Origin of the sequence: Pseudomonas sp. R1-43-08 (assembly GCF_003852255.1) — a bacterium.
GTDB lineage: Bacteria > Pseudomonadota > Gammaproteobacteria > Pseudomonadales > Pseudomonadaceae > Aquipseudomonas.
This window is the reverse complement of the sequence record NZ_CP027734.1, coordinates 4460793-4518463: the sequence shown is the minus strand read 5'-3', so window position 1 is coordinate 4518463 and position 57671 is coordinate 4460793. Positions and strand designations below refer to the sequence as shown.

The window sequence follows — 57671 nt, the reverse complement described above, 5'->3', positions numbered from 1 at the left end:
TATCAGCAGTTTTTTGCTCGACTCCATGCCGTGGGGTTCACCCAGCACAAGCCCTGGCAAGGAACCGTCGCTGATCTGTTTCAGAAAGGATTCAGGTGTGGTGTTGTCCGTTATGGTGGGCAACGTCGGTCGAGAGGGGGGAGTGTAGTCGGTAAAGAACTCTTCAGCCTTGACGTGCAGCCGGGTTCGCGCCTCGATAAAAGTATCGAAAGCAGCCCCCTTTACCCCGCCACGAGGACGGTAAACGGGATCCAGGCCACGGCGGCTGCTGTAATCCAGGCGAATAATTTCATCTCTCATGGAGACAGGGATGTCAAACTCGTTGGCATTAAGCACCGAGGATGATGTGCCGGCCACCGGGTCGACTTGTCCTGCGCTGACGCCGCCAGCCTTCGGCTCGATAGGGGCGGGCGCTTTGTAGGGTGTTTGCAGTGTCACTCGATAGTCTCCCTTGGCTGACGGGTCACCCGGTATCGATCCGGGGGTGTCTGTCCAGATACCCACGGGCTGGTTCGGACCGATGTCCTCAACCCGCAGGGCGACGGCATTTTGCAGGTCCGCCAGGCCAGGTGTCTCATTGAACGTACGCAGGCGGGATGAATCCACGAGTGCAACCCAGCGCTCGTCGGGCTCGGTGAGGGCATCCGCTTCGATGGCGCGGTGGGAGTAGAAGTTTCTGATGGCGTTGTCCCGCGGCGTGGTCGGGGAGGTATCGCCCATTTGCAGGGCATCCTCCAGCTGGTAGGAGGTCGAGGCGTCCAGCGCCTTGATCTTGATGCCCTTCTCGCGCGCCTTGCGTACCAGGGCCAGGTAGGAGTATTCGGCGTTCTCGGCGAAGCCCACGGTTTTGTCGCAGTTCTTCAAGTGCCGCTCAATATGCTTCCATGATTTGCCGCGATTAAGCTTCTCCAGCTTGGGTCGAAACACATCGCCGGGCAGGTATTCCACATAGAGACGCTTGAAACCTTTTTCGATCAACGCATCCATCTGCTCAATCAGCAATTGCTTGCTGGCGATAGAGCCGGGGACCGCGCCGATGACCAGGTTCTGGTTTGCGGCAAAGGCATCGCTGGCAATCAATTGTGGGAACTGAGTGTTGGCCTCGACAGCAAGGGCGTCGGCTCGTGGCGCAAGAGGGTCGAGGTATTTGAAGAAATTCTGGGCGTCCTTCGTTAGACGTTCGACTTGTTGTTTATAAATGTTGAGCGCAGGTGCCAGCTGTGCTGCGGCGACACTGGGGAGCAGGCCTGGATCGCTGAACCACTCGTCTGCGCGTTGCCGCATGGCGGCACCGATGTCCGGGTCCAGTACGCGCTCAACATCGCGCCAGTGTCTGGCTGGCATCTCATAGTTTTTCAGCGTGTCAGGTGCTTCAGGCAGTTTTTCATACTTGGGGGCTCCGCCAGTGACGCCGGTACGTGTCCAGACCCCTTGTGCGTTTGGCGCTGCCACACGGGTGGTAGAGACCAGTTGCCCGCTGATCGGGTCGAGGCGATACAACAAGTAGCGACCGATCTCATCCGGCGTCTTTTTGGCCCAAAGGAATTCGCTGTCAAACAGCACTCTTTGCATGTCAGCGGTTGGGAGTGGCGCAGGTTCCAATTGCTGGATCAGCTTCATGACCGGGTTCTGTGGGGCTCTTTTCGCGACCTGGCGCAAGGCCGGTTTGCTTAGCTGCTTCAGTGATGCGAGGGCCGGGCGCAGATCGGTGAAGGCTGCGCCGGCACTGTTGAGCAGATAGCCTATCAAGTGTTCCAGGGCTCCTGCGTCATCGCCCTGATGGTAAGCGTGCAAGGCCAGCATGCCGTCCTTGAAAGCCAGCAGCATCCCCAAACTCAGGCTCAGCACCGGAAACGGGGCCGTGGCAACGGCGCTCACCCACTCCACGCAGGTCCACAGGATGCCGGCGATCATTTGGGTACGATTGACGGTGGTTGCTTGCACGTCATCGATTTTGCGCTGCAGCTTCATGTCATACAGCAGCCGGCGCAGGTCAAGTACTGGAGGTATGGCGCGGGTCGAGTCGTAACGCGCTGGGCCGGCGGTGGTTTTATCCAGGTTTTCAGGCAGCTGTTTTTGCGCTTCCTCCAGGAATGTGCGCACGCGTGTCCGGGACGGCACACCGACGCGGCTGGTGAGGTAGGTGATCATGCCGGGTAGCTTTTTCAGCAGGTAGTTGAACTGCTGGGCCTCGCGAAAGCTGATGCCATCTGGCGCTTGCGGTGTGTAGAGCAGCACGGGGTTATCGCCGTGGCTGAACAGGTAGGTATCGATGATCCATTCGCCGTCGATCAGAAGTCGGTGGATCGCATAATTGCCGCGTGTTTGTGTCGAAGTCTCGCCCATGCTGGCGATACTTTGGTTCAGCCATATCAGGTCAGCGTCGGCAATATCTCCTTGCAGGCGGCTTTCAAGGGCGGCGGTTTGCAACTGCAATTGGGTGATGGCCAGTGTCGCGTTACGCCGAAAGCTGTAGCCCGCACTGGCCCTGTCGAGCAATTTCGCTTTGAGTTCGTTGATGTAGCGCGCGCCGATCCACACGCCAGTGACCGAGCGTGCGACCTTTTCGGCGGTCAGTGGGCTGATATCAATGCCTTGCGGGCCTTTGAAGCGGGCTGATCGAGAGAATTTCTGGTCGAGAAAACCCACGCCGTCGCTGTAGCCGTCGCGATAAAGTTTAGTGTAAGTCAGGGGGGGTGGGGTCAACTTGGCCAGCACTGCCACAGGTGAGTAGGCCCACACCGTATCGGGATCAACATCGTTTTGCCTGCGCCCCAGTAGCTCGTTCAGCTTCTTTTTCGCCTGTTCATGCAGGTAGTCGGAAAAGCTTGGGTAGCGGGCTTCGGACAACGGCAAATCGTTGTAGATGCGCAAGGCGTGTCGGGAATCTTCGGCCAGTTGCAACAGTTTCCGGCGGTTGTCGGTGCTGGTGGAGCGAAACCAGTTCGGTGTGCCGAGTGCGTAGTCGTCGATACGGGTTGCCAAGACGTGGGCTGACATTGCCTTGAGGCAATCGGCATGACTGCCGATATTGTTGAAAGCCACCTCGTTGTATTCCTGGGCGTGGGGCTTGAAGCTCAGGCCGTTCAAGACACGTTTCATGGCCGGGCGAAAACGCAGGGGGACCCTTTTGATCAGATAGTCGGTCAGCGTGCCTGGCGGTTCTCTGTGGCCGTTGTCCAGGCTCCAGCCGAGGATATGGTTCTGGCAGGCGATTTCGCTGTCAAATGCTTGGAATTGCTGCTCTTGAGGCGCCTCGGGAGTACACAGCAACAGGCGCTTGACCACGCCGCTGGCATCGCTCTGACGCAATACCCACAAGTCTTGAAGTTGTGCCTCATGAAGTGAAAGTGTCGCGGCGCTCAGTTGGCTATCGCTGCCCTGGCGCAGGCTTTGAACCAGTTGGAAGTCGTCCTCGCGCAGGTGGCCCTGGAGCACTGCGGTATAGGCCAGTGCGTTGATCCGCTGATCGAGCATCTGTTCGATGGCGTGTCTGAGTTCGGGCTTCTTGTGCAGTTGTATTTGTATATCGCCAAACGCGATGCGCGGTTGCAGTGTGCTCAGCTGCTGCGCCAGCCAGGCCGGTGTCAGGTCGTCGTAGTCTTCGGGCAGGGGCGCGCCATTATAGAGGAGAGTGGTTTTTTCCAGGAAGTCGGAACCGGGCAACTCATCACCGGTGTGCAGGCCGCGCAGGGCCAGGTCGATCAGATTGCGGTCGTGTTCATACTCGCCGATAGGGGCGACATGGCGACGGGTGATGACCTGCAGGTGTTCCGGGTTCAGGTGGTGAATATCCAGGTCATCGCTCAGGCGTTCGAGCAGTTGATAACGGGCCAGGGTTTCAGGCGTGGCGACAGGGTTGAGCAGGTCGAGCATGTCCTGACGCGCTTCGTTATAGCGGGCCAGATGCTCGGCCAGGGTGGCTCGCCGGGTTTCGCTGGCGCTGCGATACCAGTCCGGGGCGCTGTTGCGCAGGTGGCGCTCCAGCAAACGCTGAGCGCGCCACTCCAGACGGGCGTTGAGGTCGGGTAGGGCGCAGGTGATGGCGAGATCAAGGGCATCGATCAACTGCACCGCGTCTTGTGTCGGGTTATCGACCAGGCTCAAGGCTCGGTCGATGTCCTGGGTGCGTTTGTCGATCAGGGCGTTGTATGTGTGTTCGAACAGCGGTTCATCGGTTATGGGCGACAGTTTCAGCGGCCAGATCCCAGCGGGTGTCAGGGCGTGATAGCGCATAGGCAGCAGACTCATGAAGTCGCGATGCTGAGCCGTGTCATCCATGCCTTGCAGCAAATGGGTGTTGAGTTTATCCAGCGAGTCGAATGATTCGATTCCATGCGCAGGGGTGAATAGCATCACTGCGCCGACTGCCTGGCCTGGCGACAGGTCGGTCGCCAGCGGGCTGGATTTTTCGGTGAGTACAAAGGCGCCGGCCAGTTCGACGACCTGTTCCTGATAGCGGAAAGTCAGTGCGTAAACGCCGGGACGTAGCGCTGGTCCCCGCGACACCTTTTCGAGGATTTTCTGTTCCAGCGGGTGTAACAGACGATCCCGGACACCGAGGGCGGCTTCATGCTCAAGCGCGGTGAAGCCTGCGTTATAGGTCATGAAGGATTTGCGTGACTTACCGCCGATCTGCTCGGAGAGATCGAGGTCTTGTAGATGAGCGTTCAGCGTCGTCTTGAGCAGCGCAAGTTTTTGCGGTAAATCATGCGGCTCCAGTGCTTGATAAAACGCTCGGCTCTTGGTCAGAAACTGCTGCCGATAGCTTTTCAGGACGCCGTTCAGTGTTTCCAGATAGGCCAGTTCGGTTGAAGCTTTTTGCTCTGGCAGAAGCGGTCTTTCGATCTTGAGCAGGTGATTGCCGATCTGGTTGAGATTGCCTTTGATGCCTTCAACGGCCTGGGTGGTGGTGCTCACAGGAACGCTCTCCATATTGGGACAAGAGTCCTCAGCATGGAGAGTCGTGCCCGTGGTCGGGCGGTAGATAGGTAGCGGTGTCAGACGCTGGAGCTTACCGAGCTGCGGCTGGAAAGCGCTTTGAGAGCGGCGCTTAAACCCTGGGCCGAATCACCCACCAACAGGTGCCAGATACCACCGTCGAGCTGACTCACACCCTGGCAACCCAGAGCCTTGAGCTGCTGCTCCGACAGCGCCTGGTCATCGGCCAGTTGCAAGCGAATACGGGTCATGGCCACGCAGTCCAGTTGCAGCACATTGTCGCTGCCACCCAAGGCGTTCAGCCATTGCTCGGCCTGAGCGGTTGCGACGGTCGAGGTTTGAGGTTGCGTAGCCACGACCGGGGCCGGCGTATTGCCGGAGGTCGGCATCGCCAGGCGGATCTCGTCGGCAATGCTGTCAGCCATCGGCCCCACTACCACCTGCAAGCTGCCGCCATTACCGGGGCGAACCACCGCCATCGCACCCAGGGCCTTGAGCTCGGCGTCCACGGCCTTGTTACGGTCCACCATGTCCAGGCGCAGGCGCGTGGTGCAAGCACCGACACTGAGCAGGTTGGCGGCACCGCCCAGGGCGCGAATGTAGGCACCGGCGCGCTGGTTGTCGGTCATGGCTTCGGTCTGCACGACCTGAATGTCTTCACGGCCAGGCGTTTTCAGGTTGAAGCGGCGGATACAGAAATCAAACACGGTGTAGTAGACCACCGCATAGGCCAGGCCCACCGGTATCACCAGCCAGCCATTGGTGGACTTGCCCCAGCCGAGGACCATGTCGATGAAGCCACCGGAGAAGGTAAAGCCCAGGTGAATGTTCAGCAGGTTGGTAATGGCCATCGACAGACCGGTCAGCAGCGCATGCAGCAGATACAGGAACGGTGCGAGGAACATGAAGGCGAATTCGATCGGCTCGGTCACCCCCGTAAGGAACGAGGTCAGGGCCATCGACAGGAAGATCCCGCCCATCACCTTGCGGCGCTCCGGCAGGGCGTTGCGGTACATCGCCAGGCACGCGGCGGGCAAGCCGAACAGCATCACCGGGAACATGCCCGTCATGAACTGGCCGCCCTTCGGATCGCCGGCAAAATATCGAGTCAGATCGCCCGTCACCACCGCGCCCGTCACCGGGTCGGTAAAGCTGCCGAACACAAACCACGCCATGTTGTTGAGGATGTGGTGCAGGCCGGTGACGATCAGCAGGCGGTTGAACACGCCAAACACGAACGCGCCGAGGCTGCCGCTTTCCATCAGCAACACGCCGAAGCTGTTGATGCCGTGTTGGATCGGCGGCCATATCAGCCCGAAGATCACCCCCAATCCCACTGCCGAAAACCCGGTGACAATCGGTACAAACCGTCGCCCGCCGAAGAACGCCAGGTACTCCGGCAGCTTGATGTCCTTGAAGCGGTTATACAGCCCACCGGCCATCAGGCCACTGGCGATACCGGCGAGCATGCCCATGTTGATGGAGGTGTCCATCACCTTGAGCGTGGAGATCATCACCAGATAGCCAATCGCCCCTGCCAGGCCGGCCGTGCCGTTATTGTCGCGGGCAAAGCCGACGGCGATGCCGATGGCGAAGATCAATGCCAGGTTGGCGAAGATCGCTTGCCCGGCGTCGTGCATCACCGCGATGTTGAGCAAGTCGGTGTCGCCCAGTCGCAGCAAGAGACCGGCGATCGGCAGGATCGCAATCGGCAGCATCAGTGCACGGCCCAGGCGTTGCAGGCCTTCGATGAAATGTTGATACATGGCGTGTCTCCCTATTCTTGTTGTTTTCAGCTCAGCGGCCAGTGGTGTTGACAGGCATGGCGAACGGCCTTGGCGCTGCTCAGGTCGAGCAACCCTTGGCTCAATTGCCGGCATTGCGCCGCGTCCAGGTGGCGGACGCGGTCCTTGATTTCGCCGATCTGCGGTGGGCTCACCGACAGCTCGCTGACGCCCAGGCCGATCAGCACCGGCGTGGCTAATGGGTCGGAGGCGAGGGCGCCACACACGCCGACCCAGCGCCCATGTTTCGCCGCACCGGCGCAGGTCTGTGCGATCAGCCGCAGCAAGGCCGGGTGCAGCGCATCGACGCGGGCGGCGAGGCCCGCGTGGTCGCGGTCCATGGCCAGGGTGTACTGGGACAGGTCATTGGTGCCGATGGACAAAAAGTCCGCATGCTCGGCCAGTTGCTCAGCCATGAGCGCAGCGGCGGGTACTTCGATCATCACGCCCAGTTCGGGGCGCTGAGTCAGTGCCAGCTCTTCGCACAGTTGATCCAAGCGCTGGCGGATCTGCAGCAGCTCATCCACTTCGCTGACCATCGGCAGCAGGATGCGGCAGCGCTGCAGCGGGCTGACTTGCAGCAGCGCGCGCAGTTGCTGGTCGAGCAGTTCCGGGCGTACCTGGGCCAGGCGAATACCGCGCAGGCCCAGCACCGGGTTGGCTTCGACAGGCAGCGGCAGGTAATCGAGTTGCTTGTCGCCGCCCACGTCGATGGTGCGGATGATCACCGACTTGTCGCCCATGGCATCCAGCACGGCTTGATAGGCCTGGCGCTGCTCCTGTTCATCCGGCGCGGTGCGGCGGTCGACGAAGAGGAATTCGGTGCGCAGCAGACCGACGCCATCGGCGCCGTTTGCAAACGCCAGTTGGGCTTCGGCGCTGGAGGCGACGTTGGCGGCGATTTCAATGCTCACGCCATCGAGGGTGCGCGCCGGCAGTCGGGCCTGGGCCTGTTGCTGCTGGCGGCGGACTTTCTGCGCATCGCGAATCTGGTGGACTTCAGCATGGCGAGCATCGCTGGGCGCCAGTTCCAGGCGGCCATTGGCGGCGTCCAGCACCACGCGCTGGCCCTGGGGCACCTCCAGCAGCTCGGCACCCAGCGCTACCACACACGGCAAACCTTTACCCCGCGCCAGAATTGCGACGTGGGACGTGGCGCCGCCCTCGGCCATGCAGATTCCCACGGCTTGCTGCTCGCTCAGTTGCAGCAGGTCCGAGGGGGTGAGTTCATGGGCGCCGACAATCGATCCGGCGGGCAATTCGAAGTGCCAGGCTTCACCCAGCAATGCGCGCAATACGCGTTGTTGCAGGTCGCGCAGATCGTTGGCGCGTTCGGCAAACAAGGGCTTGCCCAGTGCCAGCAATACCGCGCACTGGGCCTGGATCGCATCGCGCCAGGCATGGGTGGCGGCGCTGCCCTGGGCAATGGCGTCGGCAGCGGCTTGGAGCAATGCCGGGTCTTCCAGCAGCGCGAGGTGGGCGGCGAAGATCTCTTCTTCGTCGACGTTCTTGCGTTGGCGAGCGTGGTCCAGCGTGCTGCGGATTTCGCCGCGCACCTGCTCCAGTGCCGTATCGAGACGCTGCTTTTGTTCGCCGGCCGAATGGTTACCGGTGTCTTCCGGCAATTCGATGCCGGTCAGGCGAAACAGCGGGCCGCACACCAGGCCGGGGGCTGCGCACACGCCTTGCAACACATCGGCTTCCACACTGGCGCGACGTGGTACGGCCGCCACTGCAGGAGCGTGATGTTCTTCGCGGACCGCCACGGACAACGCCGCGATCAACCCTTGCAGCGCCGCATCGGCATCGTTGCCACGGCAACTGACACGTACTTCGTCACCCTCGCCAATGCCCAATCCCATCAAGCCAATCAGGCTGTCGCACGATGCCGACTTGTCAGCGAAGTGCAGGTGCGCCTGGCTGCTGAAACCCTGGGCGGTCTTGCGGATCAGCGCCGCGGGGCGCGCATGCAAACCGCCGCGATGGGTGATGCGTACGCTGGCGCTGGCTTCGGCGCTGGAGTTATCCACAGCCGCTTGAACGGGGGCGCCCGAACGCAGCGTCACCTGCATCAACGGCTCCCCGACCTTGACCGTGCCGAGCGGGCAGGGCGTCAGTTCGAAGCGGTCGCTGTTGGTCAGGATGATCAAGCTCACCAGGCTCTTGCACTGGCGCGCAATGCGGTCCAGGTCAAATTGCACCAGCGCCTGGCCCTGGCTCACCCGCGCGCCTTCCTTCACCAGCAAGGCAAAACCTTCGCCATTGAGTTCCACGGTGTCGATGCCGACATGCATCAGCACTTCGGCACCGTTGTCGGCGCGCAGGGTCAGCGCATGTCCGGTGCGGGCGACGTGGATGACCACCCCGTCACACGGCGCGTGCAGGCAGTCATTCAACGGATCGATGGCAATACCGTCGCCCATGGCGCCGCTGGCGAACACTTCGTCGGGGACGCTGCCCAGGGCCAGCACCGGCCCACTCAAGGGGGCGCTAAGGGTCAGTCGGTTATTGTTGTTGGACATGGGCACGGTACTCATCAGGAAAACACGGCAATCGACTCAGTGAGTGCGAGTGACTTTGCTCAGGTGACGGGGCTGGTCGGGGTTCATGCCCCGGGCCTGCGCCAGGCCTGCCGCCATCACGTAGAAACTCTGGATGGCCAGGATCGGGTCCAGGCTCGGGTGTTCGGCGCGGCTCAGGGTCAGGTCGCGTTCGGCGACATCGTCCGGCGCCGCCAGCAATACGCGGGCGCCGCGCTGGCGCATATCGGCGGCCAGGGTCAGCAGGCCGGCCTGCTCGGCGCCGCGTGGGGCGAACACCAGCAACGGGTAATCTGCGTCGATCAAGGCCATCGGCCCGTGGCGCACTTCGGCGCTGCTGAAGGCTTCGGCCTGGATCGCCGAGGTTTCCTTGAGCTTGAGCGCGGCTTCCTGGGCGACGGCAAAACCGGCGCCACGGCCGATCACCATCAAGCGCTGGCTGTCTTTGAGCGCCTCGATGGCCGCGCGCCAATCCTGTTTGGCCGCGTCACGCAGGCCGTCGGGCAGCGCCTTGCAGGCTTGCAGCAGGTCGGCTTCCTGGTTCCAGTGGCCGACCAGCATCGCGCTGGCGCTGAGCGTGGCGATAAAGCTCTTGGTGGCGGCCACGCTGAGTTCCGGCCCGGCACACAGCGGCACATGGAACTCACAGGCGGCTTGCAGCGGCGAGTCTTCGGCGTTGACCATCGAGATGCTCAAGGCCCCGCGTTTGCGCAGCAGGCGCAGGCTGTTGACCAGGTCCGGGCTTTGCCCCGATTGCGAGAAACCAAATGCCACTTGGCCGCTGACTTTCATCGGCGCCTGCAACAAGGTCACCACCGACATCGGCAGCGACGCCACCGGAATCCCCACATGCTGCATGGCCAGGTAGGCGAAGTAGCTGGCGGCATGGTCCGAACTGCCACGCGCAACGGTCATCGCCACTTGCGGTGGCTGGCGGCGCAGGCGACCGGCGACGTCTTCGAGTATCGGCTCCAGGCGTTGCAGTTGCGCCGCGACGGCGTCACAGGAGGCCAGCGCCTCTTCAAGCATTTTTGAAGTCAATGGTTTCTCCTTCGACCATTACGTCGGTGAGTGTCAGGGCGCGATCCAGGCGCACGCAGTCGGCAAAGCTGCCGGGTTGCAGGCGACCGCGTTCTTCCAGGCCCAGGTAGTCCGCAGGAAATTGCGACAGGCGTTGTGAGGCTTCGCTGATCGGCAGGCCGATCTTCACCAGGTTGCGCAGCGCCTGGTCCATGGTCAGAGTGCTGCCGGCCAGGGTGCCGTCCGCCAGGCGTACGCCGCCCAGGCACTTGGTCACGGTGTGGCTGCCCAGTTTGTATTCGCCATCGGGCATGCCGGCGGCGGCGGTGGAGTCGGTGACGCAATACAGGCACGGGATCGAGCGCAGCGCCACGCGCATGGCGCCGGGGTGTACGTGCAGCAGGTCGGGAATCAACTCGGCGTAGGTGGCGTGGGCCAGCGCGGCGCCGACGATGCCCGGCTCGCGGTGGTGCAGCGGGCTCATGGCGTTGTACAAATGGGTAAAGCTGGTGGCGCCGGCGGCGAGGGCGGCCACGCCTTCTTCATAACTGCCCAGGGTATGGCCGATCTGCATGCGCACGCCGCGTTGGCTGAGGGCGCGGATCAGGCTGTCGTGGCCGGCGATTTCCGGCGCAATGGTGATCACGCGGATCGGCGCCAGGCGCAGGTAGGCTTCGACTTCGGCCATCAAGGCGGTGTGGGCGAAGTTAGGTTGAGCGCCGAGTTTTCCCGGATTGATGTAGGGGCCTTCCAGGTGTACCCCGAGCACGCGAGCGCTGCCGGTAGGACGCTGCTCGCAGAAGGTGCCGAGCTGGCCGAGCACGCGGGAGATTTCGTCGACCGGCGCGGTCATGGTAGTGGCCAGCAGCGAGGTGGTACCAAATCGCACATGGGTGCGGGTGATGGTCTCGAAGGCCTCGACGCCTTCCATGATGTCTTTGCCGCCGCCGCCGTGCACATGCAGGTCGATAAAGCCGGGCAGCAGGTAGGGCAGGTCGTTGTCGGCCGGATTGCAAGGCGTGCCTTCGATAGCGACGACCTTGCCGTGCTCGTGCACCAGGCGGCCGCGGATCCAGCCGCTGGGCGTAAGGATGTTGTCTTCGGACATGGGCAGTTCTCTAAAGCCGCGACGCGGCGGCAAGTCTTACCTACGCAGCTCTGCGACAAAGTCGTAGTAGTCGTTGCGGCAATAGGTGTCGGTGATTTCTATGGGGGTGTTATCGAGCGTGTAGCCGACCCGGGTCATCAACAGCATGGCGGTGCCGGGGGCGATGCCCACCAGCTTGGCGAATTCATCCGATGCGTTGATCGCCTGTACATGCTGCAGGGCGCGGACGATGGGCTTGCCGATACTGTCGAAGTATTCGTACAGCGAGCTGCCCAAGGCCTGCGGCTGTGGCAGCACCGAAGCGGGGACAGCGGTCATTTCAATGGCCATGACCGTGTCGTCGGCTTTGCGCAGGCGCTTGAGGCGCGCCACTTTGTCATTGGTCGACAGGCACAGGCGGATCAGTTCTTCATGGGTCGGCGGGGTGATGTCGCGTTCAAGCCATTGGGAGCCGGGCACAAAGCCCTTGAGGCGCAGCATCTCGCTGAACCCCGACAGGCGCGACAGCGGCTGTTCCAGGCGTGGCGTGATAAAGGTGCCGGAGCCCTGGCTGCGGCGGATCAGGCCCTGCTCAAACAGTACTTCCAGCGCTTTGCGGGCGGTAACCCGAGAAATGCTCAACTGCTCGCTGAGCGCGCGTTCCGACGGCAGGGCTTGCTCGGATGTCCACTGGCCGGCATGGATCGCCGCTTCGAGCTTGCGCGCCAATTGCAGGTACAGCGGCGTGGATTGTTTGTCGTCGGGGCGCAGGGCCAGAATGGGATTCATCTGTCAGGTTTCCGATGCGGTTATTGGAGTGTTGTCGCCCGGTATGGGTCGAAAATTAATACCACTTAAATACCATGTCAATGCAGCCACAACGGTGCATTCAATGGATCAAGGCACCGCAACGGTGCCTGGCACAAAGTGGTATTAGAAAGGTCTTCATAGCGCGCACGACGGCGCAGCCCGCACGGTGAACTGGTATTCACCGGCCGGTGCTGCTCGGGGCAGGAAATATTTTCGAATTATTTTACGAGTGGTCGCAGATCAGGGCCGAATCTCGATCAGGGTGCCGTCCTTGACCAGGCTCCAGACCTCACGCATATCCACATTGCGCATGCCGATGCAGCCGTCGGTCCAGTCCAGGGTGTGGAACCACTGTTCCGGGTAATCCTCGGTGTCCGGGGTGCCGTGGATCATGATCATGCTGCCCGGTTTGACCCCTTCGCGGCGGGCGCGGGCGGCGTCGCTGATATTGGGGTAGGAGATGTGCATGGCCAGATTGAAGCGCTCGCTGGTCTTGCGCCAGTCGATCCAGTAGAGGCCTTCGGGCGTGCGGCGGTCGCCCTCGAACAGCTTGTGGCCCTTGGGGTTTTTACCCAGGGAAATGCGATAGGTCTTGAGGGGCTTGCCGTCGTTGATCAGCTGCAACTGGTGGGCGGATTTAAGCACCAGGACTTTTTCGACGGTTTTGCCGCCGAGCGTTTCCACCGTGGAGGCCGGGGACAGGGTAGCGAACGACAGGCAGAGAAGAGCAAGCAACCAACGCATTGAAACGGTTTCCCTTTGGCGATGAGTGGCCGGCTTGTTATTGGGCGGGCTTGGACAGGGGTGGCACCGACTCGCTGCGCACCGGGAACAGCTGTTGCCGACGGTCAGCGAAGAAGCATTCTAAGGTACGCCCGACCGTGCGGAAAGCCAGCTCGGACCAAGGGATATCGGCTTCAGCGAACAGCTTCACTTCCAGGCTTTCCTGGCCTGCGGCGAAGTCCATGTCGACCAGCTCTGCGCGATAGAAAATATGCACCTGGCTGATGTGCGGCACGTCGATCAGCGTATAGAGGCTCAGGTTGCGCACGCGGGCGCAGGCTTCTTCCAGCGTCTCGCGCATGGCCGCCTGGGCCACGGTTTCACCGTTTTCCATAAAGCCTGCGGGCAGGGTCCAGTAACCCAGGCGCGGCTCGATGGCGCGGCGGCACAGCAGCACTTTGTCGCCCCATACCGGCAGGGTACCGGCGACGATATTGGGGTTCTGGTAGTGAATGGTCGCGCAGTGATCGCAGACATAGCGCAGGCGTGCGTCGCCTTCGGGGATGCGTTGGATAACCGGTTTACCGCACTGGCTGCAGAAGTTCATGCTGGGGTTCCTGGAGAGTGGGCCTATCTTGGCTTGGCAGGCAGGACGCTGCAAGTTGTCGTTTAGCGACATGCCGCTGGTTTTGGGGTTGGGCGCCCGCCCGCTTTGGTGCATGATGCAAGGTAGCCAACAGACCGAGATGACTCATGCTGGACGAGCTACTTCGCCGGGTAAGCAATCACACTCCCCACACCCTGGAGACTGACGGGCGTTTCCCCGAGGCCGCGGTGCTGGTACCCATTACCCGCAGTGACGAACCCGAGCTGATCCTGACCCTGCGCGCCAGCGGCCTGTCGACCCACGGTGGCGAAGTGGCCTTTCCCGGCGGGCGCCGCGACCCCGAAGACCCGGACCTGATTTTTACCGCTCTGCGCGAAGCCGAAGAAGAAATCGGCCTGCCGCCGGGACTGGTCGAAGTCATCGGGCCGTTGAGCCCATTGATCTCCCTGCACGGCATCCGCGTAACGCCGTACGTGGGCGTCATCCCCGACTACGTCGAATACCTGGCCAACGACGCCGAGATCGCAGCGGTCTTCAGCGTGCCCCTGGATTTTTTCCGCCAGGACCCGCGCGAGCACACCCACCGCATCGATTACCAAGGCCGCAGTTGGTATGTGCCCAGCTACAGGTTCGGCGAATACAAGATCTGGGGCCTGACGGCAATCATGATCGTCGAGCTGATCAACCTGCTCTATGACGATGCCAAGATCAGCCTGCACCAGCCACCCAAGAGCTTCATCAATATCTAAGCCGTCGTTTGAATGGCAAAGCCGTGAGGGAAAACCATGAAATACCGCCTGGGCGATGCCTGTGTCGAGACCCATCCACAGAGCTGGCTGGCGCCCAATGCCACGCTGGTGGGCAAGGTCAGGCTGGAGGAGGGCGCCAACGTGTGGTTCAACGCGGTATTGCGTGGCGACAACGAACTGATCCTGATCGGCAAGAACAGCAACGTGCAGGACGGCAGCGTGATGCACACCGACATGGGCTACCCACTGACCCTCGGCACCGGCGTGACCATCGGCCATAACGCCATGCTGCACGGCTGCACGGTGGGCGACTACAGCCTGATCGGCATCAACGCGGTGATCCTCAACGGCGCAAAGATCGGCAAACACTGCATCATCGGCGCCAATTCATTGATCGGCGAAGGCAAGGAAATTCCCGATGGCTCGCTGGTGATGGGCTCGCCGGGCAAGGTGGTGCGTGAGCTGACCGAGGCGCAGAAACGCATGCTTGAAGCCAGTGCCGCGCACTATGTGCATAACGCGCAGCGGTATGCGCGTGATCTGGTTGAGCAGGCAGAATGAGTGCGGTTGAACGCCCGGTCGCCTCGCCGTGCGTGAGCATTTGCGCGCTGGATGATGACGATATTTGCATCGGCTGCCAGCGCAACGTGGATGAGATTACGCGGTGGAGCCGCATGGACAATGCCGAGCGCCGGGTGGTGCTGGGGTTGTGCCATGAGCGGGCGGTGGCGAGTGGGGTGGTGTGGATGACGCCTCTGTAGGAGCGAGCTTGCTCGCGAAAAACGCAAGAACACCGCGTATAGTCAGGCTTTCCGCGTAATCGTTGACGTTTTTCGCGAGCAAGCTCGCTCCTACAGGTTCTATCGCCCCATGCTCTTCCTGATCGCCTACATCAGCAGCGTCGTGCTGATCAACTTCGCCTTTTCCACCGCGCCGCACCTGGACGTCATCTGGTCCGCCTGGGGCGGCCTGGTGTTTATCCTGCGCGACATGGTGCAAACCCGCTTCGGTCACGGCGCGATCATCGCCATGCTGGCGGCGCTGGTGCTGTCGTATATCACCTCCGACCCATCCATCGCCCTGGCCAGCGCCACGGCTTTTGCGGTGTCCGAGTGCATCGACTGGCTGGTGTTCAGCATCACCCGGCGCCCGCTGCACGACCGCCTGTGGATAAGTTCGGCGCTGAGCATTCCCCTCGATACGTTTATCTTCTTCGGCTTGATCGGTGCGCTCACGCCGGCCGTGGCGGGCACGGCGCTGGTGTCGAAATTCGCCGGTGTCACCGTGGTGTGGCTGATCATGGCCTGGCGCATCCGCCGGCGCGCCGTCGCCAATTGAGGCCAACCTGTGCAGTTCATGTAAAATGCCGGCCTTTCTCCCCCTGATCCGCTCCCCTGAGGACCTGAGATGACCCGAATCGGAACTCCATTGTCGCCAACCGCGACCCGCGTTTTGCTGTGTGGCTGCGGTGAGCTGGGCAAGGAAGTGGTAATCGAACTGCAACGCCTGGGCGTTGAAGTGATTGCCGTGGATCGCTACGCCAATGCGCCGGCCATGCAGGTTGCGCACCGTAGCCATGTGATCAACATGCTCGATGGCGCCGCATTGCGCGCCGTGATCGAGGCGGAGAAGCCGCACTTCATCGTGCCGGAAATCGAAGCCATCGCCACCGCTACCCTGGTCGAGCTGGAAGCCGAAGGCTTCACCGTGATCCCGACCGCGCGTGCCACATCGCTGACCATGAACCGCGAAGGCATCCGTCGCCTGGCCGCCGAAGAGCTGGACCTGCCGACCTCGCCGTACCACTTCGCCGACACCTTCGAGGACTACAGCAAGGCCGTGCAAGACCTGGGCTTTCCCTGCGTGGTCAAGCCGGTGATGAGTTCCTCGGGCAAGGGCCAGAGCCTGCTGCGCAGCGCGGACGATGTACAGAAAGCCTGGGATTACGCCCAGGAAGGCGGGCGGGCCGGCAAGGGCCGAGTGATCATCGAAGGCTTTATCGACTTCGACTACGAAATCACCCTGCTGACCGTGCGCCACATCGGTGGCACCACTTTCTGTGCGCCCGTCGGCCACCGGCAGGAGAAGGGCGACTACCAGGAATCCTGGCAGCCCCAAGCCATGAGCCCGATTGCCCTGGCCGAATCCGAGCGGGTTGCCAAAGCGGTGACCGAGGCCCTGGGTGGCCGTGGTTTGTTTGGCGTTGAGCTGTTCATCAAGGGTGACCAGGTGTGGTTCAGCGAAGTGTCACCGCGCCCGCATGACACCGGCCTTGTGACCCTGATTTCTCAGGACCTGTCGCAGTTTGCGCTGCACGCTCGTGCCATCCTGGGGCTGCCGATCCCATTGATCCGTCAGTTCGGGCCTTCGGCATCGGCGGTGATCCTGGTGGAAGGGCAGTCGACGCAGACGGCGTTCGCCAATCTGGGCGCGGCCTTGAGCGAGCCGGATACGGCGTTGCGTCTGTTTGGCAAGCCTGAGGTCAATGGTCAGCGCCGCATGGGCGTGGCGTTGGCGCGGGATGAGTCGATTGAAGCGGCTCGAGCCAAGGCGACCCGGGCTTCCAAGGCGGTTGTGGTAGAGCTGTAATCTCAGCTTGATCGTTCCCACGCTCCGCGTGGGGAATGCCTCTTGTGACGCTCTGCGTCATGCTTTGGGACGCAGAGCGTCCTGGGCTGCATTCCCACGCAGAGCGTGGGAACGATCATCAAGCGACGCGATTCAAATCATTATCCCGCGTCTCCTTCAGGCACAGCACAGCAATCAAACTGAGCAACGCCGCCGCCGACACATACCCGCCGACATAACTCAGCCCGCCCATCGCCACCAGCTTGGTCGCGAAGAACGGCGCGGCCGACGCCCCCACGATCCCACCCAGGTTATACGCCGCCGACGCGCCGGTATAACGCACGCGGGTCGGGAACAGTTCCGGCAGCAGCGCGCCCATCGGCGCGAAAGTCACGCCCATCAGGAACAGCTCCAGCGCCAGGAACAGCGCCACGGCCCAGGTTGAACCGTGGGTCAGCAGCGGCTCCATGGTAAAGCCCGACAGGATTGCCAGGACCGCGCCGACAATCAGCACCGGCTTGCGCCCGTAGCGGTCGCTGGCCAGCGCTGCCAGCGGCGTCGCCAGGCCCATGAACAGCACTGCGAAGCACAACAGGCCGAGGAAGGTTTCACGGCTGTAGCCGAGGGTCGACACCCCGTAGCTCAGGGAAAACGCCGTGGTGATATAGAACAGCGCATAGCACACCACCATCGACGCAGCGCCCAGCAGCACCGGCAGCCAATGCTGGCTGAACAGTTCCACCAGCGGCACTTTCACCGGTTTTTCCTTGGCTACGGCATTGGCGAACACCGGCGTCTCGTGCAGCTTGAGCCGTGCGTACAGGCCCACCATCACCAACGCCGCGCTGAGGATGAACGGAATGCGCCAGCCCCAGCTGCGGAACTGCTCGTCGTTCAGGCTCATGGCCAGGATCAGGAACAAGCCGTTGGCCGCCAGGAACCCGATCGACGGGCCCAGTTGCGGGAACATGCCGAACCAGGCGCGCTTGCCCTTGGGCGCATTCTCGGTCGCCAGCAATGCCGCGCCGCCCCATTCCCCGCCCAAGCCCAGGCCTTGGCCGAAGCGCAATACACACAACAGAATCGGTGCCCAGGCGCCAATGCTGTCGTAGCCCGGCAGCAAGCCGATCAGGGTGGTGCACACGCCCATCAGCAGCAGCGAGGCCACCAATGTCGACTTGCGGCCGATACGGTCGCCAAAGTGACCGAACAGCGCTGAACCCAGTGGGCGCGCTATGAATGCGATGCCGAAGGTGAGGAATGACGCCAGCATCTGCGCGGTGCCGGACGTCTGCGGGAAGAACACCGGGCCGATGACCAGCGCCGCAGCCGTGGCGTAGATATAGAAGTCGTAGAACTCAATGGCGGTGCCGACGATGCTCGCGGTGGCCACACGGGCCGTCGAGTTGGTCGGGGCGGCGGTTGCGGCCTCGTTATACGTGGTGCTCATGGCGGTATCCCGGATTGGTCATTGCGCGTTTGGACGCGGATTATTATTGGTCGAACACCCAGGGATCAGGGTTGTGCGCGGGGTGGCTCGGGATGGGAGCAAACACCGCTCGGACAGGGTGAAGCGCTGCCTGGACGCGCTGAGTGCGGGTAGCACGCGGTCGGGCGGGGGCTTGGGTAAGCCGCAGGGATTATAGGAAGGGGTTTGAACATACAACAAGGGGGCTGACACGCTGAAAATCTAAATGTGGGAGGGGCGGTGCGACGATTCGACTTGCTCCCGATTGCAGTGTGTCAGTCAGCTTATCTATAACTGATCCACCGCTATCGGGAGCAATCCCCCTCCCACAGTTTGAACTGTGTCCAGCAGGAGGTTATGCGGCGACGGGCACGTGGCTGGTATGCCAGATCAGCACCTTGCTCACCCGGTTGTCCTCTGTCTCGAGGATTTCCAGGCGATAACGGCCAATCTTCAGGCACACCGCGCAGTCCGGAATGGTCTCCAGCGCTTCGGTCACCAAACCGTTGAGGGTCTTGGGGCCGTCGCTGGGCAGGTGCCAGCCCAGGCTTTTGTTCAGTTCGCGGATCGAGGCAGCGCCGTCGATGATGTAGCGGCCATCGGGTTGGGCTTCGACATGGGGGTTATCCACCGCCTGGTCGCTTTCGAATTCGCCGACGATTTCTTCGAGGATATCTTCCAGGGTCACGATGCCCAGCACTTCGCCGTACTCGTCCACCACCATGCCCAGGCGCCGCTGCTGCTTGTGGAAATTCAGCAGTTGCAGCTGCAGAGGCGTGCTCTCCGGCACGAAGTAGGGTTCGTGACAGGCGGCGAGCAGCGCTTCCTTGGTCAGGCTGGCATCGGGCAGCAGATGCTGGACCTGCCGGGTGTTGAGCACCGCTTCGACCTGGTTGATATCGCTGTGGAACACCGGCAGCCGCGTGCGCTGGGAGGTGCGCAGTTGCTCGATGATGTCTTCGATCGTGTCATCCAGGTTGATGCCATCCACGTCGCTGCGCGGCACCAGGATGTCGTTGACGGTGATGTTGTCCAGGGCATGGATGCCCGGCATGCTGGGCATGCGCTCTTGGTCGGCGTCGTGCTGCGGCTCGTCGTCGTGGTCGGACGAAGGTTCGTCGCTCTTTTTCACTATGCCCGGCTTGCGCGCGAACGGGCGCAGCAACAGCAGGCTGATGCCATTGAGCAGCCAGGCGGCGGGATAGAGGATTTTCAGCGGCACGCCCAGCAGGGCGTTACCGAAGCCCAGTATGGCCTGTGGATAACGGGTAGCCAGGGCGCGGGGCAGGTAGTCGGCGAGGATCAGCAGCAATGCGCACGAGATCAGCCAGCCGAGCCACGGCCCGTTCTGGGCCCAGGCATAGATCGCCAGCAGCGTGCAGAGAATCACGACGGCTGCACGACACAGGCTGTTGCACAGGATCAGGCTGTGGCGCGGGAAGCTCAGGCGCGCGGCCGCCTTGTCACCCTGGCGTGTGCCGGGGCGCAGGGCCAGCAGGTGTTGTTGCGCGGCTTCGATGGCGGTAAACAGTGCCGCCCATAAAATCAGCAGGGCAATTACGGCGAGCATCGGCCCAAGGGGCAAGTTGTCCATGATCGCCGCCCGTCAGATATGCAGGATGTATTCGCGAACCAGCTTGCTGCCGAAATAGGCCAGCATCAGCAGGCAGAAACCGGCCAGGGTCCAGCGGATGGCCTTGTGCCCGCGCCAGCCGAGGCGGTTGCGGCCCCACAGCAATACGCTGAACACCACCCAGGCCAGGCAAGCCAGCAAGGTTTTGTGCACCAGATGCTGGGCGAACAGGTTTTCGACGAACAGCCAGCCGGAAATCAGCGATAGCGACAACAAAGTCCAGCCGGCCCACAGAAAACCGAACAGCAGACTTTCCATGGTTTGCAGCGGCGGGAAGTTCTTGATCAGCCCGGACGGGTGCTTGTGCTTGAGCTGGTGGTCTTGCAACAGCACCAGCAGCGATTGGAACACCGCGATGGTGAACATGCCGTAGGCCAGGATCGACAGCAGGATATGCGCGAGGATGCCCGGCTCTTCATCGATCACCTGGACGGTGCCGGTGGGCGCGAACTGCGCCAGCAGCACCGTGAGCATGCCCAGCGGGAATAGAAGAACGAGCAGGTTTTCGACCGGAATCCGGTAGCACGCCAGCAGCGTCAGTGCGATAACGGCGGCGGCGATCAGGCTGGCGGCGCTGAAAAAATCCAGGCCCAGGCCAACCGGGGTCAGCAGGTGGGTGAACAGACTGGCCGCATGGGCCAGCAGGGCCAGCACGCCAAGGCCGACCAGCAGACGTTTGTCCGCTTTGGTGCCTTGGGCCAGACGAGAGCCCTGATAGAGAGTCGCAGCGGCATACACGATGGCGGCGGCGAGGCTGGGTAGCAAACTGGGTGACAAGGGGAGCATAAATCCTGATAGGCAAGCCCGAAAGGCGCTGAGTTTGGCACACACCTGCGCTGCACGAAAGACTCCCGGGCCAGACAGCGGGTGTGCATGGACGCAGTCTTCGCTATAATCCGCGACCTGCCCACGCCGCAGGTTCGCCGAGCGCTGTTTTTAATAGCGATTTACCACAGCCTGGGCCGCCATTACCTCGGTCTACCAATGCATTTCGATGAATAGGGCCTGAAAGGATCGCGCATGTTTGAAAACTTGACTGACCGTCTCTCGCAGACGCTGCGCCACGTAACCGGCAAGGCCAAGCTGACCGAGGACAATATTAAAGACACCCTGCGTGAAGTGCGCATGGCGTTGCTGGAGGCCGACGTGGCCTTGCCGGTGGTGAAGGACTTCGTCAACTCGGTCAAGGAGCGTGCGGTCGGCACTGAAGTGTCGCGCAGCCTGACCCCGGGCCAGGCGTTCGTGAAGATCGTCCAGGCCGAACTCGAAAGCCTGATGGGCGCGGCCAACGAAGATTTGAACCTCAGCGCCGTGCCACCGGCCGTCGTGCTGATGGCCGGCCTGCAAGGCGCGGGTAAGACCACCACCGCCGGCAAGCTGGCGCGCTTCCTTAAAGAGCGCAAGAAGAAGTCGGTGATGGTGGTGTCGGCCGACGTCTACCGTCCTGCCGCGATCAAGCAGCTGGAAATGCTCGCGGGCGAAGTGGGCGTGACCTTCTTCCCGTCGGACCTGAGCCAGAAGCCGGTTGATATCGCCACTGCGGCTATTAAAGAAGCCAAGCTGAAATTCATCGACGTGGTCATCGTCGATACCGCCGGTCGCCTGCACATCGATGAAGAGATGATGGGCGAGATCAAGGCGCTGCATGCCGCGATCAACCCGGTCGAGACGCTGTTCGTGGTCGACGCCATGACCGGCCAAGATGCCGCCAACACCGCCAAGGCCTTCGGTGACGCACTGCCGCTAACCGGCGTGATCCTGACCAAGGTCGACGGCGACGCCCGTGGCGGTGCCGCGCTGTCGGTACGTGCCATCACCGGCAAGCCGATCAAGTTCATCGGTATGGGCGAGAAGAGCGAAGCGCTCGAACCGTTCCACCCGGAGCGTATCGCCTCGCGTATCCTCGGCATGGGCGACGTGCTCAGCCTGATCGAACAGGCTGAAGCCACGCTCGATAAAGACAAGGCCGACAAACTGGCCAAAAAGCTGAAGAAGGGCAAGGGCTTCGACCTCGAAGACTTCCGCGACCAGCTGCAGCAAATGAAGAACATGGGCGGCCTCGGCGGCCTGATGGACAAGCTGCCGAACATCGGCGGCGTGAACCTGGCGCAAATGGGCAACGCCCAGGGCGCGGCAGAGAAGCAGTTCAAGCAGATGGAAGCCATCATCAACTCCATGACCCCGGCCGAGCGCCGCGACCCTGAGCTGATCAGCGGTTCGCGCAAGCGTCGGATCGCCATGGGGTCCGGCACCCAGGTGCAGGACATCGGTCGCTTGATCAAGCAGCACAAGCAGATGCAGAAGATGATGAAGAAGTTCTCCGCCAAGGGCGGTATGGCCAAGATGATGCGCGGCATGGGCGGTATGTTGCCCGGCGGCGGTATGCCGAAAATGTAAAGTATTCGAGCGCAAGCCTTCGCTTGCGCTCCGACCCACAGGGATGTGGGATCTCCAGCAAACCCGCCGTTGGCGGGCGCTGACTTGCCGTTTTAACCGACGGCTCTATAGCAGATCTGAATGGCACGCTGATAGGCGCCAGAAAAAGACATTTGCAAAAGTCCGGATATTCCTTAGAATATGCGGCCTTTCGGGCACCTATGCCCGCTGTGCATTTAGATTTGCAGCACCGACTACAGGAACGATGTTCACATGCTAACAATCCGTCTTGCCCTTGGCGGCTCCAAAAAGCGCCCGTTTTACCACTTGACCGTAACCGACAGCCGCAACCCGCGCGACGGTTCGCACAAGGAACAGGTTGGTTTCTTCAACCCTGTTGCTCGTGGTCAAGAAGTTCGTCTGTCCGTGAACCAAGAGCGCGTAGCCTACTGGCTGAGCGTGGGTGCACAGCCATCCGAGCGCGTTGCAAAGTTGTTGAAGGACTCGGCTAAGGCCGCAGCCTGAGCAATATGAACGCGACGCCAGCTGTTGCTGATGATTTGATCGTTATCGGCAAGATTTACTCTGTTCATGGCGTTCGCGGCGAAGTGAAGGTGTATTCCTTTACTGATCCGACTGAAAACCTGTTGCAGTACAAAACCTGGACGCTCAAGCGCGAAGGTAGTGTGAAACAGGTCGAGCTGGTCAGTGGACGCGGGAACGACAAGTTCCTGGTCGCAAAGCTCAAGGGTCTTGATGATCGTGAAGAAGCGCGTCTTCTGGCCGGTTATGAGATCTGCGTGCCGCGCAACCTGTTCCCTGAATTGACCGACGGCGAGTACTACTGGTACCAGCTGGAAGGTCTGAAGGTTATTGATCAACTCGGGCAATTGCTGGGGAAAATCGATCATCTTCTGGAAACCGGCGCCAATGATGTAATGGTGGTCAAGCCTTGCGCTGGCAGCCTGGATGATCGCGAACGCCTGTTGCCCTATACCGGGCAGTGTGTGTTGGCCGTCGACCTGGCAGCGGGCGAGATGAAGGTGGAATGGGACGCGGACTTCTAAGCGTGGCTACTTTGCGCATTGAAGTGATCAGTTTGTTTCCCGAGATGTTTTCCGCCATCAGCGAGTACGGCATCACCAGTCGGGCGGTGAAGCAGGGGCTGTTGCAGCTTACCTGTTGGAACCCGCGAGACTACACGACGGATCGGCATCACACTGTGGACGATCGCCCATTTGGCGGTGGCCCGGGCATGGTGATGAAGATCAAGCCCCTGGAAGACGCGTTGGTTGAGGCCAAGGCCGCCGCCGGGGAGAAGGCGAAGGTAATTTACCTGTCCCCTCAAGGCCGTCAGCTGAAACAGGCTGCGGTGCGCGAACTGGCAAATGAGGAAGCATTGATCCTGATTGCCGGCCGCTATGAAGGCATTGACGAGCGGTTTATTGAAGCTCATGTCGATGAAGAGTGGTCGATTGGGGACTATGTCCTGTCTGGCGGTGAGCTGCCGGCGATGGTCCTGATAGATGCGGTTACACGACTGCTGCCTGGAGCTTTAGGGCATGCGGACTCTGCGGAGGAAGATTCCTTCACGGATGGTTTGCTGGATTGCCCGCACTACACCCGTCCGGAGGTGTATGCGGATCAGCGTGTTCCCGACGTATTGCTAAGTGGCAATCACGCACACATCCGGCGTTGGCGTTTACAGCAGTCCCTTGGTCGGACCTATGAACGACGCGCCGATCTTCTGGAAAGCCGCTCGCTTTCTGGAGAAGAGAAGAAGCTGCTCGAGGAATACATCCTCGCGCGGGACGATAGTTAACAACGTATCGATGGTAGGTCCATTGACTTACCTTAGGAGCACAGCATGACTAACAAAATCATCCTTGCACTCGAAGCAGAGCAGATGACCAAAGAGATCCCTACCTTTGCCCCGGGCGACACCATTGTCGTTCAGGTGAAAGTGAAGGAAGGCGACCGTTCGCGTCTGCAAGCGTTCGAAGGCGTGGTAATCGCCAAGCGTAACCGTGGTGTGAACAGTGCTTTCACTGTTCGTAAAATCTCCAACGGTGTTGGCGTAGAGCGTACTTTCCAGACCTACAGCCCGCAGATCGACAGCATGGCTGTGAAACGTCGCGGTGACGTACGCAAAGCCAAGCTGTACTACCTGCGTGACCTGTCCGGTAAAGCAGCTCGCATCAAGGAAAAACTGGCTTAAGTCCAGCTTCCCGATGCAGAAAGAAGCAGCCTACGGGCTGCTTTTTTGTGCCTGCGATTTGTGCAGTGCGCCCTGCTAGGCCTGACCAGGCTGAATGACTGCCAGTAATGTCCATCCCGCCAGCGGTTTCATATCGCTCTCTGGCGTGACCACATGCACCCAGCCGCTGCTATCGCGGGCAAACAGCAGTGTCGCCCGTTCCCCGTGCAGTGCCTGATAATCGCTCCAGCCAAACCCATCGGTCAGGTGGGTGGTATACAGTTCGGCGCCTTGCCCCAACAGGCTGGCAAGCTTGGTGTAGCTCAGCGGCTGACTGCCCAGCAAGTGCCCGCGATGCTCGCCGCTGGCCCGGTGCTTGTCGGTGCGACGGCTTTCCTGGCTGTTGGCCAAGGCGAACAGGCGATGCCCGAAGTCATGACGAAAGCGCATGGTGGCCAACGCATTCAACTCGCCGGAAGGGGAAAGCGCGAGCAAATGCCCGAGACCGACTAGGTCCAGATGCGACTCGGCATGCTGTGATGCCGGGTTGCCGAAGTAGGTCGGCAGCCCTTCCATGCGGCTGGCCCGAATGTTTTCCCAGCTCGAATCGGTCAGCAGCACTCGGCTGCCAAGCTGTTGCAGGGCTTTGCCGAGGATGCGTGCCGGGCCGTTCGCACCGACGATCAGAAAGCCGCTTGGCGCGGGCTCGGCTACTTTCAGCAAGCGGGCCAGAGGACGCGCAGTCGCGCTTTGCAGCACCACCGTGCCGATAATCACCGCAAATGTCAGCGGCACCAGCAACAACGCACCTTCGTGGCCGGCCTCATCCAGGCGAATCGCAAAAATGGCCGACACCGCCGCGGCCACAATCCCGCGCGGGGCGATCCAGGCCAGCAGTGCGCGCTCGCGCCAGTTCAGTTTCGAGCCGACGGTCGACACTGCAACGTTCAGCGGGCGCGCAATGAACTGAATGATCAGCAGCAGAATCAGTACGAACGGCCCCAGGGCAATCAATGCGTTCAGGTCCAGGCGCGCCGCCAACAGAATAAACAAGCCGGAAATCAACAGTACGCTGAGGTTCTCCTTGAAGTGCAGGATGTGACGCACGTCCACCCCCTTCATGTTGGCCATCCACATGCCCATCAGGGTCACCGCCAGCAGGCCGGACTCATGCATGACCTGATTGGAGGCGATGAACACCCCCAGCACCGCCGCCAGGGTGGCCAGATTATGCAGGTATTCCGGCAACCACTGGCGGCGCATGACCAGGCCCAGCACCCAGCCCCCGACAATCCCGAACAGGCTGCCGCAGAGGATGACGCCGCCAAAGGTCAGCAGGCTGTGACTCAGGCCATCGCCCGAAGCACTGGCGATGATAAAGCTGTAGACCACCACGGCCAGTAGCGCACCGATGGGGTCGATGACAATGCCTTCCCAGCGCAGGATGTTGGCAATGGACGCCTTGGGGCGTACCACGCGCAACATCGGCACGATGACGGTCGGGCCTGTGACCAGCGTCAAGGTGCCGAACAGCAGCGCCAGCAGCCAGTCGAAACCCAACAGCCAGTGGGTTGCCAGGGTGATCACCGCCCAGGTCGTCAGCGCGCCAAGGGTGACCAGTCGGTGCACCACGCTGCCGATTTCCTTCCATTCCGACAGGTGCAGCGTCAGGCTGCCCTCAAACAGGATCAAGGCGACGGCCAGCGACACCAATGGCATCAGCAATGGGCCGAACATTTCCTGCGGGTCGAGCCAGCCGAGTACCGGCCCCGCCAGAATTCCGCTCAATAACAGAAACAGAATCGCCGGCAACTTCAGGCGCCAGGCCAGCCATTGGCAGCCGAGCGCGGCCACACCGATACCGCCGAAAGCCAACAAGATCTGTTGTTCGTTCATTAAAGCTTCCTGTTCCTAGAAGTAGCGGGCTATGAAAGACTGGTGGCCCTTGCCACAGTTCACTAAATAAAATGGCGCCAAGCCCCTTGCCGCGTCGCCTGAGTAACCATGCCTGCCATTGACCACCCGCTGATCGACCGCTTCCTTGACGCCCTTTGGTTGGAAAAAGGCCTCTCGGACAACACTCGCCAGGCTTACCGCAGCGACCTGGCCCTGTTCAACGGTTGGTTGCAGGAGAAAAACCTGGAGTTGATCAATGCCGGGCGAGAGCTGATCCTCGATCACTTGGCCTGGCGCCTCGAGCAACATTACAAGCCGCGATCCACCGCGAGATTTCTCTCCGGTGTGCGCGGCTTTTATCGCTATCTGTTGCGTGAAAAACTCATCGCGATCGATCCAACTCTACAAGTCGATATGCCGCAATTAGGTAGGCCTCTTCCTAAATCTTTGTCGGAAACTGACGTGGAGGCCCTGTTGGCCGCTCCCGATCTCAGTGAAGCCATCGGCCAGCGCGATCGCGCCATGCTCGAAGTGCTCTACGCCTGCGGGCTGCGGGTGACCGAGTTGATCAGCCTGACCCTGGAGCAGGTCAACTTGCGCCAGGGTGTGTTGCGGGTGATGGGCAAGGGCAGCAAGGAGCGCCTGGTGCCGATGGGTGAGGAAGCGATTGTGTGGGTCGAGCGTTACATGCGCGATGCGCGTAACGAATTGCTCGGTGGCCGCCCCAGTGATGTGCTGTTCCCCAGCCTGCGCGGCGAGCAGATGACCCGCCAGACCTTCTGGCACCGCATCAAGCATCAGGCCAAGGTCGCCGGGATCGGCAAGACGCTGTCGCCGCACACTCTGCGCCATGCATTCGCCACGCACTTGCTCAACCATGGCGCGGATTTGCGTGTCGTGCAGATGCTGCTCGGGCACAGTGACCTGTCCACCACGCAGATTTACACCCATGTCGCGCGGGCGCGCTTGCAGGATATGCACGCCAAGCACCATCCGCGCGGCTGAAAAATCCCAATTTACCCTGCCACGGGCTGCCCTGCGGCCCAACTGTGGTAGGCTTTGTCGGTTCGCAAAGGCGACGGTCACACCCCCATTTTCCAATCGGCGTACCTGCACCGTCCCTGCATCTGCCTTCAGGAGTTCCCATGCGCTTGACCCAGATTATTGCCGCCGCAGCCATTGCGTTGGTTTCCACCTTTGCCGTCGCTGATGACGCAGCCGAGCAGGCCATTCGCAAGAGTCTGGTCAACCTGCAGCTCGACACTCCCATCGAAAGCATCAGCGCCAGCCCGATGGCCGGCCTGTATGAAGTCAAGCTCAAGGGCAGCCGCGTGCTGTACGCCAGTGCCGACGGCCAGTACATCGTCCAGGGCTACCTGTTCCAGCTCAAGGACGGCAAGCCGGTCAACCTGACCGAGAAAGCCGAGCGCCTTGGCGTGTCGAAGCTGATCAACGGTATTCCCGTGGCTGAAACCGTGGTGTACCCGGCCATCGGTGAAACCAAGACCCACATCACGGTGTTCACCGACACCACCTGCCCGTACTGCCACAAGCTGCACGCCGAAGTGCCTGCGCTGAACAAGCTGGGGGTGGAAGTGCGCTACGTCGCGTTCCCGCGCCAGGGCCTGGGCTCGCCGGGTGATGAGCAGTTGCAAGCGGTCTGGTGCTCGGCCGACAAGAAGGCGGCCATGGACAAGATGGTCGACGGCAAGGAAATCAAGGCGGCCAAATGCGCCAACCCGGTTTCCAAGCAGTTCGCCCTGGGCCAGTCGATCGGCGTGAACGGCACACCGGCCATCGTTTTGGCCGACGGCCAGGTAATTCCGGGCTACCAGCCGGCACCACAAGTTGCCAAACTGGCACTGGGCGCCAAGTAAGCATTTATCGTCGAGCCTTTGACGAGCATGGCCCGCCGAACCGTCGGCGGGTCATTAATTGAGAGCCGCAGTTGTGCGGCTGTGTTCCACGGCCGACCTTGAGTCGGCCGTTTCATGGGGAGTTCTTCAGTGAAACCGGTCAAAGTAGGCATCTGTGGGTTAGGGACCGTCGGTGGCGGCACCTTCAACGTACTTCAGCGTAACGCTGAAGAAATTTCCCGCCGTGCAGGGCGCGAGATTGAAGTGGCGCAGATTGCCACGCGTTCGCCAAAGCCTCAGTTCGAAACGACCGGTATTGCGATTACCCACGATGTGTTCGCCGTGGCCACCAACCCTGAAATCGATATCGTCATCGAGCTGGTGGGCGGCTACACCGTGGCCCGCGAGCTGGTGCTAATGGCCATCGACAACGGCAAGCACGTGGTCACCGCCAACAAGGCGCTGATCGCCGTGCACGGCAACGAGATCTTCGCCAGGGCGCGTGAGAAGGGCGTGATCGTGGCCTTCGAAGCGGCGGTGGCCGGTGGCATTCCGGTGATCAAGGCGATCCGTGAAGGCCTGTCCGCCAACCGCATCAACTGGGTGGCCGGCATCATCAACGGCACCGGTAACTTCATCCTCACCGAAATGCGCGAGAAGGGCCGTACCTTCGAAGACGTGTTGGCCGAAGCCCAGGCCCTGGGTTACGCCGAAGCCGACCCGACCTTTGACGTGGAAGGCATCGATGCGGCCCATAAGCTGACCATCCTGGCGTCCATTGCCTTTGGTATTCCGCTGCAGTTCGACAAGGCCTACACCGAAGGCATCACCAAGCTGACCACCGCCGACGTGAACTACGCCGAAGCCCTGGGCTATCGCATCAAGCACCTCGGTGTGGCGCGCAGCACCCCGGCCGGTATCGAATTGCGTGTGCACCCGACACTGATCCCGGCCGACCGCCTGATCGCCAACGTCAATGGCGTGATGAACGCGGTGATGGTCAACGGTGATGCCGCCGGTTCCACGCTGTTCTACGGTGCCGGCGCCGGCATGGAGCCGACCGCTTCATCGGTGATCGCCGACCTGGTGGACGTGGTTCGCGCCATGACCAGCGACCCGGAAAACCGCGTGCCGCACCTGGCCTTCCAGCCGGATTCGCTGTCGGCCCACCCGATCCTGCCGATCGAAGCCTGCGAAAGTGCCTACTACCTGCGCATCCAGGCCCAGGATCATCCGGGCGTGTTGGCCCAGGTGGCCAGCATCCTGTCGGAGCGCGGCATCAACATCGAATCGATCATGCAGAAGGAAGTCGAGGAGCAGAACGGCCAGGTGCCGATGATCCTGCTGACCCATCGCGTGCTCGAGCAGCATATCAACGATGCCATCGCTGCACTGGAAGCCTTGCAAGGTGTAGTGGGCCCGGTCGTTCGTATCCGCGTCGAGCACTTGAACTAACCGATTGTTCCAGGGGCCCCGAGCGTTCGGCGGCCCCTGTTCGAGAATGTTTTAGAGGAGCCAGTCATGCGTTACATCAGCACCCGCGGCCAGGCACCGGCCCTGAATTTCGAAGACGTTCTGCTGGCAGGCCTTGCCACCGACGGCGGCCTGTACGTGCCGGAAAACCTGCCGCGCTTCACCCAGGAAGAAATCGCTTCCTGGGCCGGCCTGCCGTACCACGAACTGGCGTTCCGGGTGATGCGCCCGTTCGTCACCGGCAGCATTCCGGATGCGGACTTCAAGAAGATCCTGGAAGAAACCTACGGCGTATTTTCCCACAGCGCCATCGCGCCCCTGCGCCAGCTGAACGGCAACGAATGGGTGCTTGAGCTGTTCCACGGCCCCACCTTGGCGTTCAAGGACTTTGCCCTGCAATTGCTCGGTCGCCTGCTGGACTACGTGCTGGAGAAACGCGGCGAGCGCGTGGTGATCATCGGCGCCACCTCCGGCGACACCGGCTCGGCGGCCATCGAAGGGTGCAAACACTGCGAAAACGTCGACATCTTCATCCTGCACCCGCACAAGCGCGTGTCGGAAGTGCAGCGTCGCCAGATGACCACCCTGTTTGGTGAAAACATCCACAACATCGCCATCGACGGCAACTTCGATGACTGCCAGGAAATGGTCAAGAACAGCTTCGCCGACCAGAGCTTCCTCAAAGGCACACGCCTGGTGGCGGTGAATTCGATCAACTGGGCGCGGATCATGGCCCAGATCGTCTACTACTTCCACGCTTCCCTGCAGCTGGGCGGGCCGGCGCGTTCGGTGTCGTTCTCGGTGCCGACCGGCAACTTCGGCGATATCTTCGCCGGCTACCTGGCACGCAACATGGGCCTGCCGATCAATCAGTTGATCGTCGCGACCAACCGCAACGACATCCTGCACCGCTTCATGAGCGGCAACCAGTACGTCAAGGAAACCCTGCACGCCACCCTGTCGCCGTCGATGGACATCATGGTCTCGTCGAACTTCGAACGCCTGCTGTTCGACATGCACGGTCGCAATGGCGCGGCGCTGGCCGAGCTGATGAACAGCTTCAAGCAAGGTGGCGGTTTCAGCGTCGAGCAAGAGCGCTGGACCGAAACCCGCAAGCTGTTCGACTCCTTGGCAGTGGACGACGCGCAGACGTGCGAAACCATCGCTGAAGTCTACGCCCAGACCGGCGAGCTGCTCGACCCGCACACCGCCATCGGTGTGAAGGCCGCCCGCGAGTGCCGTCGCAGCCTGGATATCCCGATGGTGATCCTGGGCACCGCGCACCCGGTCAAATTCCCGGAAGCGGTGGAGCAGGCCGGTGTCGGCAAGGCCTTGGAGCTGCCCAAGCACCTGACTGATCTGTTCGAACGGGAAGAGCGTTACACGGTGTTGGCCAACGACCTGAAGGCGGTGCAGGCGTTTGTCAGCCAGCATGGCAATCGGGGTAAGCCGCTGTAAGGCGCACCGCATAGACAAAAACGCCGCTTTCCCTTCCCAGGGTCAGCGGCGTTTTTTTGTTTCTGGCAGGCCCGCCAGTAATATCATCTACGTGAGTAGCTTATGGGCCAGCGCCATTACCGTGCCAACAGCCGTAAAGAAGCCTATTGCGATGCCCACGGGGTACCAGAAGATCTCACGGGTTATCTTGTGGACTTCAGCATTGAACTTGCGTTGTTCGGCATAGATGCGTGATATGTCCGCGTGAATTTTCTCGATCGACGCTTGTTGTTCATTGTGTTCCAGCATCCTCTTCATCCTTCGTGATAAGGGTCTCATGACATGCACTCTGCCCGCACGGCAGGGTGAACAGCGCTCACCCGAGTATAGGATTCACTCCTCGCCTGCGCGCTCGGCTTACCCCAAAACCGCAACCCATTGCGTAAGCAGTTATGTGCTGCCGTTTTTTACCTGTCATGTTGCAAGCGCATGCTGGATACGTCATCCCCGCACAACCCTTGAAAGACGAAAAAGCGAACTTTCCTACGTTACGACCAGTCACTTAGGAGAGATGCAGCACCCGTTGAAACGATTGTTCCCGAACTATTGAGTGGTGATCGAGATGGAAAGTATCAGCCTATTGCTCGAAGAAGCACTGAGCCCTTATCTGGTTACGCTGACCACCTCTGGTGTGCAGGGCGAATGCCTGGTGACCGTGAAGAACCCCGGCGGCGGCATCATGGTCGAGCGCGAAGTCAACCGCGCTCAGCTGACCGACAAGCGCGCGCTGGTGGATGTGGTGGATTGTCTGCTGCGCGATTTGAAAATCGCTGAAGGTCGACTCGAACCCTCGGTCATCGCAGCCTTGCGAAATGCCGCCATGACACGAAACCCGGTCTGCGCATGAAGAATTATTTATCCTTCGAAACTTCCTACAACACGGCCGGTCAGAGTTTGTAACAGCAAGAGCAAACATTGTGCTCCGGTGTTTGTGGCTTGTTGTACTGGTCTTTGTAGATCACGTTTAACCCCGAGTTGTCTCCCCACTCCTCGGGGTTTCTTTTTGCCTGGGATTTGGCACAGCGCGCCCTGCGAACGCAAACGGGTCATGGCTGGCGCGCAGTATTCGTTGAATGACCTCGCCATCGGTTAGACTGGTCGCCTTTCCTTGTCCTAGAAGCCCGTTCATGGCCCAGCCGTCCACGACCTACAAATTCGAACTCAACCTCACCGACCTTGACCGTTCGGTGTACGAGAGTGTCAAGCAGACCATCGCCCGCCACCCTTCGGAAACCGAAGAACGCATGACCGTGCGCCTGCTGGCCTACGCCCTCTGGTACAACGAGCAATTGGCGTTCGGCCGTGGCTTGTCGGACGTCGACGAGCCGGCCCTGTGGGAAAAGAGCCTGGATGACCGGGTGTTGCACTGGATCGAAGTCGGCCAGCCGGATGCCGACCGCCTGACCTGGTGCTCGCGCCGTACCGAACGTACCAGCCTGCTGGCGTATGGCAGCCTGCGCGTGTGGGAAGGCAAGGTCGTGCCGGTGGCGAAAAACCTGAAAAACGTGCACATCGCTGCCGTGCCCCAGGAGATTCTGGAGGTGCTGGCCAAGGACATGCCGCGCGTAATCAAGTGGGATGTGATGATCAGCGAAGGCACGATTTTCGTCACCGATGACCGTGGCCAGCATGAAGTGCAACTGGAATGGCTGGTTGGCGGACGTGATTGAACATGTGGGAGGGGGCTTGCTCCCGATAGCGTTGGATCAGTCACAACATCATTGACTGACACTCAGCTATCGGGAGCAAGCCCCCTCCCACATTTGATCTTTGTTGAATTTTGAATTGTCGTTTAACCCTTGTATCAGTAGAGAAGTTATCCCCACCGTATGCGTATCGAACCCCGTCCCTTGCCTGCCGTCCTGCCTTTCCTCGGTGAATTGCCACCGCTGCTGACCCGTCTCTACGCCGCGCGCGGGGTGCAATCGGAAGCCGAGCTGGACAAGAGCCTGGCGCGGTTGATTCCCTATCAGCAGCTCAAGGGCATTGATGCCGCTGTCGACCTGCTGGTCACGGCGCTGGAGCAGCGCCAGCGCATCCTGATCGTCGGTGACTTCGACGCCGACGGCGCCACCGCCAGTACCGTCGGCACACTGGGCCTGCGTTTGCTCGGTGCGGCCCACGTCGATTACCTGGTGCCCAACCGCTTCGAATATGGCTACGGCCTGACGCCGGAGATCGTGGCGGTGGCGCTGCAGCGCGAGCCGCAGTTGCTGATCACCGTGGATAACGGCATCTCCAGCGTCGAGGGCGTGGCGGCGGCGAAGGCGGCGGGGTTGAAGGTGCTGGTGACGGATCACCACTTGCCGGGCGATGAACTGCCGGCGGCGGACGCGATCGTCAATCCGAACCAGCCGGGCTGTACCTTCCCCAGCAAGGCGCTGGCCGGTGTCGGCGTGATCTTCTACGTGTTGATGGCCCTGCGCGCGCGCTTGCGCAGTCTGGGCTGGTACGACAACAGCCCGCAGCCGAACATTGGTGAGTTGCTCGACCTGGTGGCCCTGGGCAGCGTTGCCGACGTGGTGCCGCTGGACGCCAACAACCGCATCCTCGTCCATCAGGGCCTTGAACGTATTCGTGCCGGTCGGGCGCGCCCGGGGATCAAGGCGATCCTTGAAGTGGCCAAGCGCGACCATGCCCGTATCACCTCCACCGACCTCGGCTTTATCCTTGGCCCGCGCCTGAATGCAGCCGGGCGCCTGGATGACATGAGCCTGGGCATCGAATGCCTGCTCACCACGGACATTGCCGCCGCACGGGAAATGGCCGCGCAACTGGATGGCATGAACCAGGACCGCAAATCCATCGAGCAAGGCATGCAGCGCGAAGCCCTGGCCCAGCTCAAGGATTTGCCGGTCGAATCGATGCCGTACGGCTTGTGCCTGTTCGATCCGGAGTGGCACCAAGGGGTAATCGGGATTCTGGCGTCGCGCATGAAAGAGCGCTATTTCCGTCCCACCATCGCCTTTGCCGATGCCGGTGATGGCCTGCTCAAGGGCTCTGGGCGTTCAGTACAGGGCTTTCATATCCGTGACGCGCTGGCGGTGGTTGCCAGCCAGCATCCCAGCCTGATTGCCAAGTACGGTGGTCATGCGATGGCGGCTGGCCTGACCCTGCCCGAAGCGAATTTTCCGTTATTTGCGCAAGCCTTCGATGCCGAAGTGCGTCGGCAACTGCGCGAAGAAGACCTCACCGGTCGGCTGCTCTCCGACGGCACCCTGGCGGTGGAAGAGTTTCACCTGGAACTGGCCCGCGCACTGCGCCATGCCGGCCCGTGGGGGCAGCACTTTCCCGAGCCATTGTTTCACGGCGTGTTCCAGTTGGTGGAGCAGCGGGTGGTCGGCGAGCGGCACTTGAAGGTGGTGCTCAAGAGCGAATGCGGCTCGGTGAAGCTCGATGGCATTGCGTTTGGGGTCGACCGTGAAGTCTGGCCGAATCCGACGGTGCGGTGGGTGGAGTTGGCCTACAAGCTGGATGTGAACGAGTATCGCGGGAATGAAACGGTGCAGTTGATGATTGCGCATATCGAACCGCGTTAGATCCAACTGACACCGGGATACAAATGTGGGAGGGGGCTTGCTCCCGATGGCGGAGTGTCAGTCACTGTTCATATGACTGATCCACCGCTATCGGGAGCAAGTCGAATCGTCGCACCGCCCCTCCCACATTTGGTTTTGTGTACTGCTTACTCGGCTTTGGCTTGGTGCTTGACGATGATATCCACCAGCCGCTTGGCCAGCGCCGGATAGTTCTCATCGAAGTGATGCCCGCCGGGCAGCTTGATGGCTTCGCCCACGGCGGTCTTGTCGGTGCAGCCACTCTCGTCGACTTCCTCGGCGCCGTAGATGCACACCACTTTGTCGGCTGGCAGCTTGGCCATTTCCGGGCCGGTCGCGGCTTCTTTGCCGGCGTTGCCCAGCCAGCCTTCCACTTCAATCTCAAAGCTGCCGGTGCGGGCGAAGGCCAGCAGGATGATTGCGTCGACCCGTTGCTGTTCGTTTGCCGGCATGCGGTTGTAGATGGCCGGCAGGACGTCGGCGCCGAACGAATAACCGGTCAGCACGAAGCGCTTGGTGCCCCATTTCTGCCGGTAGTGCTGCATCAGCTCGGTAAGGTCCTTGGCGCTTTGTTCCGGGGTCTTGTGCTGCCAGTAATAGCGCAGGGTGTCGATGCCGACCACCGGGTAGCCGATCTTCGCCATCTCGCCGGCCACGTCGCGGTCCAGGTCACGCCAGCCGCCGTCACCGGAGAGGAACAGGGTCACGGTGTCCTTGGCCTGGCCTGCCGGCACTTCCACCACCGGAATCGCCAGGCCGCCGTTGTCCGAACCCACCAGTTGCTTGCGCAGCTCGTTGTTCAGCACTTGCGGGTAATGAATGTCGTAGTCGCTGATGCTGGTGGTGGCACGCGGTGTGTCGCGTACGAAACTGGCGCTTTCATCGTCAGGGTTGTCGTTCCACGCCACCAGCCAGTTGCCATGGGCGGCGGTTTTCGGCAGCGGGTCGTTGCAGCCTTCCTGTTTCAGGGCGAAGCCGACGGAGATGGCATTGGCCTTGTCGTCGTTCTGTGTGGCCAGCCAGCGCCAGGCGAGCGCCGCGCCAGGGCCGATGCCGCTGACCAGGGTTGCAGGGCCTTTAAGCTGGGCCAGAGCGCTTTGCAGCGCTTGCTCCTGCAGGGCGCAGTCATCTTTAGGCAGCACCACTTGCACGATCTGCGCCGCGCCCCCCTGGCTCAGGGCGATCAGTTGGCTGTCGGTGAGGGTTTCGTCGGCCATCACGGCCACCGCCACGCGGGCTTTGGCGGCGCTGGCCGGGGTCACGCGGGTCATCATCGAACCGTCGGCCTGGGGCAATTGCTCCAGGGTCGGCTGTGGGGCAGGGCGGTTCCAGTACCAATAGCCGCCGCCCAGGATCAGCGCGAGCAGCACAACAAAGGCCAATACATACCGCCAGGAGCGTCGAATCATCAGCGTTTCACCAATCCAGTCAAGCCGCCCGCGATCAGGGCGGCGGTATCGGCCAATGCCACCAGCGGATCAAGTCCTGCGGGCACGGCCATGTAACGGGGTTCCCAGTCAGGCTGGAACTTGTCTTTGAAGCGGCGCAAACCTTGGAAGTTATACAGTTGCTCGCCACGGCGGAACACCATCGAGCCCAAGCGTTGGGTCAGTGGCGCGCCACGCCGTGGTTGCAGGCCCGACAACGGCACCATGCCGAGGCTGAAGCGGGCGTAGCCGTGGTTTTTATAATGTTGAATCAGGCCGACCATCATGAACTCCATGGTCAGCTTCGGCGCGTCCGGGTGGGCGCGCATCAGGTCGAGACTGGCCAGGTCATGGTTGTACGTCTCGAGCAGGTTGGCGAAGGCCACCGGACGCCCTTCGAAGCGAATGATCGCGATCCGAAAGTGCTTGAGGTAGTCGTCGCTGAAGCGGCCCAGGGAGAAGCCTTTTTCACGCACATTCTTACCGGTTAGCCAGGCGTCCGAGATAACTTTTAATTCATCCATCGGCGCCGTGCCCGGCTCGCAGATCTCCAGGGACAGGCCGTCCCGGGTGCCACGGTTCCAGGTGTAGCGCAGATCCTTCATCTCTTTGCCCTTGGCTTCCAGGTCAAAGCGTTTCAGGTCGACCCGGGCTTCTTCGCCCAGCTTGATCGCGGTGAGGCCGATATCCATGTAGTACGGCAGGTTCTCGGCGCGCACTTGGTAGAACACCGGCCGTGCGTGGTGAATGTCGCACAGGTCGCGGAACTGCCAGATCATCTCGGCGCGCGGTTGAGTCGGGCCGATCGGATCATACAGCGCCACCAGGCTGCGCCCGCGACGGGCGTACATCAGGAAGGCTTCATCGTTGGGGTGGAACAGCAACGCCTTGTCGCCGGTCAGCGCCAGGCCGCCGTCGGGTTGGGAAGAGGCCATCAGGATCTTGCTGGCGCGTTCCAGCTCATCCGGGGTCGGCAGGTGGATCACCGGGCGCGCGGTCCGCAGCAGCCAGGTCAGCGACACGATCACCAGCAATACGGCGGCGCCGAGCAACGAGCGCAAGCCGCGCGGGGCGTTGGCATCGAGGGTGAACTGCCACCAGAGTTGATGGCTGTAAGGCACATCTTGATAGGCAAACAGCAACAGCCAGATCGACGCGCCCAGCACGCAGACGCTGGCGACCAGGTACAGCGGCGAGAACGGCAGTTCGGTCAAGCGGCTGGCGCGGTAGAACGAGCGCCGGAAGATCGCCAGCAGCACGGCGGTCATGGTCATCAGGCTGGCTTCTTCCCAGTCGAAGCCCTTGAGCAGTGAGAGCAGGGCGCCGACCAGCAGCAGCACCATGGTCAGCATCCAGGCGGCTGACAAACGTCGACGCAGGCCTTGGGCCAGCAATAGGCACAGCACGCCGATCAGGCTGGCACCGAAGTGCGACGCATCAATCAGGCGGTGGGGAATCAGGAAGCCGATGTTTTCCAGGCGTGAATCGATCTCCGGCGTGGCGCCGGAAAACAGCAGGACCACGCCGGACAAAAAAACCAGTACGGCCAGCACCGGTGCCGCAAGGCCGGAGGCGACGCGCAGGCTCTGCTGAGTCTGGAACAGGCGCTGGGCCTCGTTGATCAGCAGGAAGATACAGGCGATCAACAGCGGCAACACCACGTAGATCATCCGGTACAGCAACAGGGCGGCAGCCAGTGGCGCAGCGCCGAGTTTGTCGGCGAAGGCCGCCAGCAGGATCGCCTCGAAGACCCCCACGCCTCCCGGTACATGGCTGAGCACGCCGGCGGCCAGGGCCAGCAGGTACACCAACAGGAACGGGCCGAAAGGCGGTGCTTCGGGCAGCAGCATATAAAGGACAGCGGCTGCGGCGGCGACGTCCAGCGCGGTGATGACCAGTTGCAGGAACGTCAGGCGACGGCCAGGCAGGCGCAGGGTGCGGCGCCCGGCCTTGACCAGCAGGTTATCCGGATAGGGTTGTTCCGGCAGGCGACGGCGATAGATACCGATGCACAGCATGGCCGACAACAGCAGCACCGCACCGGCGACACCGCCCAGCAGGCTCTGCGGTAAATGCAGGTAGGTCGATGCCGCCGGCAGGTTGCTCAGCGTGGCCAACGCGGCCAGTGGCGGCAGCGCGCAGCCCAGCGCCAAGCTGGCGAACACGGTCATGTGGGCGACTTCCGACGCACCAATGCCGTGGCGTGCATATAAACGGTAGCGCACCGAGCCGCCCGAGAGCATCGACAGGCCGATGGCGTTGCCGATGGCAAAGGCAGTGAAGCCGCCCAGGGCCAGGGTCTTGGCCGGCAGTTTCACGCCAGCGTAACGTGCGCCGGAAAATTCATAGCCCAACAGAATGATGAAGCCGGCCACCGCTGCGGCAAACGCGCCGAGCAAGGCCGGTTTAGGCACCTCCAGGATCGAGTCGTGGAGCGCGTAGAGGTCGAGTTCCAACAACAGGTGTCGGCAGGCGATCAGGGCAATTGCAAACAGCAGCAACGTAACGGCCAGGCCGATGGGCTGACGATATTTGCTCAACAGATCCAGCCAACGCAAACGGGTGGGAGCGATCGGTTGTTCCGCTGTGACAGTGTCATGTGGTTCAGACGAGTTGGCGCGCATCAATCACCTCGTGGATTGTGCGCGACAGGATGGAGGTATCCAGCCAAGTTACCAATCCCTATGGACAAAATAATTACAAATATTAACGCGGATCACCGAGTGGGGCGACTGCGGCCATTGGTCGTAGAAGGTAGCGCTTGAGCATCGAGCATAGCGTGCAATGGGATGGACTCTGCAAACCGTCTACGGTTTCATGAAAGATGCCATGCCATTGTTTCAGAAGAACTTTTTCATCGGATACAAAAAAGGCCACTCTTTCGAGTAGCCTTTTTTGATGTTTGGTTGCGGGAGCCGGATTTGAACCGACGACCTTCGGGTTATGAGCCCGACGAGCTACCAGACTGCTCCATCCCGCGTCTGTGGGCGGCATTCTACAGTCCAGCGACGAGGTGTCAACCGTTAATGAGTCGATGGCTCAAATTAACGGTGATTTATTCAAAATCAAGGCCTTGCCACTTTCATTGTAGGAACGAGCTTGCTCGCGAAAGGCGTCAACGCAGCGCTTCAGATAGCCAGCGGTGTGTTGAAGTTTTTCGCGAGCAAGCTCGCTCCTACAGGAGGGGAGGTAAAACAGGCGCGCACAAAAAAGGCCACTCTTTCGAGTAGCCTTTTTTGATGTTTGGTTGCGGGAGCCGGATTTGAACCGACGACCTTCGGGTTATGAGCCCGACGAGCTACCAGACTGCTCCATCCCGCGTCTGTGTGTCGGCATTCTACAGAGGATCGCGAGTGTGTCAACCCGAAAATAGAAGAAAAGCGCTTGTGGTTCAATCGCTTAGCTCTCCAAGGCGAGCGTGGTAGGGGCGCGGAGCCAGTCGGGCCGAGGCTTTCAGCTCTATTGGAGGGCTGAATTCGATTGAGAAAACAAATTCATCTGCGATATTTCGTACCGCTCAGGCAGAAGATTCAAACTACTGGTGCTATATACAGGGGTGAATGCGATACTGGCCATCCGTTGGTCCACACCCCGTTTATATGACGCAGCGCAAAATCATCCACGTCGACTGTGATTGCTTCTACGCCGCCATCGAGATGCGCGACGACCCGAGCCTGGCGCAAAAACCCTTGGCTGTCGGCGGTTCGGCAGATCGGCGGGGGGTGATCGCTACGTGCAATTACGAAGCGCGGGCGTATGGGGTGCGCTCGGCGATGTCATCCCGTCACGCGTTGAAGTTGTGCCCGGACCTGACGATCGTCAAGCCGCGGATGGATGCCTATAAAGAAGCGTCGAAGGAGATCCAGTCGATCTTTCGCGACTACACCGATTTGATCGAGCCGTTATCGCTGGATGAGGCCTACCTCGACGTATCCGACAGCCCGCACTTTGGCGGCAGTGCCACGCGCATCGCCCAGGACATTCGCCGGCGTGTCTCCAATCAATTGCACATCACCGTGTCTGCGGGCGTGGCGCCCAACAAGTTTCTGGCCAAGATCGCCAGCGACTGGAAAAAGCCCAACGGCCTGTTTGTGATTACCCCGGATCAGGTCGAAGATTTCGTCTCCCAGTTGCGGGTGAGTAAGTTGCATGGGGTCGGCAAGGTCACTGCCGACAAGCTGGCGCGCCTGGGCATTGAAGATTGCCTGCAATTGCGGGAGTGGAACAAGCTGGCGCTGGTGCGCGAATTCGGCAGTTTTGGTGAGCGCCTCTGGAGCCTCGCCCGTGGGATCGATGACCGCGTGGTGCAGAACGACAGTCGGCGGCAATCGATCAGCGTGGAAAATACCTACGATGTGGACTTGCCGGATCTTTCAAGCTGCCTGGCAAAACTGCCCGAACTCATGGACACCCTGGCCGGGCGCATGGCGCGTATCGACAGCAGCTACCGGGCGGGCAAGCCGTTCGTGAAGGTCAAGTTTCATGACTTTACCCAGACCACTTTGGAGCAGGCCGGGGCAGGGCGGGACCTGGAGAGTTATCAACAGCTGATGACCCAGGCGTTCAACCGTGGTGGGAAGCCGGTGCGGTTGTTGGGGATTGGCGTGCGCTTGCTGGATTTGAGCAGCGGTAACGAACAGCTCGAGTTTTCCTGGTAGAAACTGGGATTAAAAAATGTAAGAGATCCAAATGTGGGAGGGGGCTTGCCCCCGATTACGGTGTGTCAGTGCCAGATGTACTGACTGACACACTGCAATCGGGGGCAAGCCCCCTCCCACATTTGATCTCCAGCAGGCTTCAGATTTCAGCGTGCGCCAGGGTCTGCGACTAACCGCCCGGCATCCTTGGCCAGCGCCTGCAAAAACTCCTGCTGCAACTCTGGGTCATTGCGCGTGAGTTCGATCAGGCTTTGTTCGAGTTCGCTGGCTTCTTCTTCCAGGCCCAGCTCCGAGAGGCGCTTGACCCGGTGTACCCACTGGTTGACTTCGTCGTCTTCCAAATCGTCGTAGATCAGGCCATGGGCTTCCAGCAATTTTCCGCGCAGGGTGCTGCTGATCGCCAGGGTCGAATCCGTGTGCACGTCGTCCTGGCCGTCTTCCACGCTGATCTTCAAGGTGGTGATGCGGTTCAGGTCCTGTTCGGCAAACGGACTGTCCAACAGGTTCAGGCGCAGGACGCCGTCGCGGTCGGTGGTCAGTTCATGGGTCTGTTTGCCGGCTGTGACCTGTACCGGGCGTTCGCTCCAGGGCAGGCTCGAATACTCCAGGCGCTTGTCACGCTGGACTTCATCGATGCCCGCGAGGTTCTGCTGGGCACGGCCGTGGGATTGCACGTTCATGAACGGGTTAATGCCGTCCACGCCGTAGCTCAGCCAATCGCGGGTCATGCTGGCGGGCAGGTTGCCGAGGGCGAAGATGTTCACCACATTGGCCCCCGCGCCAGCCACCAGCGCCACGGCACCCAGGGGCATCTCGTAGAGTTTGCGCCAGGGCTGATAGGGCGTGTAGCGGTCGTAACGCCGAGTGACTTCGAATTCGGTGACTTCAAAGGTCTTTTGCTCGTGAATCCGAACCCGACGTTGCGGCAGCTCCAGCACTTTGGGCTCACCTACATCGATCTGCAGGCTGTGGTCGAGCAACTTGCGCTCAACCCGCTCCTCGTGCTCACTGCGTTGCGACATCTGGTTGGCGCAGCCGCTGACCAGCAGGGCGCCGCACAAGGCGGCGCCCCCCAGGGCTCTGGTGTTTCGCTTGAACATGACTTCTCTTGATCTGGTTTTCAGCGACGAATACGCGCCTGAAGGAAAGACAGCACGTCAGCCACCGGCAACGGTTGGGCCTCGGCTTCGGTCCGGCTCTTGTATTCCAGATTGCCATCGGCCAGGCCGCGGTCACTGACCACGATCCGGTGGGGGATGCCAATCAGTTCCATGTCGGCGAACTTGATGCCCGGGCTGGTTTTCTTGTCCCGGTCATCGAGCAGCACTTCAAAACCGGCGGCCGTCAGTTCGGCATACAGTTTGTCGGTGGCTTCGCGTACTTGCTCGGTTTCATAGCGCAACGGCACCAGCGCAACCTGGAACGGCGCCAGGGCGTCGCTCCAGATGATGCCTTTCTCGTCGTTGTTCTGCTCGATGGCAGCGGCGACCACACGGGACACACCAATGCCGTAGCAGCCCATGTCCAGGGTGATCGGCTTGCCGTTCTCGCCCAGCACTTCGCACTTCATCGCCTTGCTGTACTTGTTGCCCAGCTGGAAGATGTGCCCGACTTCGATGCCGCGCTTGATCTCCAGGGTACCCTTGCCATCCGGGCTTGGGTCGCCGGCCACGACGTTGCGCAGGTCGGCCACGGTCGGAACCGGCAGGTCACGCTCCCAGTTCACGCCGAAGTAGTGCTTGTCGTCGATGTTCGCACCGATACCGAAGTCGCTCATCAGCTCGACCGAACGGTCGATGATGATCGGCAGCGGCAGGTTCAGCGGGCCGAGGGAGCCGGCGCCGGCGCCAATGGCGTCGCGCAGTTCGGCATCGGTGGCCATGACCAGCGGGCTGGCCACGCCAGGTTGCTGGGCCGCCTTGATTTCGTTGAGCTCGTGGTCGCCACGGATCACCAGGGCGATCAGCTTGCCTTCTTCTTCGGCGCGCACGATCAGGGTCTTGATGGTCTTTTCAATCGGCAGATTGAATTTTTCCACCAGGGCCGCGATGGTCTTGGTATCCGGGGTGTCGACCAGGCGCAGTTCTTCGGCTGGCGCTGGGCGCGAGGTTTCCCGTGGGATGGCTTCGGCTTTCTCGATGTTCGCCGCGTAGTCGGAACCGTTGCTGAACGCGATGTCGTCTTCGCCGGATTCGGCCAGCACGTGGAATTCGTGGGAGCCGGCGCCGCCGATGGAGCCGTTGTCCGCTTCAACCGGGCGGAATTTCAGGCCCAGGCGCGTGAAGATGTTGCAGTAGGCCTGGTGCATGCGGTCGTAGGTCGCCTGCAGGGACGCCTGGTCGGCATGGAACGAATAGGCGTCCTTCATGATGAATTCACGGCCGCGCATCAAGCCGAAGCGTGGGCGGATTTCATCACGGAATTTGGTCTGGATCTGATACAGGTTCAGAGGCAGCTGTTTATAGCTGCTCAACTCGTTGCGCATCAGGTCGGTGATGACTTCTTCATGGGTCGGGCCGGCGCAGAAATCGCGGCCATGACGGTCCTTGAAGCGCAGCAGCTCGGGGCCGTACTCTTCCCAGCGTCCGGATTCCTGCCACAGTTCAGCCGGTTGGGTGCTCGGCATCAACACTTCCAGAGAGCCGGCAGCGTTCATTTCTTCACGAACGATGGCTTCGACCTTGCGCATCACCTTCAAGCCCATGGGCAGCCAGGTGTACAGGCCGGAGGCCAGTTTGCGGATCATGCCGGCGCGCAGCATCAGCTGATGGCTGATGACAACCGCATCGGAAGGCGTTTCTTTCTGTGTGGCGAGCAAATATTGACTGGTACGCATGGTAGGCCGTTGTCGGTTGCTTGGACTTGAAATGACTTGGGATTGTACGGGCGGTTGCTGCTGGAGTACAGGCGTGACATTGCGGGGGATCTGACTGACTGTAGGAGATCCAAATGTGGGAGGGGGCTTGCCCCCGATAGCGGTGGGTCAGTGATACATAAGCGCCTGACACCCTGCTATCGGGAGCATGGGTATCTACACAACTTTGGCGTAGCCCTGAACCTGTGGCGAGGGAGCTTGCTCCCGTGGCGTCCTGGCGGCCTATAGCTATCTGACTGATGCCCCGCGTTCCAAATGTGGGAGGGGGCTTGCCCCCGATGGCGGCCTGACAGCCGACCAGGATGTTGGATCAAGGCGAGTACATATCCGTTGCTGCGGTAACGGCGGCTTAGGGTTCCGCCCTTACGGCGTCTCACTTTTGAAAAGCGCAAAAGTAAGCAAAACGCTCTTGCCCCACCACTCGGCACCTCGCCTAGGCTCGGTGTGCCCGTAATCCGACATTGATTTGGGGGGGCGCCGCCACGCGCCATCCATGGCGCGGGGCGGCTAAACCGGCATCCCTGCCGGTTTACCCCCCAAATCACTATCGGATTACGGCCAGCGTGGTTTAACGGGGCGCCTAGATCAAAAGCAAGATCAAGAGCGGCTCGCTTCGCATCGTGGTTACCGTAGGCTGCTACAAAATTGTGTAGATACCCATGGCTATCGGGGGCAAGCCCCCTCCCACATTGTCAGTCTTCTTGCGGGGGATTCAACTGGGCGCGCCGATTCTCCTGGAACCAGTGCAGGGCAATCAGGAACAACGTCGGCACCCCCAGCAGGCAGGTGATCATGAAGAAGCTGTGATAGCCGAACTTCTCCACCATCACCCCCGAATACCCGCCGATCAGGCGCGGCAGCAACAGCATGATCGAGCTGAGCAGCGCGTATTGGGTGGCGGAGAACTTGAGGTTGGTCAGGCTCGACAGGTAGGCGACAAAGGCAGAGGTGGCCAGGCCGGAGCTGAAGTTATCCAGGGAAATGGTGACGATCAGCATCTGCAGGTCGGGGCCCATGTCGGCGAGCATCACGAACAACAGGTTGGTGCCGGCCGAGGCCACGCCACCGATGAACAGGATCGGCAGAATCCCGAACCGCACGATCAACAGGCCGCCCATGCCGGCGCCGAGCAGGGTCATGATCAGGCCGAAGATCTTGCTGACCCCGGCAATCTGGTCCTTGGTAAAACCCTGGTCGATATAGAACACGTTGGCCATCACGCCCATGACGGTATCGGACATGCGATAGGTGGCGATCAACCCGAGCAGCAGCAACGCCTGCCAGCGGTAGCGCAGGATAAAGTCGTTGACCGGCGTCAGTACCGGCGCCAGGCCACGGCGGCCCATGGCCGAGAGGCACAGGGCGGTGAGCAGGATATAAAGGATGGCCCGCAGGAAGGCACGGTCTTCCATCAGCAGTTCCCACAGGCTCACGCCCTGGAACAGCACGCTGGCGAAATCCGTGTTGTACAGCTGGGTAAACATGGCAGGCACCGACACCAGCAACACGATCAGCACGAACACTGACGCCAACTGATGCACGAAGCTATAGCGCCCGGCCTGCAACTGGGTGCGCAGCGGCACGTTGGGTTCGCGCATCAACAGGGTGGTGAGCAGGGCCGGAACCATCAACACGCCGAACAGCACATAGGTGCCGGTCCAGGCCGAGTGCTTATAGTTGAAACCGGTGGAGCCGAAGCCTTCGGCAAAGAACAGCGCACCGGCCGTGGCCAACAGGGCGGCGATGCGATAACCGGACATATAGCTGGCGGCCAGGGCGGCCTGGCGGCTGTCGTCGGCGATTTCCAGGCGGTAGGCATCGACGGCGATGTCCTGGGTGGCCGAGGCGAAGGCCACGACGACGGCAATGGCAATCAACCAGGACAAGTGTTTTTGCGGGTCACAAAAGCCCATGCCGATCAATCCAAGGATCACCAGCGACTGGGAAAGCACCAGCCAGGAACGCCGGCGCCCGAGTTTACCGAGCAATGGCAGGCGCCATTGGTCGAGCAGCGGCGACCAGACCCATTTGAAGGCGTAGGCCAGCCCGATCAGGCTTGCATAACCGATGGTCTCACGGGCAACACCCGCTTCACGCAGCCACACGGAAAGCGTCGAGAACACCAACATATAAGGCATGCCGGCAGCGAAACCGAGCAACAACAGCACTAACGTCGAGGGGCTGGCATAGGCGGCGAGCGCGGCGCGCCAGGTTTTACGGGGCATGGGCTGGAGTCTGCCTCAGATTTGCGGAAACAAAGCGCGCACTCTAACCGCTGTGCTCTACCGGGCGCCAGCCATGGCGCTGAATATCAACGCGATTGTTCAGGATGCTGACACCTTCGCTGCGTAAACGCGCACGTTGCTCGTCACCTGAGGCGCTGCCCACCGGCAGACTTATCCGACCACCGGCACCCAACACCCTGTGCCAGGGCAGTCGGGTGTCCGCCGGAAGCTGGCTAAGGGTACGCCCGACCCAGCGTGCGGCGCGCCCCAACCCGGCCAGGTGCGCCAACTCGCCGTAGCTTACGACGCAACCTGCCGGCACTTGCGCCAAGGTCAGGTATAGCGCGGTGCGGCGCATGTCGGCGGGGCTTTGCGGGGTGTCGGCAGGTTCATTCACTGTGGGGCTATCCGTTGAGAACGTCGGTGTTTTTGTAAGAAACGTCTGTAAACTTGGGGGTGAGCATGGAACTCACTATAAATAGTTGAGTCAGTTCAGGCTATCCACGACGATAGCCCCTTCTTTTCGCCAACCCCGAGCCCCGTATCTGCTTATGTTGTCCAGAACCCTGCTGTGCCTCGCTGTCCTCAGTGCTTCCACGCCCCTGCTCGCCGATACCGTCTGGTTGAAGAACGGTGATCGCCTGACCGGCAAGATCAAAGTTTTCGACGGCGGCAAGTTGCTGATCCAAACCAGCTACGGGGGCGCCATCCCGGTGGATTGGAAGCAGGTGAAAACCCTGGAGAGCGACCAGGAGTTGCTGGTCAAGCAGGACGCCTATGCCGGTGAAAAGGCCAAGTCCCTCAAGCCGGCGGAGGATGGCAAAGTCGTGCTGGCCAATGGCGAAGCGCCCAAGACCGTGGACCTGGCCAGTATCCAGCAGATCCTCAAGCCCAAGCCTGTGATCGAAGACCTGGTGTGGAAGGGCAACATCGACCTGGCGCTGGACTACAAGCGCGCCGACAAAGACACCAACGACTACGACGTCGACTTCAAGACCTCGGCCCGTCACGGCCAGTGGCGCCACACCGGCAAGGGCGAATACAACCGCGAATTCCAGGACGACGTCACCACCACCGACAACTGGGCGCTGGAATACGATCTGGACCGCTTCATCACCGAGCACTGGTTCTGGCAAGGCCGCCTGACCTACAAGCGCGACAAGGTTGAAGACCTGGCGCGCCAACGCACCGTCGGTACCGGCCCGGGCTATCAGTTCTGGGACGATGAACTGGGCGCGTTCTCCCTCGGCTCGCTGATCAACCGCACCGATTACGAATACGCCGATGGCGGCAAGGACAACTTCTATTCCCTGGCCATGAAGTGGAACTACAACCGCTACCTGGTGGGCAAGACCGTGGAATTCTTCACCAACGGCGAGCTGGGCAAGCCGATTGACGGTCCGGCCGAGTATGCCCTGGATGCCGAGATGGGCCTGCGCTACAAGGTCACCGAATGGGCCTCGCTCAATCTCAAGGCCGAGCGCGACGTCATCAGCGGCGACTCCGACAGCAGCTTGAGCAAGACCCGCTACACCGCAGGGTTTGGCGTGGCCTGGTAACGCGGCATCGAGCACCCTGGCAACCTGCGCGGATATTGATTACCTTGTGTTGAGATCCATTCCCATATGCCATGGGCGGCGAAACAACCCAGGAGTCATACATTGAGCGCGCACGTTGCCAGGAACGCCCGAGAGCTGTTGCTCAAGGAATACCGTGGGGCCTTGGCCACACAATCCAAAGCCATGCCCGGTTTTCCCTTCGGTTCGGTCGTGCCGTACTGCCTCGACGAGCAGGGCCGCCCGCTGATCCTGATCAGTCGCATCGCCCAGCACACCCACAACCTGCAGAACGACCCCAAGTGTTCGTTGCTGGTGGGTGAGCGCGAAGCCGACGATGTGCAGGCCGTCGGGCGCCTGACCTACCTGGCGCAAGCCGAAAAACTCGACGACGCCGCTGCGATCGAAGCCGCCGCCGAGCGCTATTACCGTTACTTCCCCGAGTCGGCCAACTACCACAAGGCCCACGATTTCGATTTCTGGGTGCTCCAGCCGGTGCGCCACCGGTATATCGGTGGGTTTGGCGCGATCCACTGGGTCGACCACCTGACCTTGGCCAATCCGTTCGCGGGCAACGCCGAACGCAGCATGATCGAACACATGAACAGCGATCACGCCAAGGCCATCGCCCATTACGTCAACCTTGCCGGTTTACCGACGACCGAGCCTGCGCAACTGGCCGGCATCGACAGCGAAGGCATGCACCTGCGTATCGGCCAAGCCCTGCACTGGCTGCCGTTTGGCGAACCTTGCAACACGCCGACACAAGTACGCGAAGCCTTGGTTTCATTGGCTCACGCCGAATCCTGGCCGAAAAAATCAGACGTTAGTGCTTGAATTCACGAAAAGGCGACGTCATCTAAGGTGAACTAGCAAGGCATTCTTGCGTTGAGGAACCATTTGATGCGCCCTTTTTTGTTGCTTTTTCTCTTGTTCCCGGTGCTGGAGCTGTTCGTATTCGTTCAAGTCAGCGGTGCGATTGGATTCTTCCCGGCACTGCTGCTGATCATTCTCGGCTCGATGCTCGGCGTGCTGGTGCTGCGCGTCGCCGGGCTGGCGACGGCACTGCGTGCCCGTGAAAGCCTGAACCGCGGCGAGCTGCCCGCCCAAACCATGCTCGAAGGCCTGATGATGGCCCTGGCCGGTGGCCTGTTGATCCTGCCGGGTTTCATCAGCGACGTGGTGGGCCTGGTCATGCTGCTGCCGGTCACGCGCAAATTGCTGGCCGGCAAGATGCGCCAGCGTGCCGAAGAAGCGGCCCTGCGCCAGCGTGCTTTTGCCGACGACCTGCAATCCCGTGGCGGCCCGGCCCCGCGCCAGCCCCTGGGGCGTGAAGGCGATGTGATCGAAGGCGAATTCGAACACCGCGACAACAAATAACCGCTTCACCGGCACGGCACCTTCGGGTGCCGTGTTGCATTCATCCTTGAGTCAATCCAAAAAAATTTCCTGCGCTGGCCCTTGTAATAAGCCTGGACGCCCTTATGTAACGGTCACCGCAAGGTTTCTGGTGGTGACACTAGACAGACTTCCGCGGTTCGCCCAGCGAGCCGCGACCGGCACCGCCGGAATTTAACCCGCCGGAATTGATACCGGCCGATGAAAAACACAATTAGGAGAGATCGACAATGAAGCTTCGTCCTCTGCATGACCGCGTCGTCATCCGTCGCAGTGAAGAAGAAAAGAAAACCGCCGGCGGGATCGTCCTGCCAGGTTCGGCTGCTGAAAAAGCCAACCACGGTGTGATTCTTGCTGCAGGTCCAGGCAAGGCTCTGGAAAACGGTGAAGTACGTGCGCTGGCCGTGAAAGTGGGTGACAAGGTTGTTTTCGGCCCTTACTCCGGCAGCAACACTGTGAAAATCGACGGCGAAGACTTGCTGGTAATGGCTGAGAACGAAATTCTCGCCGTACTGGAAGACTGATTTCCCCGCTCATTTTCCCGTTTACTCCAAAGTATTTAAGGAATATCGATCATGGCTGCTAAAGAAGTTAAATTCGGCGACTCCGCCCGCAAAAAAATGCTCACCGGTGTCAACGTCCTGGCTGACGCAGTAAAAGCGACCCTGGGCCCGAAAGGCCGTAACGTGATCATCGAGAAGAGCTTCGGCGCTCCGACCATCACCAAGGACGGCGTTTCCGTCGCCAAAGAAATCGAACTGGAAGACCGTTTCGAAAACATGGGCGCGCAGCTGGTCAAAGACGTTGCCTCCCGTGCCAACGATGACGCCGGTGACGGCACCACCACCGCGACCGTACTGGCTCAGGCCATCGTCAACGAAGGCTACAAGGCCGTCGCTGCCGGCATGAACCCGATGGACCTCAAGCGCGGTATCGACAAGGCGACCATCGCCATCGTTGCCGAGCTGAAAAACCTGTCCAAGCCATGCGCTGACACCAAGGCAATCGCTCAGGTAGGCACCATCTCCGCCAACTCCGACAGCTCCATCGGCGACATCATTGCCGAAGCCATGGAAAAAGTCGGCAAAGAAGGCGTGATCACCGTTGAAGAAGGCTCGGGCCTGGAAAACGAACTGTCGGTTGTAGAAGGCATGCAGTTCGACCGTGGCTACCTGTCCCCGTACTTCGTCAACAAGCCAGACACCATGGTTGCCGAGCTGGACAGCCCGCTGATCCTGCTGGTCGACAAAAAGATCTCCAACATCCGCGAAATGCTGCCAGTGCTGGAAGCCGTTGCCAAAGCCGGCCGCCCATTGCTGATCGTTTCCGAAGACGTTGAAGGCGAAGCCCTGGCGACCCTGGTCGTGAACAACATGCGTGGCATCGTCAAGGTTGCGGCCGTCAAGGCTCCAGGCTTCGGCGACCGTCGCAAGGCCATGCTGCAGGACATCGCCGTATTGACCGGCGGTACCGTTATCTCCGAAGAGATCGGCCTGAGCCTGGAAAGCGCCACCCTGGAAAACCTGGGTAGCGCCAAGCGCGTGACCATCTCCAAGGAAAACACCATCATCGTTGACGGTGCTGGCGTTGAAGGTGACATCGAGTCGCGTATCGCTCAGATCCGCGCTCAGGTAGCCGAAACTTCCTCGGACTACGACCGTGAAAAACTGCAAGAGCGTCTGGCCAAGCTGTCCGGCGGCGTTGCAGTGATCAAGGTTGGCGCCGGTTCCGAAGTCGAAATGAAAGAGAAGAAGGCCCGCGTTGAAGACGCCCTGCACGCAACCCGTGCAGCCGTTGAAGAAGGCGTGGTACCTGGCGGTGGCGTTGCGCTGATCCGTGCTCTGGAAGCCCTGACCAACCTGACCGGCGACAACGCTGACCAGAACGTTGGTATCGCTGTACTGCGTCGTGCCGTTGAAGCACCGCTGCGCCAGATCGCTGCCAACTCCGGCGATGAGCCAAGCGTTGTGGTCAACGAAGTCAAGAACGGCAAAGGTAACTACGGTTACAACGCTGCGACTGGCGTCTACGGCGACATGATCGAAATGGGCATCCTGGACCCAACCAAGGTGACTCGTTCCGCGCTGCAAGCGGCAGCCTCCATCGGCGGTCTGATCCTGACCACCGAAGCTGCAATCGCCGACAAGCCTAAGGCTGAAGGCGCTGGCGGCGGTATGCCAGACATGGGCGGCATGGGTGGTATGGGCGGCATGATGTAAGCCAGCCTTACCCGGCTAGTTAAAAAACCCCGTCTGCAGCGATGCAGGCGGGGTTTTTTTATGGGTGTTGCGCAAGCCGTCAACGGGACGTGGCGGGCTTCGATGGCCGGTACAACAGTAGGCAATACATGCCCAGGCAGATCAGCCAGCAGAAAATCGCCGTCCACACGTTGTGGGAAAAAAAGTGCGCCCCTTGCAACATGCGACTGACGGAAAAGACGCTGCCCAAGCCCAGCGCGAAGATAAACGCGTTGCGCGCCATGCGTGGCCGACGATCGCGCAGGGCGAAGAACCAGGCGAACAAGGCAAAGCCGGTTGCCGCATGCCCGCCGGGCCAGCAGCGACCGGGTTTATCGGTCGGCGGGCGAGGGCTGAGCAGTTCGCTGTAGGTTTCCTGGCCACCGAATTCCTTGAGGCTCCAGGGGCACTGCACAGCGGTGATGGTTTTCAACGGCGCCACAAAGGCCGTCGCCATTGCCAGGGAAAGTACCAGGCAGACCAGTTCACGGCGGTAGGGCTTGAGTCGCTGCAGGATGAAACTGCCGACCAGCCCGAGAATCGCCAGTACCGAAAACAGGATCACCAGCTGCTTGGCTCGATCATGCAGGATGTCTTCGAGGAAGAAGCTATAGCGGCCAATAAAGCCGCCCTGCTCGGCGTCGTAGAAGCGTTTGGCCAGGTCCATGTCCAGCGAGGTCAGCTGCAGAAGCAGCAAGACCAATGCGGCGCCGACGGGGAGGCCCAGACACAGCCAAAAATTAAGCGGTTTAGAAACGGGTAGGGAGGCGGGGGGCTTCATGACGGACCTTGGTAAAAAACGTCCCGTACTCACCCGCACGGGACGTTTTGATTAGCGTGTGCTCAGGGCTGGGGCCTCTTCCTTGGGGGCTCTCCAACTCAGCAGTTGTTGCTTGTAGTCGTAGCTGGCGGCTTGGTAATAGGTGATCGCCCGCTGGATCAACGGGTCGTCGCTGCCGACGCGCAGTTCCTGGCTGTCCCCCAGCGCCTGGTCATGACGACGCAGGCCTTTGCGCGGGCTGAGAATCGCCAGGTTCGTGCCGTCAAACAGGCCAAGGTGCTGGTAGTTGCCGACCACCACGCGCGGTGGCAGCGGGTTGTCTTGCAACAGGTTGCGGCCAAAGAACGTTGATTCGTAGCTCAGGTTGATCAAGCCCAGCAGCGTCGGCGCCAGGTCGATCTGGCTGGCCAGTTGCGCGGTTTCCCGGGCGTCGATCAGCTTCGGTGCATAGATGAACAGGGGGATCTGGTAGTTGGTGATGGGCAAGTCTTCCTTGCCTGCACTGCCGGCGGTGTGGTCGGCGACGAACACGAAGATCGTGTTATCGAACCAGGGCTTCTGACGCGCGGCGTCGAGGAACTGGCCGATGGCGTAGTCGGTGTATTTCACCGCGCCGTCACGGCCCTTGCCGGATTTGATATCGATACGCCCGTCCGGGTAGGTGTAGGGACGGTGGTTGGAGGTGGTCATCAACTGCAGCAAAAACGGCTGCTGCTTGGCGTAGTCGGCATCGGCCAGATTCAGGGTTTGTTTGTACAGGTCCTCGTCGGCCATGCCCCAGGCGTTTTTAAACGAGATTTGCGCTTCGGGCACACTGCTCTGGTCGACGACGCGATAGCCATTGCCGCTGAAAAACGCATTCATGTTGTCGAAATAACCGCGCCCGCCGTAGACGAACACGCTGTCGTAGCCAATGGCGGAAAGCTGCTGCCCAAGGCTGGCGAAACCGCTTTCGCGGCCGATGCGCTTGACGATAGAGCGCCCAGGCGTAGGAGGAACCGCCAGGGTGATGGCTTCCAGGCCACGGTCGGTGCGCGTACCGGTAGCATAGAAGTTATTGAAGTACAGGCTCTGTTGGCGCAGCGCATCGAGGTAGGGCGTGAGGTGGCGCTCGTCGCCGTTGCTGCCCATGTATTTGGCGCTGAAACTTTCGATGGTGACCAGCACGATATTGGGCTTGCGCAGCGTGCCAGGGTTGGTGATGGTGCGGCGGATATCCAGTGGGTCCTGGCCGATGAAACGGGCGTTGGGTTCACTGAGTTCGGCGCGCAATTGCTTGGCGACTACGTCGGTTGGCAGGCTTTTATAGAACTGCGTGTAGTCCAGTTCGTTGTTACGGAACGCGGCAAAGAACTGATAGGGGCCATTGCTGGCCAGTTCGTTGTTGTAGGCGTTGCCACCTTGGGTGCGCGGGCTGTCCTGGCTGATCAATTGCAGGCTGAGGCCGGCGACCACCAGCAAGGCCACGGCATTCACCAACCGGCCACGCAGCGCCGGCAGGGGCGCGGCCATCGCGGCGTTGAAGGGCTTGCGCAGGGCCACGCTGAGGATCAGCGCGAGCATCGCCAGCAGGCTGAGCAGCTTGCCGATCGGGTAGGACTCCAGCAGGTTGTTCAACACCTCGTCGGAGTACACCAGGTAATCAACGGCAATAAAGTTGAAGCGCACGCCGAATTCATCCCAGAACAGCCATTCGGCCACCGAGGTAAACAGCATCGCGAACAGGCTCGCCGTGAGCAGCGCTTGCAAAAACCAGCGATGACCGCGGCGGCGCCACAACGCTGGCGGGCACAGCAACAGGTACAGCCCCAGCGGCAATGCCGCGTAGGCCAGGAAGCCGAGGTCGTAGAGCAAGCCCACGCCGAACACCGGCAGCAGGTTACCGCCGACTTCATCCAGGTGAGTGATGAGCAGCACGCTGCGGGTGAGCAGGAAAACAACCAGCCAGGCGCCGGTTATCAACAGCAAATAGCGCACAGGCGCGGTTTTGGGGAGCCCCATGTCAAATTTCCTTTTATCAATGGCGGCGATCTTCACGCTGACACTGTAGTCAGTTTGTGAAGCTATAGTGAAAAACTCGTTTGGCTGCCCAATCAGTTGAAAACCTTTATCGACGGGCCTCGCCGCTCTATCCCTGAGCCGCACTTGGCCTTAAGCTGCGCGAGCCAACACGGCCGTTACCGCGTACGGAGACACTGCCCATGCGAATTTTATTGGTTGAAGACAACCGCGATATTCTGGCCAACCTGGCCGATTACCTGGGGCTCAAAGGCTACACAGTGGACTGTGCGCAGGACGGTTTGTCGGGCCTGCACCTGGCCGCCACCGAGCATTACGACTTGATCGTGCTCGACATCATGCTGCCCGGCATCGATGGCTACACCCTGTGCAAACGCCTGCGTGAAGATGCACGCCGCGACACCCCGGTGATCATGCTCACCGCCCGCGACCAGTTGGACGACCGGCTGCAGGGCTTCAAGTCCGGGGCCGATGACTACCTGCTCAAGCCGTTCGCCTTGTCCGAACTGGCCGCGCGCATCGAAGCGGTGCTGCGCCGGGCCCAGGGTGGCGGGCGGCGTGTGTTGCAAGTGGGCGACCTGCATTACGACCTCGACACCCTGGAGGTCACGCGCGAAGGGCGCATGCTCAAGCTCAACCCGGTCGGCCTGAAGCTGCTGGCAGTATTGATGCAGAAAAGCCCGCACGTATTGCGTCGGGAAATTCTCGAAGAAGCCTTGTGGGGCGATGATTGCCCGGACAGCGACAGCTTGCGCAGCCACGTCCACCAATTGCGCCAAGTGATCGACAAACCTTTCGCCAAGCCGCTGCTGCAAACGGTGCACGGTGTGGGTTATCGCCTCGCCGAGGGCCGTGATGGAGTTTAAGCAAAGCCTTGCCCAGCGGATCATCATCGCCTTTGCCTTGATGAGCGCGTTGGTAGCGGGGGCTTTCGCCATGGGCATCGTCGCGACGGTGCACCTGGTGGAAGAGAAGTTGATTTCGGCGGGCCTGGGTGGCGATCTGCAACGTCTGCTGTTGATGGACAGCATGGAAGACTGGCGACACCGGCCGGAGCCTGACCAGTTGTTTTATTTCAGCGGCGGCCCCGGCGATTTCGAGCTGCCCAAGGACCTGCGGCATCTGGACCCAGGCTTTCATGAAGTGTTTCGCGAGTCGCTGTCATACCACGCCATGGTCGAGGTGATCGATGGCCGGCGTTATGTGCTGCTGCAGGACCAAAGTGATTTCGAAGAGCGCGAGCGCGTCCTGTTTGCCGTGGTGTTGGTGGGCTTCGTGCTCAGCCTGGCGTTGGCGGTGTTTCTCGGCTGGGTGCTGGCGCGCAAGGTGATGGCGCCGGTGGTACGGCTGGCGCGCCAGGTGCGCCATCGCGACCAGTTGCTCGGGCTTGCCCCGCCTTTGGCACCGGATTATGCGGCCGACGAAGTGGGTGAGTTGGCGGTGGCGTTCGATGCCACCCTGGGTCGCTTGCGCCAGGCGCTGTCTCGCGAACAGTTGTTTACCAGCGATGTGAGCCATGAATTGCGCACACCCTTGATGGTGCTGGCCAGTTCCTGCGAGCTGTTGCTGGAGAACCCGGCAATCGATCAACGGGGGCGCAACCAGGTCCAGCGAATCGCCCGGGCCTGTGAAGAAATGCGCGAACTGGTGCAGACCTTCCTGATGCTGGCCCGTGCCCAGCATGACGATGCCGCCATGTCGGCCCAGGTCAACCTGACACAGGTGGCTGAGGACCTGCTCGGGATCTGGCGCGGGCCCATCGAGCAAAAGGGCCTTGAACTGATCTACTGCCCAGGCAATCCGCTGGATACCCGCTACAACACCACCTTCCTGCATGCGGTGATGGGCAATCTGTTGCGCAATGCACTGCATTACACCGAGCAAGGGTTTATCCGCCTCACCCTGGAGCCCAGCGGTTTTGTGGTGGAGGATTCCGGCGTGGGCATTCCTGAAGACAAGCGTGAGGCGATGTTCGAGCCGTTTGTGCGGGGCAGCGAGAAGCGCGGCGAGGGGCTGGGCTTGGGCTTGTCGCTGGTGCAGCGCATCTGTGAGAACCAAGGCTGGAGCGTGACCCTGAGCACCATGGAGCCCAATGGTTGCCGTTTTCATGTGGAATTGGATCAAGTCAAAACCTGACCGCTCAGTCTGACAATTTGCTGCTGCACGACGCCGGTTTTTCAGCGAAGATGGCCCGATGCTACTGAATGTTTCTGTAAAGTCTTGAAATGTATGCAATTGGACAGGACAAGTTTTTCACAACGAGTTGACTTGTTGATCACAGTTCGCTGCTTAGGGTTGTAGGCATCAGTAATTGGAGATGTAAGATGCCTTCGCCGATCAAGTTAGAGTTTTCTGAAAAGTACGACGATAACCACGCTCACCGCTATTTGCTCAAGCATCAGGACAATCTGGCCCGCCGGTGGTCCCACAAACGCGACGAGCAGCTGGCGCGCGCAGCGCTGGCCATGGCCGGTGAGCCCGGCCTGGTGTTAGACCTGCCGTGTGGTGCAGGGCGATTCTGGCCGTTGCTGGCCGAGAAACCCAACCGCGTGATTATCGGGGCCGACAATTCGGCCTCGATGTTGAAGGTCGCCACGGTGGCCCAACCCCCGGAAGTGGTGAAACGGGTACGTCCTTTGCAGACATCTGCCTTTGATATCGATCTGCCAGATAATTCGGTCGACAGTATTTTCTGCATGCGCTTGATGCACCACATCGGTGACCCAGCGCACAGGATGACAATACTGCGGGAGTTTCAACGTGTTACCCGTGACAGCGTGATTATCTCGCTGTGGGTGGATGGCAATTTCAAGGCTTGGAAGCGTAAGCGCGCCGAAGTGCGTCGTCGTAAGAAAGGTGAGCAGGAAGGTTACCAAAACCGGTTTGTGTTACCGGCTGCTACTGTCGAGGCAGAATTCGAGCAGGCCGGTTTCCGGGTTCAGGAATCCCTGGACTTCATGCCGCTCTACGCCATGTGGCGAGTCTATGTATTGCGTAAGAGGTAACAGGATGGCAGTTGAGTGCGTAGTCGGCAGTCATGTAGCTCCCGAAGAACGATTTGATTTTTTCTGGCGCCAGCAGGGCGAATGGGTAGAAGAGCCCAATCGTCGGCGTGGCGGTGAAAGTGGCGTACAGCGGGTGGTCAGTTCCAATGGCCGTTTGCTCTACTGCAAGCGCCAGACCGGCCACATCTACCGCAGTTGGCTGCATCCGTTTGGACGTCCGACCGTGTTGCGTGAACGTGATGCCCTCAGGGGCCTGCGCTTGCTCGATGTACGGGTGCCGGAGATGGTGTTCTGCGAGGCGCGACGCGACCCCGAGCATCAATGGAAAGCCTTGCTGGTCACCGCTTCGCTGGACGGTTTCGACGAGATCGAAAACTGGTACGCCGCCGGTGGTCGTGAGCAATACGGCGAGGAGGTGCATGAACGCCTGCTCAAGGAGCTGGCCACTACCCTGGCGCGCATGCACAAAGGGCGCTGGCAGCATGGTTGCCTGTATATCAAGCACATCTTCGTGCGGGTCACCGGCGAGGGCGATGCGGTGACTGTGGAAGTGGCGTTGCTGGACTTTGAAAAATGTCGCCAGCGTCTGACCGCTTATCGGGCCGCCTCCCATGACATGCTGCAATTGCGCCGCCATTCGTCGTGGAACGACACCGACTGGAAAAAACTCAGCTACTTTTATGAGACGGCGTTTGGCAGCGCTATCAA

General features: G+C 60.8%; 48 protein-coding genes and 2 tRNA genes (2 of these 50 cut by a window edge). 27 read left to right on the top strand and 23 right to left on the bottom strand.

What is annotated here, in order from left to right:
* The 8 genes from C4J87_RS20705 to C4J87_RS20670 all read right to left on the bottom strand — a co-directional run.
* On the bottom strand, positions 1–4920 hold the 5' portion of the coding sequence (locus tag C4J87_RS20705) for a membrane-targeted effector domain-containing toxin (RefSeq protein ID WP_177412802.1). 1080 nt of this gene lie to the left of the window's left edge; the window shows 4920 of its 6000 coding nt (coding positions 1–4920); its start codon is at positions 4918–4920; its stop codon lies beyond the left edge, outside the window.
* 80 nt (positions 4921–5000) lie between these two features.
* Entirely contained in the window at positions 5001–6707 is a 1707-nt protein-coding gene (nagE, locus tag C4J87_RS20700) for an N-acetylglucosamine-specific PTS transporter subunit IIBC (protein WP_124368242.1), read from the bottom strand.
* Between the two features lie 26 nt (positions 6708–6733).
* Positions 6734–9247 carry a phosphoenolpyruvate--protein phosphotransferase gene (gene ptsP / locus C4J87_RS20695; RefSeq protein WP_124368241.1) on the bottom strand — a complete coding sequence of 838 codons (2514 nt, stop codon included), beginning with the start codon at positions 9245–9247 and terminating at the stop codon, positions 6734–6736.
* Between the two features lie 36 nt (positions 9248–9283).
* Positions 9284–10294: an SIS domain-containing protein gene (locus C4J87_RS20690; RefSeq protein ID WP_124369019.1), complete on the bottom strand. Its 1011-nt coding sequence runs from the start codon at positions 10292–10294 to the stop codon at positions 9284–9286.
* Positions 10287–11393: an N-acetylglucosamine-6-phosphate deacetylase gene (gene nagA / locus C4J87_RS20685; RefSeq protein ID WP_124368240.1), complete on the bottom strand. Its 1107-nt coding sequence runs from the start codon at positions 11391–11393 to the stop codon at positions 10287–10289. Before nagA ends, C4J87_RS20690 begins: the two co-directional genes overlap by 8 nt.
* Positions 11394–11429: 36 nt before the next feature.
* The gene (locus tag C4J87_RS20680; protein ID WP_124364270.1) at positions 11430–12161 is read right to left on the bottom strand and encodes a GntR family transcriptional regulator; all 732 of its coding nucleotides are present in this window, start codon (positions 12159–12161) and stop codon (positions 11430–11432) included.
* A gap of 261 nt (positions 12162–12422) precedes the next feature.
* A complete protein-coding gene (locus C4J87_RS20675; protein ID WP_124368239.1) occupies positions 12423–12926 on the bottom strand; it encodes a murein L,D-transpeptidase family protein in 504 nt (167 codons plus the stop codon).
* Positions 12927–12963: 37 nt separating this feature from the next.
* Positions 12964–13512 carry an NUDIX hydrolase gene (locus tag C4J87_RS20670; RefSeq protein ID WP_124368238.1) on the bottom strand — a complete coding sequence of 183 codons (549 nt, stop codon included), beginning with the start codon at positions 13510–13512 and terminating at the stop codon, positions 12964–12966.
* Positions 13513–13658: 146 nt separating this feature from the next.
* Between C4J87_RS20670 and C4J87_RS20665 the strand changes: the two genes are divergently transcribed.
* From C4J87_RS20665 to purT, 5 genes are all read left to right on the top strand, one after another.
* A complete protein-coding gene (locus C4J87_RS20665) occupies positions 13659–14261 on the top strand; it encodes a CoA pyrophosphatase (protein WP_016971944.1) in 603 nt (200 codons plus the stop codon).
* Positions 14262–14297: 36 nt separating this feature from the next.
* Entirely contained in the window at positions 14298–14822 is a 525-nt protein-coding gene (locus C4J87_RS20660) for a gamma carbonic anhydrase family protein (protein ID WP_124368237.1), read from the top strand.
* Positions 14819–15022, top strand: a complete 204-nt coding sequence (locus C4J87_RS20655) for a DUF1289 domain-containing protein (protein WP_124368236.1) — start codon at positions 14819–14821, stop codon at positions 15020–15022. The genes C4J87_RS20660 and C4J87_RS20655 overlap by 4 nt, the downstream gene beginning before the upstream one ends.
* Positions 15023–15131: 109 nt before the next feature.
* Positions 15132–15599: a VUT family protein gene (locus tag C4J87_RS20650; RefSeq protein ID WP_124368235.1), complete on the top strand. Its 468-nt coding sequence runs from the start codon at positions 15132–15134 to the stop codon at positions 15597–15599.
* A gap of 69 nt (positions 15600–15668) precedes the next feature.
* A complete protein-coding gene (gene purT, locus C4J87_RS20645; protein WP_017139720.1) occupies positions 15669–16850 on the top strand; it encodes a formate-dependent phosphoribosylglycinamide formyltransferase in 1182 nt (393 codons plus the stop codon).
* A gap of 118 nt (positions 16851–16968) precedes the next feature.
* Here the strand turns inward: purT and C4J87_RS20640 are convergent, their stop codons facing one another.
* The 3 genes from C4J87_RS20640 to C4J87_RS20630 form a co-directional block, all read right to left on the bottom strand.
* Positions 16969–18279: an MFS transporter gene (locus C4J87_RS20640; protein ID WP_124364262.1), complete on the bottom strand. Its 1311-nt coding sequence runs from the start codon at positions 18277–18279 to the stop codon at positions 16969–16971.
* Positions 18280–18652: 373 nt separating this feature from the next.
* Positions 18653–19891 (bottom strand): transporter associated domain-containing protein, encoded by a 1239-nt coding sequence (locus C4J87_RS20635; protein WP_124368234.1) that lies wholly within the window; start codon positions 19889–19891, stop codon positions 18653–18655.
* 12 nt (positions 19892–19903) lie between these two features.
* Entirely contained in the window at positions 19904–20716 is an 813-nt protein-coding gene (locus C4J87_RS20630; protein ID WP_124364260.1) for an inner membrane protein YpjD, read from the bottom strand.
* A 234-nt stretch (positions 20717–20950) separates the two neighbouring features.
* On the opposite strand from C4J87_RS20630, the gene ffh reads away from it, so the two are divergent.
* The 5 genes from ffh to rplS all read left to right on the top strand — a co-directional run bounded on the left by ffh (position 20951) and on the right by rplS (position 24524).
* Positions 20951–22327 (top strand): signal recognition particle protein, encoded by a 1377-nt coding sequence (gene ffh / locus C4J87_RS20625; protein ID WP_124364259.1) that lies wholly within the window; start codon positions 20951–20953, stop codon positions 22325–22327.
* Between the two features lie 252 nt (positions 22328–22579).
* A complete protein-coding gene (gene rpsP / locus C4J87_RS20620) occupies positions 22580–22831 on the top strand; it encodes a 30S ribosomal protein S16 (RefSeq protein WP_003175899.1) in 252 nt (83 codons plus the stop codon).
* Positions 22832–22836: 5 nt separating this feature from the next.
* Positions 22837–23373, top strand: a complete 537-nt coding sequence (gene rimM / locus C4J87_RS20615; RefSeq protein WP_124364258.1) for a ribosome maturation factor RimM — start codon at positions 22837–22839, stop codon at positions 23371–23373.
* Entirely contained in the window at positions 23355–24128 is a 774-nt protein-coding gene (gene trmD / locus C4J87_RS20610) for a tRNA (guanosine(37)-N1)-methyltransferase TrmD (RefSeq protein WP_177412756.1), read from the top strand. Before rimM ends, trmD begins: the two co-directional genes overlap by 19 nt.
* 45 nt (positions 24129–24173) lie before the next feature.
* On the top strand, positions 24174–24524 hold the full coding sequence (rplS, locus tag C4J87_RS20605) for a 50S ribosomal protein L19 (protein WP_003175895.1): 351 nt from the start codon (positions 24174–24176) through the stop codon (positions 24522–24524).
* Positions 24525–24599: 75 nt separating this feature from the next.
* On the opposite strand, the gene C4J87_RS20600 is transcribed toward rplS, so the two are convergent.
* The gene (locus C4J87_RS20600) at positions 24600–26399 is read right to left on the bottom strand and encodes a sodium:proton antiporter (protein ID WP_124368232.1); all 1800 of its coding nucleotides are present in this window, start codon (positions 26397–26399) and stop codon (positions 24600–24602) included.
* A 108-nt stretch (positions 26400–26507) separates the two neighbouring features.
* Here C4J87_RS20600 and xerD point away from each other — a divergent pair, with 108 nt between their 5' ends.
* The 4 genes from xerD to thrC all read left to right on the top strand — a co-directional run bounded on the left by xerD (position 26508) and on the right by thrC (position 31186).
* Positions 26508–27404 carry a site-specific tyrosine recombinase XerD gene (gene xerD / locus C4J87_RS20595; RefSeq protein ID WP_124368231.1) on the top strand — a complete coding sequence of 299 codons (897 nt, stop codon included), beginning with the start codon at positions 26508–26510 and terminating at the stop codon, positions 27402–27404.
* Positions 27405–27544: 140 nt separating this feature from the next.
* Positions 27545–28276: a thioredoxin fold domain-containing protein gene (locus C4J87_RS20590; RefSeq protein ID WP_057723916.1), complete on the top strand. Its 732-nt coding sequence runs from the start codon at positions 27545–27547 to the stop codon at positions 28274–28276.
* Positions 28277–28405: 129 nt separating this feature from the next.
* A complete protein-coding gene (locus C4J87_RS20585) occupies positions 28406–29710 on the top strand; it encodes a homoserine dehydrogenase (RefSeq protein WP_124368230.1) in 1305 nt (434 codons plus the stop codon).
* A gap of 66 nt (positions 29711–29776) precedes the next feature.
* A complete protein-coding gene (gene thrC / locus C4J87_RS20580) occupies positions 29777–31186 on the top strand; it encodes a threonine synthase (RefSeq protein WP_124368229.1) in 1410 nt (469 codons plus the stop codon).
* An 87-nt stretch (positions 31187–31273) separates the two neighbouring features.
* On the opposite strand, the gene C4J87_RS20575 is transcribed toward thrC, so the two are convergent.
* Positions 31274–31474, bottom strand: coding sequence for a hypothetical protein (locus tag C4J87_RS20575; RefSeq protein ID WP_057723913.1), 201 nt, complete (start codon positions 31472–31474; stop codon positions 31274–31276).
* Positions 31475–31787: 313 nt separating this feature from the next.
* Between C4J87_RS20575 and C4J87_RS20570 the strand changes: the two genes are divergently transcribed.
* The 3 genes from C4J87_RS20570 to recJ all read left to right on the top strand — a co-directional run bounded on the left by C4J87_RS20570 (position 31788) and on the right by recJ (position 34764).
* Entirely contained in the window at positions 31788–32072 is a 285-nt protein-coding gene (locus C4J87_RS20570; protein WP_124368228.1) for a DUF3509 domain-containing protein, read from the top strand.
* A 280-nt stretch (positions 32073–32352) separates the two neighbouring features.
* Positions 32353–32895 (top strand): YaeQ family protein, encoded by a 543-nt coding sequence (locus tag C4J87_RS20565; RefSeq protein ID WP_124368227.1) that lies wholly within the window; start codon positions 32353–32355, stop codon positions 32893–32895.
* Positions 32896–33054: 159 nt separating this feature from the next.
* A complete protein-coding gene (gene recJ / locus C4J87_RS20560; protein WP_124368226.1) occupies positions 33055–34764 on the top strand; it encodes a single-stranded-DNA-specific exonuclease RecJ in 1710 nt (569 codons plus the stop codon).
* Positions 34765–34910: 146 nt separating this feature from the next.
* Here recJ and C4J87_RS20555 read toward each other — a convergent pair whose 3' ends face one another.
* The 4 genes from C4J87_RS20555 to C4J87_RS20540 all read right to left on the bottom strand — a co-directional run bounded on the left by C4J87_RS20555 (position 34911) and on the right by C4J87_RS20540 (position 39530).
* Complete coding sequence (locus C4J87_RS20555) at positions 34911–36191, bottom strand: virulence factor family protein (protein ID WP_124368225.1); 1281 nt, start codon at positions 36189–36191, stop codon at positions 34911–34913.
* Positions 36191–38833: a bifunctional lysylphosphatidylglycerol flippase/synthetase MprF gene (gene mprF / locus C4J87_RS20550; RefSeq protein ID WP_124368224.1), complete on the bottom strand. Its 2643-nt coding sequence runs from the start codon at positions 38831–38833 to the stop codon at positions 36191–36193. Before mprF ends, C4J87_RS20555 begins: the two co-directional genes overlap by 1 nt.
* A 279-nt stretch (positions 38834–39112) precedes the next feature.
* Positions 39113–39189, bottom strand: a tRNA-Met gene (locus C4J87_RS20545).
* Positions 39190–39453: 264 nt separating this feature from the next.
* A tRNA-Met gene (locus C4J87_RS20540) sits at positions 39454–39530 on the bottom strand.
* 278 nt (positions 39531–39808) lie between these two features.
* On the opposite strand from C4J87_RS20540, the gene dinB reads away from it, so the two are divergent.
* Positions 39809–40867, top strand: a complete 1059-nt coding sequence (gene dinB / locus C4J87_RS20535; RefSeq protein ID WP_124368223.1) for a DNA polymerase IV — start codon at positions 39809–39811, stop codon at positions 40865–40867.
* Between the two features lie 146 nt (positions 40868–41013).
* Here dinB and C4J87_RS20530 read toward each other — a convergent pair whose 3' ends face one another.
* The 4 genes from C4J87_RS20530 to C4J87_RS20515 all read right to left on the bottom strand — a co-directional run bounded on the left by C4J87_RS20530 (position 41014) and on the right by C4J87_RS20515 (position 46325).
* Positions 41014–41967 (bottom strand): hypothetical protein, encoded by a 954-nt coding sequence (locus C4J87_RS20530; RefSeq protein ID WP_124364247.1) that lies wholly within the window; start codon positions 41965–41967, stop codon positions 41014–41016.
* A 20-nt stretch (positions 41968–41987) separates the two neighbouring features.
* Positions 41988–43703, bottom strand: a complete 1716-nt coding sequence (locus C4J87_RS20525; RefSeq protein ID WP_124364246.1) for a proline--tRNA ligase — start codon at positions 43701–43703, stop codon at positions 41988–41990.
* A gap of 731 nt (positions 43704–44434) precedes the next feature.
* On the bottom strand, positions 44435–45967 hold the full coding sequence (locus C4J87_RS20520; protein ID WP_124368222.1) for an AmpG family muropeptide MFS transporter: 1533 nt from the start codon (positions 45965–45967) through the stop codon (positions 44435–44437).
* A 43-nt stretch (positions 45968–46010) separates the two neighbouring features.
* On the bottom strand, positions 46011–46325 hold the full coding sequence (locus C4J87_RS20515; RefSeq protein WP_256657927.1) for an MGMT family protein: 315 nt from the start codon (positions 46323–46325) through the stop codon (positions 46011–46013).
* 193 nt (positions 46326–46518) lie between these two features.
* Between C4J87_RS20515 and C4J87_RS20510 the strand changes: the two genes are divergently transcribed.
* The 5 genes from C4J87_RS20510 (at position 46519) to groL (ending at position 51140) form a co-directional block, all read left to right on the top strand.
* Complete coding sequence (locus C4J87_RS20510; RefSeq protein ID WP_124368221.1) at positions 46519–47526, top strand: DUF481 domain-containing protein; 1008 nt, start codon at positions 46519–46521, stop codon at positions 47524–47526.
* 102 nt (positions 47527–47628) lie between these two features.
* On the top strand, positions 47629–48360 hold the full coding sequence (locus tag C4J87_RS20505; protein WP_124368220.1) for a HugZ family protein: 732 nt from the start codon (positions 47629–47631) through the stop codon (positions 48358–48360).
* Between the two features lie 66 nt (positions 48361–48426).
* Positions 48427–48903, top strand: coding sequence for an FxsA family protein (locus C4J87_RS20500; RefSeq protein WP_124368219.1), 477 nt, complete (start codon positions 48427–48429; stop codon positions 48901–48903).
* A 248-nt stretch (positions 48904–49151) separates the two neighbouring features.
* Positions 49152–49445: a co-chaperone GroES gene (locus C4J87_RS20495; protein ID WP_124364240.1), complete on the top strand. Its 294-nt coding sequence runs from the start codon at positions 49152–49154 to the stop codon at positions 49443–49445.
* Positions 49446–49496: 51 nt separating this feature from the next.
* Positions 49497–51140, top strand: a complete 1644-nt coding sequence (gene groL / locus C4J87_RS20490; protein ID WP_057723897.1) for a chaperonin GroEL — start codon at positions 49497–49499, stop codon at positions 51138–51140.
* 79 nt (positions 51141–51219) lie between these two features.
* Here groL and C4J87_RS20485 read toward each other — a convergent pair whose 3' ends face one another.
* Positions 51220–51939, bottom strand: coding sequence for a phosphatase PAP2 family protein (locus C4J87_RS20485; RefSeq protein WP_124368218.1), 720 nt, complete (start codon positions 51937–51939; stop codon positions 51220–51222).
* A 51-nt stretch (positions 51940–51990) separates the two neighbouring features.
* Positions 51991–53940 carry an LTA synthase family protein gene (locus C4J87_RS20480; protein ID WP_124368217.1) on the bottom strand — a complete coding sequence of 650 codons (1950 nt, stop codon included), beginning with the start codon at positions 53938–53940 and terminating at the stop codon, positions 51991–51993.
* 200 nt (positions 53941–54140) lie between these two features.
* On the opposite strand from C4J87_RS20480, the gene colR reads away from it, so the two are divergent.
* The 4 genes from colR to C4J87_RS20460 form a co-directional block, all read left to right on the top strand.
* A complete protein-coding gene (gene colR / locus C4J87_RS20475) occupies positions 54141–54824 on the top strand; it encodes a two-component system response regulator ColR (protein WP_124364237.1) in 684 nt (227 codons plus the stop codon).
* Positions 54814–56094, top strand: coding sequence for a HAMP domain-containing sensor histidine kinase (locus C4J87_RS20470; RefSeq protein ID WP_124368216.1), 1281 nt, complete (start codon positions 54814–54816; stop codon positions 56092–56094). Before colR ends, C4J87_RS20470 begins: the two co-directional genes overlap by 11 nt.
* Before the next feature lie 188 nt (positions 56095–56282).
* On the top strand, positions 56283–56963 hold the full coding sequence (locus C4J87_RS20465; protein WP_124368215.1) for a class I SAM-dependent methyltransferase: 681 nt from the start codon (positions 56283–56285) through the stop codon (positions 56961–56963).
* A gap of 4 nt (positions 56964–56967) precedes the next feature.
* Positions 56968–57671, top strand: partial view of a lipopolysaccharide kinase InaA family protein gene (locus C4J87_RS20460; protein WP_124368214.1) — the 5' portion only. Its footprint extends 16 nt past the window's final position; 704 of the gene's 720 nt are visible here — the first part of the coding sequence; the start codon lies at positions 56968–56970; its stop codon lies beyond the right edge, outside the window.

What these genes read in the sequence shown, in the direction of transcription:
- nagE (WP_124368242.1), bottom strand. Translation starts at nt 6,707, where the DNA reads ATGTATCAACATTTCATCGAAGGCCTGCAACGCCTGGGCCGTGCACTG.
- ptsP (WP_124368241.1), bottom strand. Translation starts at nt 9,247, where the DNA reads ATGTCCAACAACAATAACCGACTGACCCTTAGCGCCCCCTTGAGTGGG.
- C4J87_RS20690 (WP_124369019.1), bottom strand. Translation starts at nt 10,294, where the DNA reads ATGCTTGAAGAGGCGCTGGCCTCCTGTGACGCCGTCGCGGCGCAACTG.
- nagA (WP_124368240.1), bottom strand. Translation starts at nt 11,393, where the DNA reads ATGTCCGAAGACAACATCCTTACGCCCAGCGGCTGGATCCGCGGCCGC.
- C4J87_RS20680 (WP_124364270.1), bottom strand. Translation starts at nt 12,161, where the DNA reads ATGAATCCCATTCTGGCCCTGCGCCCCGACGACAAACAATCCACGCCG.
- C4J87_RS20675 (WP_124368239.1), bottom strand. Translation starts at nt 12,926, where the DNA reads ATGCGTTGGTTGCTTGCTCTTCTCTGCCTGTCGTTCGCTACCCTGTCC.
- C4J87_RS20670 (WP_124368238.1), bottom strand. Translation starts at nt 13,512, where the DNA reads ATGAACTTCTGCAGCCAGTGCGGTAAACCGGTTATCCAACGCATCCCC.
- C4J87_RS20665 (WP_016971944.1), top strand. Translation starts at nt 13,659, where the DNA reads ATGCTGGACGAGCTACTTCGCCGGGTAAGCAATCACACTCCCCACACC.
- C4J87_RS20660 (WP_124368237.1), top strand. Translation starts at nt 14,298, where the DNA reads ATGAAATACCGCCTGGGCGATGCCTGTGTCGAGACCCATCCACAGAGC.
- C4J87_RS20655 (WP_124368236.1), top strand. Translation starts at nt 14,819, where the DNA reads ATGAGTGCGGTTGAACGCCCGGTCGCCTCGCCGTGCGTGAGCATTTGC.
- C4J87_RS20650 (WP_124368235.1), top strand. Translation starts at nt 15,132, where the DNA reads ATGCTCTTCCTGATCGCCTACATCAGCAGCGTCGTGCTGATCAACTTC.
- purT (WP_017139720.1), top strand. Translation starts at nt 15,669, where the DNA reads ATGACCCGAATCGGAACTCCATTGTCGCCAACCGCGACCCGCGTTTTG.
- C4J87_RS20640 (WP_124364262.1), bottom strand. Translation starts at nt 18,279, where the DNA reads ATGAGCACCACGTATAACGAGGCCGCAACCGCCGCCCCGACCAACTCG.
- C4J87_RS20635 (WP_124368234.1), bottom strand. Translation starts at nt 19,891, where the DNA reads ATGGACAACTTGCCCCTTGGGCCGATGCTCGCCGTAATTGCCCTGCTG.
- C4J87_RS20630 (WP_124364260.1), bottom strand. Translation starts at nt 20,716, where the DNA reads ATGCTCCCCTTGTCACCCAGTTTGCTACCCAGCCTCGCCGCCGCCATC.
- ffh (WP_124364259.1), top strand. Translation starts at nt 20,951, where the DNA reads ATGTTTGAAAACTTGACTGACCGTCTCTCGCAGACGCTGCGCCACGTA.
- rpsP (WP_003175899.1), top strand. Translation starts at nt 22,580, where the DNA reads ATGCTAACAATCCGTCTTGCCCTTGGCGGCTCCAAAAAGCGCCCGTTT.
- rimM (WP_124364258.1), top strand. Translation starts at nt 22,837, where the DNA reads ATGAACGCGACGCCAGCTGTTGCTGATGATTTGATCGTTATCGGCAAG.
- trmD (WP_177412756.1), top strand. Translation starts at nt 23,355, where the DNA reads ATGGGACGCGGACTTCTAAGCGTGGCTACTTTGCGCATTGAAGTGATC.
- rplS (WP_003175895.1), top strand. Translation starts at nt 24,174, where the DNA reads ATGACTAACAAAATCATCCTTGCACTCGAAGCAGAGCAGATGACCAAA.
- C4J87_RS20600 (WP_124368232.1), bottom strand. Translation starts at nt 26,399, where the DNA reads ATGAACGAACAACAGATCTTGTTGGCTTTCGGCGGTATCGGTGTGGCC.
- xerD (WP_124368231.1), top strand. Translation starts at nt 26,508, where the DNA reads ATGCCTGCCATTGACCACCCGCTGATCGACCGCTTCCTTGACGCCCTT.
- C4J87_RS20590 (WP_057723916.1), top strand. Translation starts at nt 27,545, where the DNA reads ATGCGCTTGACCCAGATTATTGCCGCCGCAGCCATTGCGTTGGTTTCC.
- thrC (WP_124368229.1), top strand. Translation starts at nt 29,777, where the DNA reads ATGCGTTACATCAGCACCCGCGGCCAGGCACCGGCCCTGAATTTCGAA.
- C4J87_RS20575 (WP_057723913.1), bottom strand. Translation starts at nt 31,474, where the DNA reads ATGCTGGAACACAATGAACAACAAGCGTCGATCGAGAAAATTCACGCG.
- C4J87_RS20570 (WP_124368228.1), top strand. Translation starts at nt 31,788, where the DNA reads ATGGAAAGTATCAGCCTATTGCTCGAAGAAGCACTGAGCCCTTATCTG.
- C4J87_RS20565 (WP_124368227.1), top strand. Translation starts at nt 32,353, where the DNA reads ATGGCCCAGCCGTCCACGACCTACAAATTCGAACTCAACCTCACCGAC.
- recJ (WP_124368226.1), top strand. Translation starts at nt 33,055, where the DNA reads ATGCGTATCGAACCCCGTCCCTTGCCTGCCGTCCTGCCTTTCCTCGGT.
- C4J87_RS20555 (WP_124368225.1), bottom strand. Translation starts at nt 36,191, where the DNA reads ATGATTCGACGCTCCTGGCGGTATGTATTGGCCTTTGTTGTGCTGCTC.
- mprF (WP_124368224.1), bottom strand. Translation starts at nt 38,833, where the DNA reads ATGCGCGCCAACTCGTCTGAACCACATGACACTGTCACAGCGGAACAA.
- dinB (WP_124368223.1), top strand. Translation starts at nt 39,809, where the DNA reads ATGACGCAGCGCAAAATCATCCACGTCGACTGTGATTGCTTCTACGCC.
- C4J87_RS20530 (WP_124364247.1), bottom strand. Translation starts at nt 41,967, where the DNA reads ATGTTCAAGCGAAACACCAGAGCCCTGGGGGGCGCCGCCTTGTGCGGC.
- C4J87_RS20525 (WP_124364246.1), bottom strand. Translation starts at nt 43,703, where the DNA reads ATGCGTACCAGTCAATATTTGCTCGCCACACAGAAAGAAACGCCTTCC.
- C4J87_RS20520 (WP_124368222.1), bottom strand. Translation starts at nt 45,967, where the DNA reads ATGCCCCGTAAAACCTGGCGCGCCGCGCTCGCCGCCTATGCCAGCCCC.
- C4J87_RS20515 (WP_256657927.1), bottom strand. Translation starts at nt 46,325, where the DNA reads ATGCGCCGCACCGCGCTATACCTGACCTTGGCGCAAGTGCCGGCAGGT.
- C4J87_RS20510 (WP_124368221.1), top strand. Translation starts at nt 46,519, where the DNA reads ATGTTGTCCAGAACCCTGCTGTGCCTCGCTGTCCTCAGTGCTTCCACG.
- C4J87_RS20500 (WP_124368219.1), top strand. Translation starts at nt 48,427, where the DNA reads ATGCGCCCTTTTTTGTTGCTTTTTCTCTTGTTCCCGGTGCTGGAGCTG.
- C4J87_RS20495 (WP_124364240.1), top strand. Translation starts at nt 49,152, where the DNA reads ATGAAGCTTCGTCCTCTGCATGACCGCGTCGTCATCCGTCGCAGTGAA.
- groL (WP_057723897.1), top strand. Translation starts at nt 49,497, where the DNA reads ATGGCTGCTAAAGAAGTTAAATTCGGCGACTCCGCCCGCAAAAAAATG.
- C4J87_RS20485 (WP_124368218.1), bottom strand. Translation starts at nt 51,939, where the DNA reads ATGAAGCCCCCCGCCTCCCTACCCGTTTCTAAACCGCTTAATTTTTGG.
- C4J87_RS20480 (WP_124368217.1), bottom strand. Translation starts at nt 53,940, where the DNA reads ATGGGGCTCCCCAAAACCGCGCCTGTGCGCTATTTGCTGTTGATAACC.
- colR (WP_124364237.1), top strand. Translation starts at nt 54,141, where the DNA reads ATGCGAATTTTATTGGTTGAAGACAACCGCGATATTCTGGCCAACCTG.
- C4J87_RS20470 (WP_124368216.1), top strand. Translation starts at nt 54,814, where the DNA reads ATGGAGTTTAAGCAAAGCCTTGCCCAGCGGATCATCATCGCCTTTGCC.
- C4J87_RS20465 (WP_124368215.1), top strand. Translation starts at nt 56,283, where the DNA reads ATGCCTTCGCCGATCAAGTTAGAGTTTTCTGAAAAGTACGACGATAAC.